This window comes from Novosphingobium mangrovisedimenti (genome assembly GCF_025153475.1).
GTDB lineage: Bacteria > Pseudomonadota > Alphaproteobacteria > Sphingomonadales > Sphingomonadaceae > Novosphingobium > Novosphingobium mangrovi_A.
In genome coordinates, this window is the sequence record NZ_JANZXA010000016.1 from 1 (window position 1) to 56,211 (window position 56,211).

Sequence of the window (56,211 nt, forward strand, 5' to 3'; positions counted from 1 at the left end):
GGACAAGCTGTCCGTCTATGTTGGCGACCGCCTCAGAACCGGTGAAAACCGGCGTGTTCCGCTGCGGTGAGAGGCCCTCTAAAACCCACCCCCGATTCGGTCAAACACTTTCTTCAAAAAAGTTTCATGAAGTTTGGTTTTTGGCAGTTTTCTGCGGCTTTTCGGGTATATCTTCATGAAATTGGAACGGCCGAGGCCGTCCCACGCCTCGGGACCGGACGGAAATCCAGCGATCTTCCCCCCGGACGGGTAAGGTCCCATGGCGAATCCCGCCGGTTCACCGAGTGCCGACCGGGCAGATTTGCAAACGGCGGCCCGATTCCGCACGCGGCCAACCCGAACGCCGGCATCGACCGCCGCCGACGGAACAGTTATGGATTCGGGCCTTGAGGCCATTTTTTTGGATTGGTTCTCCGGCTTGTCCCAGCTTCGGGCTTCAGGCGAGCCGCCGCCAGTCATCACCGTCGCGCTCCAGAACGGCGGCGCGCAGCCCCAAAGGTTCCGGCGCGATGCCTTTGGCGTAATTCCATAACTCGATCCGCTCCGGCTTGAGTTCGACGATGGCCGCGTTCTCGGATGATGCACCTTGCGGAAACCAGCGATCGAGATCGCCGGTCCAGTATTTTTGCTTGGTCTCCAGATCCGACGACACGGAAGCTGTGCCGATCAAGGCTGCGTAGGCACCCTCAGCATCGTCTTCGAACAAGAGCGTCAGTTTTCCGGTGCGTTCGATCTCAGCGGTCTTTCGAGATGTTCGGTCCGTAGCGAATGCAACACACCAAGTGTCGTCGAACGAAAGCTTTTGGACGACACGAACATTGGCGACGCCATGGTCTCCGGATGTTGCGGCGACGCAAAGCTCGACCTTGTCGATCGTCGCTCTCGCAGCGCTCAGGGCATCATTCACTGACGGCATGGCTTTTCCTCCTGAAATAGAGTCCAAAGGCCGATGGCATGGATCGCGCCGATCACAAATGCGCTGGCCGAGAAGACGATATCCCGCGGTTCGGCCTCAGCTATCCCATCGATGAGACCCGCCGCCTGAAGCAACTGAGGTATGACGAACAGGCCGCGCAGCAGGAAAATCGCCGCAATTACGCCGACGGCTGGCCGGGTCATGGGAAGGCGCCGTATCAAGCCGGCCGCCGATGCCGCATAGGCGCTCCAGGCAAGGAAGACACCCGCGATGGCCAACGTGATCAGTGCGGGTGCGGGATCGCCGGCCGCAGCCCTAATGGCGAACTCCTCCGGTGCCCGAAAATATCGATATCCGGGCGCGCCGACAAAAACGATCCCGATATGAAAAGCGGCAAGGAGCAGGTTCATGGCTGAGGCAAGGTGCAACATGGAATCACTCCTCGCCGGGCGTGATAAGGCGCGCCAGGCGTTCGTAGAGTGGCGTCAGGAATTCGGGATCAACTTCCGGATAAAGCTGATGAAGGCCGATCAGGGCAGCATATTCGATCCGTGCCAGATCCGTCGCCTCAGGCATTTCAAGCGCTGAGCTGGCGGCAAGGATTCGTGCCAGGTAGGCGATACGTCGCTCGTCGACCGCCTTGATGACCTTGCGCGCGCTGGCATCGGAACCGCCCCAGATGCGAATGGCACGCTCCACATCATGATCCAGCCCGGCGGCCTGTTGCATCAGCGCAGTCCGCTGGGTTCGCGGATCGGCTTCGTTATCGACGTGCCGAATGACATCTTCCGTCTGCGTTTTCCGCCAATATTCCAGGAGAGCGGTGACGAACCCATCGACCCCTTGGAAGTGATGATAAAACGACCCCTTGGATCGCCCGACTGTGGCGCTCAACCGGTCAACGGTGAGAGCCGAGACGCCTTCTTCAGCCAGGAGCTTCACGCCTGTTTGGAGCCAAACCTCGATACCAAGTCGATCACGCACCACGGTTCCCGCCATAACTTGCTCCACATCATCCCGCATCGTCTATACTATACCAAATAGTATAGACGATGCGGGATGATGGCAACCTCCTTTGGAGCCATTGCGGACTAGGACGGATCGCCATTCAGCCCTAACGCTTATGATTTCCAACCGAGTGGCACCGACCACGCCATTTGAACGGTGGCTTTGGCGTCCGAAGCGATGTTGTCGCCATGGGCTATGACGACCCGCTCGAAATCAGTCTGCGAGGCCGAGCAGGCCGTTGCTCTCGGATCAGAGGAGCCTGGCGGCATCCGGGTCGATGGCATGCGGCATCACGCCGACGCGCCGTACCGAGGCGTCCGAGGCAACAATCTTCTGGGGGCATGTCCCGCACTTCCTTTGCCCTCCACTTCAAGACTGCCGCGGGCGTGCAGCCGCTGACCTAATCTGTGGCGCGCTGGCGCATCCAACTCGCCATGGAGGCTCGCGGGATGACCAGGGAGACGCTGGCAATGCTCGCCCGGCGACTTGGATTTTCTTCCGAGAGCGTTCAGCAATTCCTTCAAACGCGAGGCGGGCATCGCACCCGCATATTATCGGCGGCAAGCAGGCGCCGCGACACGATGATGCGCCGGCTCACGGTTACAGCAAATGCGGGAGAAATGGCGCACCCGACAGGATTCGAACCTGTGGCCTCTGCCTTCGGAGGGCAGCGCTCTATCCAGCTGAGCTACGGGTGCAGTGGAGGGGCGGTTAGCAGAGGCCGTTCAGGGTTTCCAGCGACAAAATGCCTGCGGGGGCACGATGCCTTCACATTGTCCGATCACCGGGGCTCGGATCACCTCGGCAAGCGCGCACGGGGATTAGGGAAATGGCAAGGCCGGGCGCGTTATGCTTAACCGTTATGGAAGCAACCCCGACCAACGTGGGCACGGCCGGCGTGGGCACCGGCGGATCGCCGGGCAATGGCCTGCCTTTCGCCGACCAGCCGCAGCTCGCGCTGGATTCTATCGACACGCTCGGCGTGAAGTGGGCGACACTGCACGAAGCCGCCGGAGCCATTGCCGCGATGGCCGGGATCGCGACCGATACACTGCCGGTCGAGGTCCAGGCCTTTCCGGCAGCCCTGCGCGATGCGGGCGGCTGGCGGCTCAGGCTGGTCGAACAGGGCATCGAAGATCTCGCCGCGCTCATGCAAGCGGGGCTGTCCGCGCTGCTTTCGGCCCATGCGCACGGAACGAGGCCGCATGCGGCGGCACAGGCGCTTTGGGAGGAATTCATTCTCGCGCGCGATGTCATGCTCGGCCTTGCCGCCAAGGGCGAATCGCAGGACGACGGCTGAGGTATCGCCTGCCATAGCGGTCTTCCGGCTTGCCAGTTCATGATATGTTCCTATCATGGCACCATGGCCGAAACCGATTCTCTCCCGCCCGCATCCTCCCCGGCAACGGTAGCCGCGCCCGACGTCGCGCGCGGCATCGGGCGGCTGTTCGCCCGCAACGACATCTGGTGCCTGACCGAAATGCCGCTGCGTTGCGGACGGCGGGCCGATCTGATGGGGATCGACGCCAAGGGCCATGTCATCATCGTCGAGATCAAGGTCAGTCGCGCGGACCTTCTCGGCGACGGCAAGTGGACGGACTATCTCGACTACTGCGACCGCTTCTACTGGGGCCTTTCGCCCGCGCTCGACGTTTCGCCGCTGGAAACCGAGGCTTTTCTTCCGGACCGCTGCGGGCTGATCGTTGCCGACGGCTACGACGCGGAAATCCTGCGTCCCGCCCCCTTGCGCCAGCTTGCCGCCGCCCGGCGCAAGGTCGAGGTCGAGCGGCTGGCCCGCGCCTCGCTGCGGCGACTGGTGAACCTGGGCGACGAACACACGCTGCAATGGGGCGGCCAGGGCGGCGTTCAGGGCTGATGCCCTCGCGCCGCGACATGGTGCGCATGACGCCGGAGGAAACGCGCGCCTACCAGGGGGGTGAGCGCCGGATCATCCTCGTCACCAACGGGCCCGAGGGGCTGCCGCACCCGGTGCCGATGAACTACGGTCTCGACGACGAGGGGCGGGTGCTCATCACCAGCTTCGCGCGCAGCCAGAAGGTGTGCAACCTCGAACGCGATCCCCGCGCCGCGCTGCTGGTCGAAAGCGGCGAGACGTATGCCGAGCTGAAGGCCGTGATCCTTTACGCCGATGTCGAGATCGTGCGCGGGCCGGAACAGGTCGTCGCGCTGATGCGCCGGATCCGCGCGGCCGAACCGCTGGCCGGAAGCCTCGATGCCGCCATGTCCGAACAGGTTCGCGCCTCGATCGCCAAGCGCGTCGTCCTTCGTTTCACGCCCTTCCGGGCGGTGAGCTGGGACCACGGCAAGCTCGGCGGGAAGTACTGAACCGCGCTCAGTCGGACCCCTTGCGCGCGGCCAGCCAGTCCATGACGGTGCGACGATCCGCCTCGCTCATGGCGCGCCATGCGGCAATCTCGTCGAGCGTGCGGCGGCAGCCCTGACACCAGCCGGTTGCCGGATCGATGCGGCACACGCCGGTGCAGGGAGAGGAAGCCGCGCTCATCGCGCGCCTCTCAGCAGGACGGCGCGCGCCGGGCAAGCGCAATTTTCTTGCGTTATGGTGCAATGCACACTAGATAGCAGTCCAGCAACCGGCGCGTGGGGCCTTGTCCCGCCGCAATCCGTGAGCAGCGTGGGGTTCGGGCGAATACCGCCGGAACCGGCCCGGATGAGCGGTTGCCATTGAAACCAAGCTTCCTTCTTCACGCAGGGTCGCCCGAAACGAACCCTTGCTGTGTTCGCGGGCCATGTGCGCCCGTGCGCTCCGCACTTTTTGAAAGTGACGTATGTCCTATTTTTCCGAACTTGGCCTTGCCGAGCCCATTCTCCGCGCGCTCGAAGCCAAGGGCTACACCGATCCCTCTCCGATCCAGCGCAAGGCGATCCCCTCGCTGCTCGAAGGCCGCGACCTCCTGGGCATCGCGCAGACCGGCACCGGCAAGACCGCCGCGTTCTCGCTGCCCTCGCTGCACCGGCTGGCCGCCGATCCCAAGCCGCGCGCCAATGCCGGCTGCCGCATGCTGGTGCTCTCGCCCACGCGTGAACTGGCAGCGCAGATCGCCGAGAACATGCGCGGCTACGCGAAGTTCCTGAACCTTTCGATCCAGTGCATCTTCGGCGGCGTTCCGGTGGGCAAGCAGGCCCGCGCGCTGGAGCGCGGCTGCGACATCCTCGTCGCCACGCCCGGCCGCCTGCTCGACCTCATCGACCAGCGCGCGCTGACGCTGCGCCACGTCGAGATCTTCGTGCTCGACGAAGCCGACCAGATGATGGACCTCGGCTTCATCGTGCCGCTCAAGCGCGTGGCCGCCCTGCTGCCCAAGCAGCGCCAGAGCCTGTTCTTCTCGGCCACCATGCCCCAGGCGATCGCCGAGCTGGGCAAGCAGTTCATCAACAACCCGGTGAAGGTCGAGGTCGCGCCGCAGTCGACCACTGCCGAGCGCGTCGAGCAATACGCGACCTTTATCAACCAGGCCGAGAAGCAGGCGCTTCTCACCCTGCGCCTGCGCGAGGGCCTTGCGCCCGACGCCGCCGAACAGGCCGAGCATGGCGCGATCGACCGCGCGCTCGTCTTCACCCGCACCAAGCACGGTGCCGACCGCGTCGTGCGCCACCTGACCGCGGCGGGCATTCCGGCCGCCGCGATCCACGGCAACAAGAGCCAGGCCCAGCGCACCGCCGCGCTCGGCGGCTTCCGCCAGGGCACCGTGCGCATCCTCGTCGCCACCGACATCGCCGCGCGCGGCATCGACGTTACGGGCGTGAGCCACGTCTACAACTTCGAGATCCCGAACGTGCCCGAGCAGTACGTCCACCGTATCGGCCGCACGGCGCGCGCGGGCGCCGATGGCGTGGCCGTCAGCTTCGTGGCGCCGGACGAAAAGCCCTACATCCGCAGCATCGAGCGCCTGACCCGCGTCAAGCTCGAAGCGCTCGGCCTGCCCGAGGATTTCCAGAAGCAGGCCGCGCGCCTGCCCGCCCCTTCGCGCAAGGCCCCGGCCCAGCCGCAGGGTGAGCGCAAACAGGGTTCCGGCAAACCCCGCGGCCAGAACGGTCAGGGACAGGGTCGCGGCGGCAAGCGCAACGACGATCGCCGTCACGACCGGCCCCAGGGCGAGCGGACGCAGGGCGAACGCCCCCGTCACGAGGCGCCGCACAATGAACGCCGCAACAACGACCACGGCAGCGAGGATGGCGGCGAGCGCAAGCGCCGTTTCCGCCCGCGCGGCCCCAAGGGCATGGGCGCGCACAAGAACAAGGTGCGCCGCACGGGCTAGCATCGGCCGCAAGGCCCGGGCATAACCCCGCCATGCCAGCGAGCCTTGGTCCGGGTCCATGGGCGGTGATCGCCTCCGCCGCCGCGATGACGGCGATCGTGGGCGTTCGCTACCTCGTGACCTCCGGCCTCTTCGCATGGATCACCGGCAGGGTCCGGCCCGGCATCTACATGGGGCTGAACCGGCAGATCCGGCGCGAGATCGGCTGGTCGCTGCTGTCGGCGGCGATCTACGGCATTCCCGCCGGGCTGGCCGCGTGGGGCTGGCAGGAGCATGGCTGGACCCGCATCTACACCGATGCGCGGGAATATCCGCTGTGGTGGATGCCGGCATCGCTGCTGGCCTGCCTGTTCCTCCACGACACCTGGTTCTACTGGACCCACCGCTGGATGCACCTGCCCCGGCCATTCCGCATCGCCCATGCCGTGCACCATGCCAGCCGCCCGCCAACGGCCTGGGCGGCCATGAGCTTTCATCCCGTCGAAGCGATCACCGGCGCTGTGGTCATCCCCGCGCTGGTGTTCGTGGTGCCCGTCCACGTGGGCGTTCTGGGGCTCGTGCTCACGATCATGACGGTGATGGGCGTGACCAACCACATGGGCTGGGAAATCTTTCCCCGCCGGCTGGTGCACTCGCGCATCGGCCACTGGCTGATCACCGCCAGCCACCACCACCGGCACCACGAGAGCTACCGATGCAATTACGGGCTCTACTTCCGGTTCTGGGATCACCTGTGCGGCACCGACCGGGGGCTGTCCTCGCCCTGATCGCCGGCATCGCCCCGCCCTCGCGCGTGGACGACGGGACCTTCCGGCTGGCGCTCGGGACATGCCATCTTTTCCCGAGCGGGCTTGCCGCCGGTTCCCGCTCCGCTTAGGCGGGACGGGTGTCACGCGAAGAAGAGATCATAGAGGACATCGTCGAGACGACGACCGCGGGGCTTGTCCCGCCGCCGCCAAGCGGCACCTTCTCCCCCTTCCGCTATCCGATCTTCCGCGCGATCTGGATCGCCAACCTGTTCTCCAACCTCGGCTCGACGCTGCAGTCGGTCGGTGCGGCATGGCTGATGACCGAGCTGACGCCCTCGCACCAGCTCGTCGCGCTGGTGCAGGCCTCGGCGACGGTCCCGATCATGCTGCTGGGCATGTTCGCCGGCGCCATTGCCGACAACTTCGACCGCCGCCGCGTCATGCTTGCCGCGCAAGTGGGTATGCTGACCGTCTCCGCCGCGCTCGCGGCGCTGGCCTATGCCGGGCTCATCACGCCCTCCCTGCTGCTTGCCTTCACGCTCTCGGTGGGCGCGGGCACCGCGCTCAACTCGCCGGCCTGGCAGGCTTCGGTGCGCCAGCAGGTCGCCCCGGCGGAACTGCCGCAGGCGATCGCGCTCAATTCCATCTCGTTCAACATCGCCCGCTCCATCGGCCCGGCGCTGGGCGGCCTGCTGATCTCGATCTGGAACGTCTCGTTCGCCTTCGCGATCAACGCGGTCAGCTATATCGGCCTGATCCTCGTGCTTCTCTGGTGGCGCCCCGAACCGCGCAGGATCGAGCGCCGCCCGATCCTGCCCGCCGTGGCCGAGGGCATCCGCTATTGCGCCGGGAACGGCCCCTTGCGCCGTATCCTGATCCGCGGGCTGGCGCTCGGCTTCAGCCTTGCCGCCTACCAGTCGCTGCTCCCGGCGGTGGTGAGCGCGCAGATGCACGGGTCCGAGCTGGCGTTCGGCCTGATGCTGGGCCTGTTCGGCATCGGCTCGATCCTCGCCGCCCCCTTCATCGGTGCGATTCGCAGGAAACTCGGGCTGGAAGGCATTCTCGCGCTGGGCGCGGCGATGTTCGTCGGCTCGCTCTCGCTGGTGGCCGAGGTCAGCCAGGTCGTCTACGCGCTGCCCGCCGCCTTTGCCGCGGGCATGGGCTGGGTCTGGATCCTGACGACGATCAACACCGCCGTGCAGATGCGCTCGCCCGACGATATTCTCGGCCGCTGCCTGTCGATCTACCAGGCGGTGACCTTCGGCGGCATGGCGCTCGGATCGTGGGCCTGGGGCGCACTCGCCGACTGGAAGAGCCTGCCTTTCGCGCTCCACGCCGGATCGGTATTCCTGATCGTGTCGTTCACGATCCTGCGGCTGGTCGCCCCGCTGCCGCGCCCCGGCGAAGGCGTGCTCAGGCCGTCCTGACGCGCCGCGCCCTGCCGGGCGCAACTTAAGCAATATTTTACCATGTTGCGCGACAAGGGTCCGGATTAGGTTTTTGGGGAAACCAGATGGATACTCTACGCGGCCCGTTTTCCACTCAGGATGAGACCGACGAAGTCTCTCCGGTGATGGAAGACACCGGTGCGGCAACGCCGCCCGCGGGCATCAGCTCGGACGAACGGCGCATGCAGATGCGCGCCTACAACTTCTGGGCCAGCCTGCTTGGCAACCGCACCTTCCCCGACGTTTCTTTGCTCGATCCGGAATACTTCCTGGACTTCGGCCCCTTCAGCGTCCTGCTCGACTTCACCGACGGCGTCGACAACCCGGCGATCGGCTATCTCGGGGAGAAGCTGGCGGAGGAATGCGGAACGCAAGGCCCCATCGAACGGCTGAACGACGTTCCGCCGCGCTCGCTGCTTTCGCGCATTACCGACCACTACATGCAGATCCTCGCCAACCAGGCGCCGGTCGGCTTCGAGGCGGAGTTCGTCAACCAGCGCGGCGTGACGATCCTCTATCGCGGGATCCTGCTGCCGTTTTCGCGCGACGACGTGACCATCGACCACATCTACGGCGTCATCAACTGGAAGGAACTGGCCGACCAGTCGACCACCGACGAGCTGATGAAGCAGGTCGACGAAGCCATCGAGGCGCGCCCGTCGATCAAGCGCGAGGCCGAACCCATGAGCGAATGGGCCGACGGCCCGGTCGAGCTGGGTGTCGATCTGGGCGTCGAACTGGACGCGGACGACATCGACCCCGAGTCTCCTTCGATAGAGCTGCCGCTCGCCCAGTTCGGGATGCACGGTGACTACTTCAATTTCGACGACAACGCTCTCGGCGCCGCCGAACAGTCCGAAGACGGTGAAGGCGACAGCCCGGATCCGGCCGAGGATGACGCGGAGATCGTCATCGACAGCGCGGAAATGTCGCTGGCCGACTGGCTGAAGGCCGCGCGCACCGAAGCGCAGAACGCCATCACCAGCGAGGACCGCTCGCGCCGGGCGCTCTACGACGCCATCGGCCGCGCCTACGATTTCGCGCTCGCCGCGGCCGAGGCCCCCGAGGACTTTGCCACGCTGGTCCGCGAGGCGGGACTCAAGGTTCAGGAACGTGCGCCGCTGATCCCGCTGGTCAAGCTCGTGTTCGGGATCGAATACGACAAGACCCGCCTTACCGAATTCGCCACGGTCATCGCGCATGGCCAGCGTCTGGACATCGCGCCCGGCGGGCTTTCCGCGCTGCTTTCGGAAACCTCCGGAGGCCTCAAGGGACTGGTGCGCGAGGAACGCCGCCTGCGCCGCGAGGAAAGCGGCAAGGCGGAACGCCCGCGCAACACCCACGAGACCCTGGTCGAGGGATTGCGCCAGCTCCAGCCCCGTTCCTTCGAATCGGTCGGCCGGGACAGCGAATTCGCGGTGCTGGTGGCCCGCCGCCTGGACGACGGGCAACTGGTCCTGCTCGGCGAAGTGTCGGACGACGAGGCGCTGCTCGATCGCGCCGCGCGGCATCTGCTCGACTGATTTGCGGAGCCGCGCGTCGGGTTCAAAGGGGCGCCGGGACCGCGCCCCTTGAAACGGCGCGCGCCGCCATTACGCTGGGAACACGGCAAGGGCGCTTCAGCACCGGTTCAGGCCGTACAGTCCCAAGAGGCACGATGCACAAGCTGCGAACTTCCGCGTTCTTCCTGATGGTCCTGGCGGTGTTCGGGTGGGCGGCCACGCCCGCCGCAGCGCAATCGATCCTGCGCGACGCCGAGACCGAAGCGCTGCTGCACGACATGGCGACGCCGCTGATCAAGGCGGCCGGGCTCGATCCCGACAACGTGGACATCGTTCTGGTCGGCGACCGCTCGGTCAATGCCTTCGTCGCCGGCGGCCAGGCCGTCTACGTCAACAGCGGCCTCATCGAAGAGGCCGATACGGCCGCCGAGGTCCAGGGCGTGATCGCACACGAACTGGGCCACGTGACCGGTGGTCACGCCGTGCTCAACCAGGGCGCCAGGAGCGCGACCAGCATCTCGCTGCTGTCGTTGCTGCTCGGCGCGGCCGCGGCGGCGGCGGGCGGCGGCGAGGCGGCCATGGGCGTGATCATGGCCGGCCAGCAGGCGGCCATGGGCAAGTACCTCGCCTACAACCGCTCGCAGGAAGCTTCGGCCGACGCGGCGGGCGCCAAGTATCTCTCGGAAGCAGGGATCAGCGGACGCGGCTCGGTGGAATTCTTCAAGAAGCTGCAGAACCTGGAATATCGCTACGGCTATCGGCCCAAGGACGGCGACGAGTTCTATTCCACCCACCCGCTGACCGGCGACCGCATCGCCACGCTGCAGGACACCTACGAGAAGGACCCGGCCTGGAACAAGCCGGACGATCCGCAGCTGCAGAAGCGCTTCGTGCGGATGAAGGCCAAGCTCTTCGGCTACATGGCCGAACCGCGCGACGTGTTCCGCAAGTACCCGCTGACGGACAATTCGATCCCCGCGCACTATGCCCGCGCATATGCCTACAACCGCGAATCGAAGATCGACGAGGCCCGCGCCGAAACCGACGCGCTCGTGGCGAGCGATCCCGACGACCCCTATTTCCTCGAACTGCAGGGCCAGATCCTGCTCGAATCGGGACACCCGGCCGAAGCGGTCGAGCCGCTTCGGCGCGCCACCCGGATGACGGCCAACCAGCCGCTCATCGCCACGCTGTTCGGCCATGCGCTGATGGCGACCGAGGACCCCGCGAACTTCAAGGAAGCCGAAAGCGTGCTGCGCGCGGCGGTGGTGCGCGACCGCGAGAATCCCTTCGCCTGGTACCAGCTCGGCACGATCTACGCCGCCAACGGCGACATGCCCCGCGCGCGCCTCGCCAGCGCCGAGCAACAGTCGCTCTCGGGCAACATGGCGGCCGCGCTGATGAGCGCGCAGGCCGCCGAGGCGGGCCTGCCCACCGGATCGCCGGACTGGGTACGCGCGCAGGACATCGAAATGCAGGCGCGCGCGGAACTGGAGCGCCGGAAGAAGCAGCGCTAGAGAACGGTTCGGATCGCCGGCCCGGCGGCCGGACACTGGAAAGGTATCGGGAAATCACATGGCCAATGGCATGAAGTTCGCATTGATCGCCGGTTGTCTTGCCCTCGTGGGCGCGGGCGGCTGGTATGGCGGGCGCAAGGCCGTCGAGCAGGTCGTGCACGACTATATCCTCGAACATCCCGAGATCCTGCCCCAGGCCATGGACGTGCTGCAGCGCCGGCAGAGCGCGCAGCAGCTTGCCGGCGTGCGCTCTACGGTGGAGACGCCCTTTCCCGGCGCCGTGCTGGGCAATCCCAACGGCAAGGTCACGCTGGTCGAATTCACCGATTTCGCCTGCGGCTACTGCCGCCAGAGCCTGCCCGACGTGAAGGGCCTGATCGCCCACAACCCCGACCTGCGCATCGTCGTGCGCGAACTGCCGATCATCAGCCCGCGGAGCCCCGATGCGGCCAAGATGGCGCTCGCCGCGGCCGAACAGGGCAAGTACCCCGCCTTCCACGACGCGATGTTCGAGGCCGGCCAGCTCGACCAGCAGACGATCGAGGCCGTGGCGGAGAAAGTCGGCCTCGACATGGACCGCGCGCGCCGGGTCGCCGCGAGCCCGACCGTCGAGGCGGAAATCAACCGCAATCTCGAACTGGCGAGCCGCCTGGGCTTTTCCGGCACGCCCAGCTGGGTCGCAGGCGACCAGCTGATCACCGGCGCGGTGGGCCTCGAACAGCTGTCCCAGGCGGTCCGCGACGCGCGCGGAGGTTGACAACTCGGTGCGATGACCCCGCCGGCATTTCAGCTCTTGCGTAAATTGGGCTAGACACTCGGCCATGCGCGTCCTGCCCATCCAGCCGATCCCGTTCTTCGCCAACAAGGACAAGGCCTTCTGGCGCCTACAGACCGCCGGCTGGGCCGGCGCGATGATGCTGCGCACGATGTCGCTGATCGCCAACAACCAGCCGCCCACGCTGCTGGTGCTGGTGCTGATCGCGACGATCACCGGCTTTTCGATTTCGCTGGTCCTCTCGGTGATCTACCGCGCGCTGATCACCCGGCGCCCGATCGTGACCTGGGGCCTGACCGCGCTCGTCCTGCCTTTCGCGGTGGCGCTGCACGCCTTCATCGACGCATGGGTCTGGTCGCTGTGGCGGACCGACAGCGACGCCGGCTTCACCAACCTGTTCCTTGGCGTGTTCTACCTCGACGCAACGCTGCTCGGCGCCTGGACGGCGCTCTACTACATGGTCAACTTCTACCTGCAGGTGGAGGAACAGAACGACCAGCTCATCCAGCTGGAGAATCAGGCGGCCAGCGCGCAGCTCGCCATGCTGCGCTATCAGCTCAACCCGCACTTCCTGTTCAACACGCTGAATTCGATCTCGACTCTGGTGCTGCTCAAGCAGACCGAGCCGGCCAATGCCATGCTCTCGCGGCTGTCCTCGTTCCTGCGCTACACGCTGGTCAACAAGCCCTCGGCGCGGGTCACGGTCGCGCAGGAAGTGGAGACGCTCAAGCTCTACCTCGACATCGAACGCATGCGCTTCGAGGAGCGGCTGCGCACCACGTTCCAGATCGACCCGGCAACCGAAACCTGCCTGCTGCCCTCGCTGCTGCTGCAGCCACTGGTGGAAAACGCCATCAAGTATGCCGTAACCCCGCAGGAATCGGGCGCGGAGATCACGATAACCTCGCAACTCGTCGGTTCCATGCTTCGCATCACCGTCTCGGATACCGGGCCGGGCTTGCAAAGTCCGACCACCGACAACAGGTTATCTGGCATGACCTACGACGGAGGCGAGCCGGTATCCACCGGCGTCGGCCTTTCGAACATTCGGGACAGGCTCGTGCAGGCCTACGGCGAGAACCACCGCTTCGAGACGATCGAACCGATCGAAGGCGGCTTTGCCGTCGTGATCGAGCTCCCGGCAGAGCGCCGCGAATCCGTCGAGGACATGTTGGAAACACAACGGCAGCCGGCTCTGGCGGCGCAATGAAACCATTATGGACCGCACGCGTTGGACGGTCCGGAGATAACGACAAATGACCATCCGCACGATCCTTGTCGACGACGAGAAGCTGGCAATCCAGGGCCTGGAACTGCGGCTCCAGAAGTACCCCGACGTCGAGATCATCGACACCTGCTCGAACGGACGCGAGGCGATCCGCAAGATCAAGACCGAAAAGCCCGATCTGGTCTTCCTCGACATCCAGATGCCCGGCTTCGACGGCTTCTCCGTGGTCAAGGGCGTGATGGAGATCGAGCCGCCGCTGTTCGTCTTCGTCACCGCCTACCAAGAACACGCCGTCCGCGCCTTCGAGGCCAATGCCGTCAACTACCTGATGAAGCCGGTCGAGGAGACCAAGCTCGACGACACGCTCGCCCGCGTGCGCCAGCGCCTGGCCGAAAAGCGCTCTGCCGAAGAAGCGGAAAAGCTCAAGAACGTGCTCGCCGAAGTGGCGCCCGACGCGATCGAACAAATGCCCGAGGAGGCGGATGCGGGCGCCGACCGCTACGAAAAGCTCATCAACATCAAGGACCGCGGCCAGATCTTCCGCATCGACGTCGATTCGATCGAGCATATCGAGGCCGCCGGCGACTACATGTGCATCCGCACCGCCGACAATTCGCTGATCCTGCGCGAGACGATGAAGGACCTCGAACGCCGGCTCGACCCGCGCGTGTTCCAGCGCGTCCATCGCTCGACCATCGTCAACCTCAACCAGGTCCGGCAGGTCAAACCGCACACCAACGGCGAATGCTTCCTGGTGCTGGCGTCCGGCGCGCAAGTGAAGGTCTCGCGCTCGTACCGAGACGTGATCGCCCGCTTCGTCCACTGACAAACGCACCCCGGCATTGCCCGTCAGGCAGGCCGGGGTCCGCCACCGGCAAGCAACGGCGGCATAAGAAAAGGCGGCCGTTACCGGCCGCCTCTTCCCCCTCTCCAAACCCTTCTGGCGGGCCCCGTCTGAACGCGAGGTCCTTTCGCCGTGGCTTGAAACTCTTTGGTGTCAGCCGCCCTTGTTCTCAGCCTCTTCGGCTGCTGCCAGGCCCGCGGGCGACTGCATGTACGGCAGCGGATTGACCGCCTCGCCGTCGACACGGACTTCGTAGTGCAGGTGCGGCCCGGTCGAGCGGCCGGTGGTGCCGACGAAGCCGATCACGTCGCCCTTGTGGACGTGCTGGCCATCGGCGACATTGAGGCGCGACAAGTGCCCGTAACGGGTCTCCATTTCGGCGCCATGCTCGATCGAGATGTACAGGCCGTAGCTGCTGAACCAGGAAGCGCGGCTCACCACGCCATCGGCCGGGGCATAGACCGGCGTACCGATCGGCGCGGCCAGATCGACGCCCTTGTGCATGCGGCGACGGCCCAGAATGGGGTGCTCGCGCTCACCGAAGCTGCTGGTCATCACATCGCGGTTCAGCGGATTGCGCGACGGGATCGAAACCGAAGCGATGCCGCCAGCAACGGCCGGCTTGGCCTTCGAGACGGCCAGGCCGGTTTCCTCGAAGTTCTGCCAGGAGCTGAAAAGCTTGCGGAACTGCTCGTCCTCGCCACCGGAAACCGACTGGCTGGCCGACTGGGCGGTGCGCAGGGGAGCGGAAATGTCGGCAGCGGCAGCGCTGCTGTTGGCCATCGCGGGATGTGCGGCGATGGAAAGACCCGCAGCGGCGAAGACACCGGTCACTGCGCGGAACTTGGCGAAATACTTCGTTACGACCACTCGCAATACCTTGTTTTCCGCCGCAACCCACGAGGACACGACGTTTGTTTGATCCATGCAGCCGCTAAAAACGGCAGCAAGATTTCATTCTTGGAGATGGTCGGAACCCCCCGCCGTCTCGTTAGTTGTGACTTAAGCTGTCATGTTTCGATCACGCAACCCCGGCGTAGAGATCGCGCGATAAACCGGCTGCAAGACGCGCTGAGTCGTTGAACGGCGGCTTAACGGTGCCACGAAAGTGGCGGGAAACCAGTGATTTCCACAATTCGTCCACTGCTGCGCCAGACTGTTTGGCGAGGGCGACGAAATGATTTGCGCCGAACCGCACGTGCCGGATTTCGTCGTCAAGGATTCGTTCGAGGATTCGCGCCCCGCGTTCGTCGCCCGCCGCGAGCACGCGTTCGAGCGTTGAAGGCGTGACGTCAAGCGCCCGGGCCTCCAGCACCATGGGAACCACGGCCAGCCGCGCCGCGACGTCGTGGCGCGTGTCATGCGCCGCGCTCCACAAGCCCGCATGGGCCGGCAGCGCGCCGTAGTGGCTGCCCAGCGTCTTCAGATGCCGGTCGATCAGCGCGAAATGCATCGCCTCGTCCGCAGCGACCGACAGGAAGTCCCCCACGAATCGCTCGCCCATCTCCGCCCCGAAACGCCCGGCCATGTCGAGCGCGAGGTCTATGGCGACGAACTCGATATGCGCGAGCGCATGCCACAGCGCGATTCGGCCGCGCTCGGAGCCGGCCTTGCGCCGCCTGGGCATGCGCCCGGGCGGCAGCAATTCGGGCGCTTCGGGCCGTCCGGGCTGCTCGGGCATCATGACGTCAAAGGCGAAGTCCAGCCGCCCCAGCCGCCAGTCGCGCGCAACCTTGCGCGCGGCCATGACCTTCGCCTGCGGATCGCATTCGAGCATCGCCGCGCGAATCGCGGCGGAGACGGTCTGCTGCATTCAGAGCGCCTTGGCGGCCTCCAGCACGGCGGCGGCGTGACCCTTGACCTTCACCTTGTCCCAGACCTGCGCGATCTTGCCGTCGGGGCCGATCAGGTAGGTTGTGCGGACCATGCCCATGTAGGTGCGGCCGTAGTTCTTCTTCTCGGCCCAGATGCCGAGCGCATCGGACAAGCCATTCTCCTCGGCATCGCTGGCGAGCGGGGCCTTGAGGTCATGCTTGGCGATGAAGTTCTGGTGCTTCTTGGCCGAATCCTTGCTGACGCCGAGCAGTGCCACGCCAGCCGCGTCGAACTCGCCCTTGAGCGTCGAGAAATCGATGTTCTCGGTAGTGCAGCCGGGCGTGTTATCCTTGGGATAGAAGAACACGACGAGCTTCTTTCCGGCGAAATCCGATACCTTCACGCTGCCGCCCTCGGGGGTTTCCATGGCCATGTCGGGGAACGCGTCACCGACGCCGGGCTTGTCACTCATCGTTTGTCTCCAGTGTTTCGCCGAAAGCTGCGCGCCAGGCGGCGGCGACATGCGCGCGCGCACCGGCCAGCCCGGCTTCGAGGCCTTCCCAGGTCCCATAGCCGCATGCACGCACGAGCGCCATGCACGCCGCCGCGCAAGGGACCTTCGAATCGGGCGCGAGGAGGCGGGCCGCGACAAGGAAGCGGGTGAGCACGTCGTGCGCCTGCGCCAGTTCGGCAGGCAGCAAGCCGTCCTTCGCCAGCAGCCGGATCGCCTCGGCGAGGTCTGGGTCCAGCCCCTTGCCCTCGCGCAGCTGGACGAAGTGCACGATGAATTCGAGATCGACGAGCCCGCCGCGCGACAGCTTGACGTCAAGCGGGCCCTTGGGCGGTTTGTGGGCCGCCATAGTGCCGCGCATCTCCAGCACGTCCGCCTGCAGCTTGGCGAGATCGCGCGGCGCCGTCAGCACCTTGGCGATGGTCTCGCTCAGAACCCCGCGCGCTTCGGGCGAGCCGTAGAGCGGCCGCGCGCGGCACAGCGCCATGTGCTCCCAGGTCCAGGCCTGCTCGCGCTGGTACCTCTCGAAGCTGTCAAGGCTGGCCGCCGCCGGCCCCTGCGCACCGGAAGGCCGCAGGCGCGTATCGATCTCGTATAGCGCGCCTTCGGCGGTCGGCACCGAGAGCGCCGAGATCGTGCGCTGCGAGAGCCGGTTGTAGTAATGCGTCGCCCCCAGCGGCCGCCGCCCGTCGGACTCCGCATGGAAATCCCCGTCGAACAGGTAGACGAGGTCGAGGTCAGAGGCGTGAGTGAGCACTCCGCCGCCCATCCGGCCGAGCCCGAGCACAAGCATTTCGCTGTCGGGCACCCGGCCATGGGTGGCGCGGAATTCCTCCAGCGTCGCGTCGGTGAGCACCACCAGCGCGGCCTCGGCGACGCGGGCCAGCGCGCGGCCGATCGCGATCGGATCGTTGCTGCCCTCGATCAGCTGAACGCCGAGCATGAAGCGCAGCTCGCCCACCTTGCGGCGCACCGAATCGAGCTTGCGCTCGTAATCGTCGTCCGGCTCGAAGCGGGAGAACGCCGCGATCAGCTCGGGCACCTCCCCCGGCAGGTCGAACGCGCTCGAATCGATCAGCGGGTCGAGCAGGTCCGCGCGCCGCGCCAACGCATCGGCAAGCGGCGGGGCGAGGCTGAGAATGCGCGCCAGCAGCTCCAGCAGCCCGGGCCGCGCCTCGAGCAGGCGGAACAGGTTGATGGCGCTGGGGAGATTGTTGAGCAGCTGTTCCCAGCGCGAAAGCGCACGTTCGGGCTCGGGCGCGGCAGCCAGCGCGGCCAGCAGATCACGGCGAATCGCCTCGAAAGCCGTGCGCGCCGCATCCGAGCGCAGCGCCCGCACGCGGCCGGACTGCCAGCCCTCGATCCGCTCCGCCAGCGCGGCGGGATCGGCAAAGCCCAGCCCTTCGAGGTCCTCGAGCAGCGAGGCCTGATCGGGCATGGCAACGGGAACGCTGTCGCCGCTCGGCGTGTTCGCCATGATCAGCGCGTCATAGCGCGCGCCCACCGCCTCGGTGATCTCCGTCAGTTCGTCGAGCAGCGCCTGCCCGCCTGGCAATCCGTCGAGCCGGGCGACTTCGTCGAGCGCCTCGAACGTCTTGGGCAGGCTGTGGGTCTGCTGGTCCTGCATCATCTGCAGCCGGTGCTCGACCGTGCGCAGCCGGTCGTAGCTTTCGCCCAGCATCCGCGCTTCCTCGGCGGCGACCAGCCCGGCCTCGGCCAGCGCATCTAACGTGGCGCGGGTGCCGCGTAGGCGCAGCGCCGGGTTGCGGCCGCCGTGGATCAACTGGTGCGTCTGCGCGTAGAATTCGATCTCGCGAATGCCGCCGCGCCCCTTCTTGAGATCGAAGCCCAGCCCCACCGACGGCCCGCCGCGCGTATTGGCGCGAATCTGGGCGGTGAGCCGCCCGATCTCGGCAATCGCGCCGAAATCAAGGCTCTTGCGCCACACGAACGGCCGGATCGCCGCGAGGAACGCCTCGCCCGCCGCGATGTCTCCGGCGCAGGCGCGCGCACGGATGAAGGCCGCGCGTTCCCAGGCGAGCGCGGAGGATTCGTAGTGGGTCAGCGCGGCATCGATCGAGATCGCCAGCGGGCTCACTTCCGATGCGGGCCGCAGGCGCAGGTCAACGCGGAACACATAGCCCTCGTCGGTCACGCGCGAGAGCGTTTCGACCACCACGCGCGCAACGCGCTGCGCGGCCTCTCCCGGCTCGTCGCGCTCGCGCCGGGGCAGCAGCTCCGGGTCGAACAGCAGAATCGGGTCGATGTCCGAACTGTAGTTGAGCTCGCGCGCGCCGTGCTTGCCGAGCGCCAGCGCGAGGAAACCGGCCGGCTCGCTGTCGGGCGCGCGGCGGCGGATGCCCTCGGCAATCGCGGCATCGAGCGCGCGGTCGGCAAAGGCGGACAACTCGCCCGTCACCTTGAGCAGCGGAAAGGCCCCGGCAAGGTCCCCGACCGCCAGCGCAAGTGCCATCGCCTGCCGCTCGCGCCGCAGCGCCACGCCGACGTCGGTCGCGCCCTGCCCCGCCGCGCGGGCATGGGCGAGCGCACCCTCGCCATCGCCCGAAGCGAGGATTTCGGTGAGATCGGGCAGGCGGTCGAGCACCGTCGCGAGGAAGGGCGCATGCGCGCGGGCGCGGTCGATCGCTCCGGTCCAGTCGGCAGTCATGCCCCATCCCTGCCCGCTGTGCCGCGCAAGGGCAAGTGGCCCTGCTTGTGCATCGCGGCGCCGTCTGGCACCTCTCCGCCTCCCCCCAAGGCAATCAAGAGGTCGCAGCCTTGAAAAAGTCCACGTTGATCCTGTCCGCACTGGCGCTGAGCGCCTGTAGCGCCGCTTATGCCGGTCCCGAAATGCCCAAGGGCACCGCGCTGCCACCGCCGCAGGAAAGCCCGGCCGAAGCCAAGCCGGACATCTCGGTCGACCTCATGAAGCAGATGACCAAGCGCCTCTCCGCCGACGATTTCGAGGGCCGCGCGCCGAGCACCGCGGTGGAGCCCAAGGTGCTCGACTACATCGTCTCGCAGTTCAAGGCGGCCGGGCTCCAGCCGGGCAACAACGGCAAGTGGCTCCAGCCGGTGCCCACGGTGGAGATCATCGGCAGCAACTACACCCCGCTCACCGTATCGGGCCCCGCCGCGCAGATGTCCTTCGGCTTCGGCGACCAGTACGTCGCCGCCAGCTACCGCGTCGTACCGCACACGCAGGTCACGGACAGCGAGCTGGTCTTCGTCGGCTACGGCATCAACGCGCCCGAGCTGGGCTGGAACGACTATGCCGGCGTGGACATGAAGGGGAAGACCGCGGTCATCCTCGTCAACGACCCCGACTATGCGAACGAGACCGAGGACGGCCTCTTCAAGGGCCGCCGCATGACCTATTACGGCCGCTGGACCTACAAGTTCGAGGAAGCCGCAAGGCAGGGCGCCAGCGCCGCGCTCATCATCCACGACACTTTCCCCGCCGCCTATGGCTGGAACGTCGTCAATTCGAGCTGGACCGGCGCGCAGTACTATGTGCAGACCCCCGATGACGGCGCCGACCAGACCGCCGCGAACGGCTGGGTGCAGAAGCCCGTCGCCGAAGCGATCCTGAAAGCGGCCGGCAAGGACCTCGCCACGCTGACCGAAGCGGCCAGGCACAAGGGCTTCAAGCCGGTGCCGCTGGGCCTCAAGGCCAGCTTCGGCTTCGACAACGCCATCCGCAAGTCGACCTCGAACAACGTCGTCGGCGTGTTGCCCGGCAAGACCCGCCCGGACGAATACGTGCTCTATTCGGGCCACTGGGATCACCTCGGCCACTGCACGCCCGACGATACCGGCGATGACATCTGCAACGGCGCGGTCGACAACGCCACCGGCGTCGCCGCGCTGGCGGCCATCGCCAAGGCCAATGTCGAGGCCGGCGCGACGGACCGCAGCCAGGTGTTCCTTGCCGTGACGCTGGAGGAATCGGGCCTGCTCGGCTCCGAATACTACGCCGCCAACCCGATCTATCCGCTCGACCACACGGTGGGCGGGGTGAACATGGACGCGCTGATGCCCGCGCCGCGTTCGCGTTCCTACGCGATGACCGGCGGCGACAAGTCCGACCTCACCTCGATCTTCCGCGACGCGCTGGCCGACCAGGGCCTGACCGAAGTGCCCGAGGACCACAGCGAGCGCGGCTACTACTACCGCTCGGACCACTTCTCGATGGCCAAGCGCGGCGTGCCGATGTTCGACGTTGGCCGCAGCACCGACCTGTTCGAGGGCGGCAAGGAAGCCGGCGACAAGATCGGCGAGGACTACACCGCCCACCACTACCACGCCCCCAGCGACGAATATTCGGACGACTGGAACTGGGACGGGATTGTCGAGGACGCGGGCCTCTACTACGCGCTCGGCCGCGCGCTCGCCGATTCGGACTTCTGGCCGAACTGGCACGAGGGCGACGAATTCCGCGCGATCCGCGACAAGGCCTGCGCCGCGGCAACAGGAGGCTGCCACAAGTGACCTATACCCTGCCGCCCGAATGGCACGCGCAGGACTGGATCTGGATCGGCTTCCCGCATGACCCGGTCGAATGGCCGGGCTTCCTGGAAGCCGCCCAGGTGCAGATGGCGCAATTTGCCAGCGCGGTTGCCGAGACCGGCCAGGACGTGCGCCTGATCGTGCGCGACGAGGCGAACCGGGCGCGGGCGGCATCGCTTGTCTCGGAAAAGGTCACGCTGGAAGTGCGCCGCTACGGCGACGTCTGGCTGCGCGACACCGGCCCGCTCGTCGTCATGGACGAGGCGGGCCGGCGCAAGGCCATGCGCTTCGGCTTCAACGGCTGGGGCGGCAAGTACCTGATGGACGGCGATCAGGAGATCGGCGCGAAACTGGCCGAAAGCGCCGACCTCGCGGTGGAAACGGCGGACTGGATTCTCGAAGGCGGCGCGCTCGACGGCGACGGCACCGGCCTCGTCGTCACCACCGAGCAGTGCCTGCTCAACCCCAACCGCAACCCGCACCTCACCCGCGCCGACCTCGAAATGCGCCTCCAGCGCGATCTCGGCTACACCCGCGTGCTGTGGCTGGGCGAGGGCCTCATCAACGACCACACCGACGGCCACGTCGACAACCTCGCCCGCTTCGTCGCCCCCAATGTGCTCGCCCTGCCCACCGCCACCGGCGCGGACGATCCCAACGCCGCGATCTACGCCGACGCGAAAGCGCGCGCCGAGGCCATGGGCGTAACCGTACGCGAAGTCCCCTCCCCCGGCCGGGTGGAGACCGATGGTCGGATCGAACCGGCGAGCTACATGAACTTCGCGATCACCTCGAAACTGGTGGTGGTCCCCATCTACGGCACCCGCCACGACCAGGACGGCGTCGCCGCCATCGCCGAGCTGTTCCCGGACCGCAAGACGGTGGGCGTGATGGCCGATGCCGTGCTGGCCGGCGGCGGCTCGTTCCATTGTTCGAGCCAGCAGATGCCCTCGCGAGGGTGAGGGAGAGCGCATAGCGTCGTTCCCCAAATCACAACGAATTTTCTACAAAAAGATCTTTTCAAAGATCTTTTTTAGCTCTAGCGTGATCACCATGAACGTCCAGCAGATCGAACCGCTCCGCCCTGAATTGGAACCCGCACCTCTACCTCAAGTGGTTGGTGGCTTCTCTACTGTACTAGCTGATCCGCCTTGGCGATTTTCAAACCGTACGGGAAAGGTCGCCCCAGAGCATCGACGGCTTGACCGTTATTCAACCATGTCGCTCGAAGCGATCAAGGAACTCCCTCTCAAGGACGTGACAGCCAAGAATGCGCACCTCTACCTGTGGGTACCCAACGCCCTCTTGCCCGATGGGCTCGACGTCATGTCTGCTTGGGGCTTCCGTTACGTCTCGAACATCATCTGGGCCAAGCGCCGCAAGGATGGCGGACCGGACGGCCGGGGCGTGGGCTTCTACTTTCGGAACGTGACCGAAATCCTCCTCTTTGGCGTCAAAGGATCGATGCGGACGCTCTCGCCTGGACGCTCACAGGTTAACATGATTGAGACGAGGAAGCGGGAGCATTCACGAAAGCCAGATGAGCAGTATGGCCTGATCGAGAGCTGCTCTCCCGGGCCGTACCTCGAACTGTTCGCGCGTCATCCCCGGTCGAAGTGGACGCTATGGGGTGATGAATCTGCGGACGATCACGAACCGCGCGGGAAGGCCCATAAAGGTTACTCGGGCGGTGAAATCCTGCCACCGCTGCGCGCGAATGAACATCTCCAACCCGACGTGGCCGTGGCTCTCGGTGCTGAATTGAAAAGCCGGTATGAGGCCGGAAGCAGTGTGCGCGAAATCTCAGACGAAACTGGGTACTCGATTCAGCGCGTGCGTTCATTGCTAGCCGGGGCCGACACCTCGATGCGCCCGAGGGGGCGGAGAGGAAGTTGATCTAGCTGTACAACTCGCCATTCCAGGTGCTCTCGTTGGCCGCCACAATCAGGACCGGACAAGACCCCATCACGCCCCGGCGCATACGCATTTGGGCTTTGTCGAAGGCAGTCACTGTCGAGGTCGTCAGGTCAATCGGCAATTTTGCGACGCGCTCCTCTTCCGGAAGCGTCTCCTGATAGTCGCCCCATATCCGCCTGGCCAAGGCGAGCAACGCCAGCCGGTCCTTTGTGATGATAACGCCAGCTGAGATGATGCCAGCATCGAACCAAGAGCGGTAGGACGCCAGATCGCGGTCGAGATTGCCGTCCTTCGCATTCCACTCCACGTCCAGCACGATGCGGTTCTTGAAGTTGTCAACGAGGTAGCCCTCCTGCCTGATTACAGGCAGCTCGCCCACTTGATTGCCGTCCTTGTCAAGGAGAAGGCCGCGCGTCTCAAGGTCAAGTCGAGTCTCCCGCCAACCGCGTTTCCCAAACTCATCGTCGATCTGTTCCGCAATGTCGCCCCGGTTCCCTCCAGCCTTCAACCAGTACTTCGGATCAAGCCGGTAGGTCTCGAGCACCTCGACAATGTCTGTCCATTCGTTCGGGCAGACAGCCTTCATCACCGCTGCGGCCGAATTGCTTTCCATGTAGGCCCAGTGGTCCCGAGCAAGTGCGGGAAGAATGGTTGGGTCATCGTAGCTGAATGTCTCGTACATTATTCAACCATGATGACATTTCCACCAACTATCAATGCTTCGGCTACTTTGTGCTGCACTCAGGCATACACAACGTAGGGACTCACCAGCCGACTGAATGCCCTATATGGAGTGCGAAGCCGACATTCGGACTTCATTCGGCTTCCTCCGCCTTAACCCTTTCGCAACCCCCTCGGACGCATCCTTACGGCCATGGCCAAAGTCATCGCCCTTGCCAGTCACAGCACAGCGCGCTTGCAGCACCTTGACCTGCTGCGCTCGCTCGTCGTTGCCGGTTGCGCCATGGCGCTGATCCTCGCGAAGGCGCCGCTGCCGTTCTGAGCGGCCGGGCAAAGCCCCGCCATTTTCCTACATAGGCCGAACCTGTCACACTGCGTGCGGCATCCGATTGCCTGCGCTCCTTGAACAGTCCGGTTTCCCCTTTCTGGCGGCATGAAGTTCTTCACGCTTCAAGCCGCTGTAAAACCGCAGTTTCCCTGAAACTTGCACAGCGCCGATGCGGACGAACTTCGTGAAGTTCCCGTGCTGGCGCGATGCAAAGGAAAACGCCGCGCGAAGGTTTCCCCCGCGCGGCGCTCCCTGAACCCGGCAAAAGCCGTGTCGTGCCCTATCAGGCCATTTCGCGTTCCTTGGCCCGCTTTTCGGCGTGGGCCTTGAACATCTCCATGACGTCGCCCGAGGTGACCGGGCGCGTCTCGTTGGTCGGGACCGCGCCGCCCGAGGACTTGGGCGCGGTGTCGACGCCCTTGGCCGCGGCCTTGGCGTGGAGCGCGCCGACGTTGATGTCCTCGCGCTTGTAGTTCTCGAACAGCGCGTCATGCTTGAGCCACTTGATCGCGTTCTTGTGGGTGATCATGTCGATGTACTCGTCCGACAGATCCTTCACCTGCTCCCACAGCAGTTCCGCGGCATCGGGCCACAGCGCGTCGGAGTGCGGGTAGTCGACTTCGTAGGTGACGTTTTCGACGCCCACTTCGTCGAGGTTCTTCAGGCCATAGGGATCCCACAGGAAGCAGTGGCAGAAATGGCGCTTCATCAGTTCGCTGGGCTTGATGTCCTGGAAGCGCGAGCGGGTCCAGGCCTTGTGGCGCCAGTTCGAGAAGTCCGCGCGTTCCATCAGGTAGGGCACCCAGCCGATCGAGCCTTCGGAGACGATAATGCGCATGTTCGGGTACTGGTGGAGTTCTTCGAGCTGCAGCCAGTCGGCCACGCCCTGCGCCACCGACATCGGCATCGTCGAGATCCACGCCTCGATCGGCGTTTCCATCGAGGCATGCGGCGCCGGGTTGCCCGAACCGATGTGGCAGGCGATCGTCATGTCGTTGTCGGTGATCGCCTTGAATACCGGGTCCCAGTAGTCGTTGTGGATCGACGGCAGGCCCTGAACGGTCGGGTTCTCGTTCATCGAGACGACGTTGAAGCCCTTCCTGGCGAGACGGTTCACCTCGTCCACGGTGGCCTGCTGGTCCCATGTCGGCAGGATGCCGATCGGGATGAAGCGGCCCGGATAGGCCATGCACCATTCGTCGTAGTGCCAGTCGTTGTAGGCCTGCATGTGGCGCAGCGCGAGCTTCTTGTCGGGCGCCTTGTGGAAGGTCTGGCCGTCGAAGCCGATCGAGTTGCCGAAGCACATCGAGGCGGCAACGCCGTTCACGTCCATGTCGTCGATGCGGGCATGGACGTCGTAGCAGCCGTCGCGAAGCTGATCGAGCGAGGTCGGCTCCATGCCGTATTCCTCGAATGGGCGGCCAACGACGGCGTTCAGGCCGACCGACGGGCGGATATACCCCTGGTATTCCCAGTAGTTCTTGCCATCGCCATCGACCTTGAGCTTGGGCGCGGACGCGAGAAGGTCTCCCGAAAGCTGGTTGTCGAACAGCGTGGGGGGCTCGCAGATGTGATCGTCGGTGCTGATCACCACCATGTCGTCTTTTTGCATTTCCAACTCCCTCGTATCCAGATGAGCGCGGGTGATTCCCGCCATCGTGTGGCTCCATCTTCGCCGAGAGCGGTCTGCTGCCATTGACTCGCATCAATCGTTTCAAGTGATCGTATACGACCGCCACGGCGAAGGCCGTGCGAGAGGGAGATTCAGGATGTTTGGACGTGAGGCAGGCGGCCGCCCGCGGCGCTACTTGCGGCGGTAGCGGAAGTACCAGACTTCGTGGCCGTATACCGTGCGCGCCTTGGTCTCGTAGCGGGTTTCGGGCCAGCCACCGGGGCGGTTCTGGAAGTCGGCGGGCTTTTCGCATAGCCACTCGAACTGGTGGGTATGGCGCTGCATCACCATCAGCGCGTGACGCACGTAGACCGGGTGGTCGGTGCCGAACCGGAATTCACCGCCGGGCTTGAGCTTGGCTGCGAACATGTCGACCGGGCCGTCGTTCATCATCCGCCGCTTGGCGTGACGGGCCTTGGGCCAGGGATCGGGATGGAGGAGGTAGAGGAACGAAAGCGCGCCGTCGGGAATCCGCGCCAGCACTTCCAGCGCATCGCCGTGGTGGATGCGCACATTGCCGATCGGCGGGTGCTGGCCGTTGTCGCCGCTGACATGGACCAGCGCCTGGGCGACACCGTTGATGAAGGGTTCGGCGCCGATGAAGCCGTGGTCGGGCAGCATGTCGGCGCGCTGCGCCATGTGCTCGCCGCCGCCGAAGCCGATCTCGAAATGTAGCGCACAGGGCCGGCCGAACAGGCGCTCGGCGGTAACCGCGCCTTCCTCGGGGACGGCGATCCTGGGCAACAGGTTGTCGACCAGCGCCTGCTGCCCCGCACGCAGGGGCTTGCCCTTGGCGCGGCCATAGAGGCGGTTGAGAGTCGTCGGATCGCCGGATTTGTGTGCCGTCATGGCGCGGCGCACTGACAGGCAAGCGCGTTCGGGTCAATGGAGAGCCATATTTCGCTCCGAGACGCGAAAGACATCCCGGCTTGCAAAAAGGACCATTGCCAGATCGCCGCAAGATGCGTTGTAGGCTGCACGAACCCTTCGCGGACCAAGGCCACACCGAATATGCTGCGCGCCATTTTCCTGCTGCTCGCCTGCCAGCTTGCGGGCGAAACGATCCACCGGCTGGCCGGGCTGGCCCTCCCGGGCGCCGTCATCGGCATGGTCTTCCTTGTCGGCTGGCTGGCGCTCGTTCCTCGTGAGCGGCCGACGCTGACGGCCGTTACCGGGTGGCTGACGGCCCATCTCGCGGTGATGTTCGTGCCTGCCGCCGTAGGCCTGGTCGACGAAGGCAAGGCGCTTTCCGGCGATGGCGTGGGGCTGGTCGTCGCGACGATCTGCTCGACCCTGCTGACGATGGTCGTCACCGCGCTGGTCTTCCGTTGGGCCCTGCACCGCTTCGCCCCGCCCGCGCAGCCGGCGGAAGCCGGGGAGCCTGCCGCATGACCGGACTGCTGGCGACCTCTCTGTTCTGGCTGGCCGTGACGCTCGGCGTATTCGAAGCTGCCGACACGGTCTCGAAACGCTCCGGTCGGCACCCGCTGTGTCATCCGGTCCTGTGGTCGACGCCGGTCCTGATCGGGCTGCTGCTATGGACCGGCACGCCCTATGCGACATATCGCGATGCCACTTTTCCGCTGAGTTTCCTGCTCGGTCCGGCTGTTGTCGGCCTTGCCGTGCCGATCTGGGCGGAGCGCGCGCGCATCCGACGCCTTGCGATCCCGATCGCGCTGGCCCTGACCGCGGGAGCCGTCACCTCGATCGTCAGTGCCGTGGGTATTCTCTCCCTGTTCGGGGCTCCGCGCGAGGTTCTGGCGTCGATCGCGCCGCGCGCCGCGACCACGCCGGTGGCCATGGCGGTGGCCAGCCAGCTCGGCGGCATACCGGCCCTTGCCGCGGTCATCGTACTGTTTGCCGGCGTGTTCGGCGCAATGTGCGCGACACCGCTGCTCAACCTGCTCAAGGTCCGCGACTATCGCGCACGAGGATTCGCCGTCGGCGTGGCCGCTCACGGCATCGGTTCGGCCCGCGCCTTCCAAGTCGATCCGACGGCCGGTGCGCTGGCGAGCCTGGGCATGGCACTCAACGCGGTCATGACCGCAGCGCTGCTTTCACTGCTGGCGATTTTCCTCTGAGCGGCACCCCGAAACGACAACGGCCTACCCTCCCGGGCAGGCCATCTCGTTCCCCAGCGAGGGAATGAACGGAAATCAGGCCGCTTCGGCAGCCTCGTCCGGATCGCGCAGCACGTAACCGCGACCCCAGACGGTCTCGATGTAGTTCGCACCGCCGCAGGCATGCGCGAGCTTCTTGCGCAGCTTGCAGATGAACACGTCGATGATCTTCAGTTCCGGCTCGTCCATCCCGCCATAGAGGTGGTTGAGGAACATTTCCTTGGTCAGCGTGGTGCCCTTGCGCAGCGAAAGCAGCTCGAGCATCGCATACTCCTTGCCGGTCAGGTGCACGCGGGCACCATCGACCTCGACCGTCTTGGCGTCGAGGTTGACGATCAGCTTGCCGGTGCGGATGACCGACTGCGAATGGCCCTTCGAACGGCGCACGACCGCATGGATACGGGCGATCAGCTCTTCGCGGTGGAACGGCTTGGTCACGTAGTCGTCGGCGCCGAAACCGAACGAGCGGACCTTGCTGTCCATTTCCGAAATGCCCGAGAGGATCAGGACCGGCGTCTGTACCTTGGCGACGCGCAGTTTCTTGAGGACGTCGTAGCCGTGCATGTCCGGCAGATTAAGGTCCAGGAGAATGATGTCGTAGTCGTACAGCTTCCCGAGATCGAGGCCTTCTTCGCCAAGATCCGTCGAATAGACATTAAAGCCTTCGCCCGTCAGCATGAGCTCGATAGCCCGGGCCGTGGTCGGTTCGTCTTCGATCAGCAGCACTCGCATGGGTGTCCCCCTTTGCCCCGTTTTGTCCGCGGACGCTAACTTCGTCTAAACGGACATTGCCGTGAATTAACCATATGACCAATGAAGGTTAAAGGTTAATTTGCCGTAAACGCAGAAACATGTCCGCGCTTTTTCGAAATACCCGGACGACGCCGGATTTTTGTGCCGCACCGTGGACCGGCGCCATTTCCTGAAACGGCCGCAAACGAGAAAGGTTAAGGAACCGCAACGAATAATAACGGATGATAATGCCGATCCCGCCCGGTCAAGCGGTGGGCACGGCATTGGCAACCGGCTGCACCCGCATCTGGCGCGGCACCTTGCGACCTGTCTTCCGGCGTGGCAGGTCGATCCGCTTGAGATAGCTCCACAACCCGCACTGCAGGCCGTTGAGCATCAGGATGAACGGCTGGAACGCGATGCCGACGAACAGCGAGCCGACCAGATACACGACCTGCGCGAGCTGCAGCGCATTGGCCATCGGTGCCGCCCAAGCCTCGTCCGGGCCCTTGCGGTCCTTCCAGCGGCGGCGGATGGCTTCCATCTGCAGCAGGCCCGACATCTGCAATGCCAGCCAGAGCGCGAGGCCGGGATAGCCCTGCTCGCCCAGCATCTCGAAATAGCTCGAATGGTAGGCGCGCCCCTTTTCGACTACGGGCGTCGCCTCGACGACGGTGCTGCCGCCGGTCGTCTTGGCGACATAGGTGTCGTATCGCACCACGGCGCTCTGGTAAGCATAGAAGCCGCCGCCGAAGGGGTGCTGCTTGGCGTATTCCCAGGTCCACTTCCACATCGCGAGACGCGTGCTGGCCGACTGGTCCGCACGGTGATCCTCGATCGTGTCCATCCGCTTCATGAAGGACTGTGGCAGGAAGGGAACCGCAATGACAGCGACCAGCGCCATGGCGCCGGCGATCAGGAACCGGTGCTTCGCCGTCCTGAGATAGAGCACGCAGAGAATCACCAGACAGACAAGACCCGTGCGCGCCTGCGTGCCGACAGGGATCAACGCGCACGCGAAGACAAGCGCCGCCGTGAACGTCCAGACCCGCCAGTCACTAGGGAATATCGTTCCATACTTCGCCAGCCAGATAGCGACCGGAATGATGGAAATGGCGACGGCCGATATGATCGACCCTTCGAAGAGACCGCTGTTGCTGTCGACGAAGATCCGCAGCGTGCCATAACCGCTGCCGCCAGCCACGGTCTTGATGCCGCCGTCGATGATCAGCGCGCTCGCTGCCAGCACCATGACGAGCGCCACCGCCTCGATCCTGAGTCGCGTGCGCAAGGTCAGCGGCATGAAGATCGCAAAGAGCAGCGCCTTCCACACCCAGCCCCATTTTTCGGGCGCATCCGCGGGATAGACAGCGGTTATCGTGGTGAAGCCGCAATAAAGCAGCAGCAGCACCATGATTCCCTGCCGCAAGGTAAAGCGCGAATCCTCTTTGGGGTCGAACATCAGCCAGCCACAGAAGGCCGCCACGAACGCGATCAGCGAAACCGGCACCTGCGACAGAAATCCCCAGGTGATGACCTGCGGCTGGACGATGTCGATGTAAAGGTAGCACAGCAGCCACACGAACGGTCGCTTGAGCCCGGCCGCCAGCATGAAGAGAAAGAAGCCGGTGAAAGCCAGATTAAGCATCGGGCCCGGTCTCCGGACGTGTCTCGTCGGACAGATCGTCGCGCGCCATCAGCCGCCACACGGCAAGCGCGAGCAGCCCGTGGCTGATGGCAAGGGCGAGGATATCTACCATTGCGGCGGCGATAGCAGGGCCGGGTTGACGCGGCGTTAAGCCTTGCAGGCTACGTCTTGGCAATCATGACGCGCGTCCTCCACGTTCTCGACCATTCGCTGCCGATGCACAGCGGCTATACCTTCCGCACCCGTGCCATCCTGAAGGCGCAGCAGGCGCTGGGATACGACGTGCGCGGGATCACCGGCCTCCGGCATACTGCCGAAGGCCCGGCGGCCGAGGAGGCCGACGGCCTGCTGTTCCACCGCACCGCGGGAACTGCCGGCGGTCCGGTCGGCTATCGCGAATGGCGCGAGATAGGCCTGTTCACGCAAGGGATCGACCGCGTCGTCCGGGATTGGCGGCCCGATATCCTCCACGCCCACTCCCCGGCCCTGTGTGGGCAGGCGGCCCTGCGCGTGGCGCGCCGCCATGGCATTCCGCTGGTCTATGAAATCCGCGCTTTCTGGGAAGATGCCGCCGTCGGCAACGGCACCGGCAGCGAAGGCTCGCTCAAGTACCGGCTGACGCGCAAGCTGGAGAGCCATGTCGTGCGCGAAGCCGATGCGATGGTGACGATCTGCGAGGGCCTGCGGCGGGATCTGATCGCGCGCGGCACGCCGGAAGACAAGATCACGGTCATGCCCAACGGCGTCGACCTGGCATTGTTCGGCCAGCCGCCCGAACGCGATGCCGCGCTCGGACGCGAACTGGGTTTCGAAATCGATGGCCGAGCCTGCCCGGTAATCGGCTTCATCGGCAGCTTCTACGACTATGAAGGCCTCGACATCCTGGTCGAAGCCATGCCCGGACTGGTCGCCAGCCAGCCCGACGCCCGGCTGCTGCTGGTCGGGGGCGGTCCCATGGAAGCCGCACTGCGGGCCCAGGCCGAGGCCTCGCCGGCGGCCGACGCGATCCGCTTCATCGGCCGCGTGCCGCATCACCAGGTCGATCGCTACTACGCGCTGTGCGACGTGATGGCCTATCCCCGCAAGCGCAGCCGGCTGACCGACCTCGTCACGCCGCTGAAGCCGCTGGAGGCCATGGCCCAGGGCAAGCTCGTTGCCGCCAGCGACGTGGGCGGACACCGCGAACTGATCGACGACGGCGTGACCGGAACCCTGTTCGCACCCGACGATGCCGCCGCCTGCGCCGCCGCGCTCGCCGGCCTGCTGGAGCGGCGCGACCTGTGGGATGGTTACCGCCGCGCTGGACGGGAACACGTAGAAAAACGCCACGACTGGGCTGTGAACGCCCGCCGTTATCAGGACGTTTACCAAATGCTGTCACGAATCGCGGCTCGAAGGGGACTTGGCGCCGCGGCATGATCGTGCGGCAGGCACCGTCCCCATGACAGAATGGGGTAAGTTAGAGTGTCCGAGCAAAAGCGCAGCACATCGGGCGGAAACCAGCCGATCACCCGTCACCCCCTGTTTCCCGCCATTGTCGCACTGTGGGCCGGGGCTCTTTTCGGTCTGGCAAGCATCGCGCTTCCGCCCGCGTTGATCGAGCGCGCCGTAACGGCGCTCGGCGTGGATCGTGTGATCCCGATGGCGGCACCTCCGCTCGGTGCGACGACACGAATCCTGATTGCCCTTGCCATGACGGTGCTCGGCGGCGTCTGCGGCACCCTGGTGGCGCGCCGTCTCGCGCGCCCGGCGCCCGGCAAGCACGAACGTCGCCGCGATGTCATGCCGGGTTCCGGCAAGCTGCGCGCGGCGGGAGAGATTGCAGGCCCGATCGTCGGAGCAGCCGCAGTTGCCGAAGACAGCGCCGATCATGCGCCCTCACCCGGGCACAGCACCCCGATCCTGAACGTCGGCACCTTCGAAGTGCGCAGCTTTGACGAAGCCTTCGAGGACGAAGACGACATCGCCAGCCGGGCCGTAAACGCGCAGGATACCGCTTCGGAAACCATCGAAGTCGAAAAGGCACCCGCCTCGTTCGCGTCCATGCCGTCCGGCGGACCGTTCGCGACGCCGACGCCGCCCGCCGGAGCGCAGGTCTTCCGGTCTGCCAACGCATCCGAGGAGGCTGCAGAGGTCGCCGAAGACATCGCATGCGATGCGGAGGAGGAGGCGGAGGCGGTCGACGCGGCCGGGTCGGAAAGACCCGCCGGCGGCCTGTTCGAAGCCTACTCGCGTGAAATCGCGCCCGGTGAAGCCCCCCAGGCGTCCGTTCTCGATGACGAATGCGCCGACCTTGTCGACACCGATTTCCAGGACGACGAGGACGATACAACGCCCATCGCCGCAGCGGAACCGCCGGCGGATATCGCCGCGCCTTCGGAAGCCGGGGCATCGCACGAAGAGGACATCGCAAGCGAGGCGCCGAACGATGGCTCCCCCACGGCGGCCGAGCGCATCGTTTCCGCGGAACTCGACGCGCTTTCGCCCGTGGAACTGCTTGAGCGCCTGGCTCTCGCCATGGCCCAGCGCCGTGCACGCGAAGAACGAACCGCCACGGCCCCCGTGCTGGTGGAAGTGGACGCACCCGAAGCCGAACCGGAGCCGGAAATGGCCGGCCCGGCACCGGTCGACGCGGAACCGCTCCCGGTCGAGGCCCCGTACTTCGAGGCCGAAGCCGTGGAACCCCAGGCACAAGCCGAGACGGCTTCCGTGCAGGAGGCCCGGGACGATGCCCCCGCATCCACGTCCATCCCGGCCGCGATGCGCCCTGTAGCCTTCGACGATTTTTCGGACGAAGACGATGACGACGCCCTGCCCGGCTACATCCCGCCCCGGCACATCGGACTGTCGCCGTCGTCGTTCACGCCATCGGCCGAGGCGTCGTTTGCCGGCGAGGACGAAGAGGACGAAGAGGACGAGGAAGAAAGCGACGAGCAGGAAGGTCACGGTCGCCACTCGGGCTATTCGTCGCTGCTCGATCTCTCGGGCCCCTTTGCGAACCGCGAAAGGCAGAAACAGCAGTTCGTGCAGTTCGATGCCTCCGAAGGCGAAGAGACCGGCGACATCCAGCCGGAAGCGGCCTTCGACGACGAGTATGACGACGACGTGCCTGATGCCGGCCCCTTTGCCGTCCCGGCTCCCGAGCCGGCACCTGAAGCGCCCGCTCCGTCTTCCCTGACGTTCCATCAGCACGCACTGCATGATCCGGCATCACAGGTTGCCAGCGAACGCCTGTTCGACGGGCCCGGCAACGCGGATCCCGAAGAAACCGAAAAGGCGCTGCGGGCGGCACTGGCCACGCTCCAGCGGATGAGCGGCGCCGCCTAGTTTCGCCAAGCCGCCCCAATCACGAATCGAACAAGACCCCGCCCGGATCACCCGGGCGGGGTTTTCGATAATAAAATGCCCGAATTTCCGATGATCGCGCGCGCAATCCTGCGCCGAACTGGCCTTCGCGGTTGCAAAACGCCGCATCAATCGTCATGGGGACGTTGGGGTCACTATGCCGCATGTGGGGGCGTTGCACGATTCGTGCTCGTCGATACGCACGCCCGGCGTAACCCCGGCAAATGACAGGATGGATTATTATCGATGGGATTTCCTAAGCCCCAAGGCCTTTACGATGCGCGTAACGAACATGACTCCTGCGGTGTGGGCTTTGTTGCTCACATTAAAGGGCAAAAAAGCCATGCAATCATTACCCAGGCCCTGGAAATCCTGAAAAACATCGACCACCGCGGTGCGGTGGGCGCCGACCCGCTGCTGGGTGACGGCGCGGGCATCCTGACGCAGATCCCCGACCAGCTTTTCCGTGGCTGGGCGAAGGACGCGGGCGTCGAACTGCCGCAGCCGGGCGATTATGCCGTGGCCATGTGCTTCCTCCCGCAGGACGAGGCGGCGCGCGACTTCGTGGTTGCCAAGTTCGAGAAGTTCATCGCCAAGGAAGGGCAGGTCCTGCTCGGCTGGCGCGATGTGCCCGTCACGCTCGACGGCCTCGGCAAGACCGTCATCGAATCGATGCCGGTGGTGCGCCAATGCTTCGTCGGCCGCGGTGAGAACTGCGCCGATCAGGATGCCTTCGAGCGCAAGCTGATGGCGATCCGCAAGCAGACCCAGAACCCGCTGGCGGCCATGGCCGAAAAGCACAACCTGCCCGGCCTCACCGAGCTCTACATGCCGAGCTTCTCCAGCCGCACGATCGTCTACAAGGGCCTGCTGCTGGCAACCCAGGTCGGCTCGTTCTACGACGACCTGCGCGATCCGGACTTCGTCTCGGCGCTTGGCCTCGTGCACCAGCGCTTCTCGACCAACACCTTCCCGAGCTGGAAGCTGGCACACCCCTATCGCTTCATGGCGCACAACGGCGAGATCAACACGGTTCGCGGCAACGTGAACTGGATGAACGCCCGCCGCCGCACCATGGAAAGCGAACTGCTCGGCTCCGACCTCGACAAGATGTGGCCGCTGATCCCGCACGGCCAGTCGGATACCGCGTGCCTCGACAACGCGCTCGAACTGCTGCTCGCTGGCGGCTACAGCCTCGTCCACGCGATGATGATGCTCATCCCGGAAGCCTGGGCCGGCAATCCGCTGATGGATGCCAGGCGCCGCGCTTTCTATGAGTACCACGCCGCGCTGATGGAGCCGTGGGACGGCCCCGCCGCCGTCGCCTTCACCGATGGCCGCCAGATCGGCGCCACGCTCGACCGCAATGGCCTGCGCCCCGCACGCTTCCTCGTCACCGACGATGACCTTTGCGTCATGGCTTCCGAGAGCGGCGTTCTGCCGATCAAGGAAGACAACATCGTGCGCAAGTGGCGCCTCCAGCCCGGCAAGATGCTGCTGATCGACTTCGAGGAAGGTCGCATCATCGAGGACGAGGAAATCAAGGCCAAGCTCGCCGAGGAAGAGCCCTACGAAAAGTGGCTCGAAAAGGCCCAGTACAAGCTGGCCGATCTCGACGTGATCGAGCCCGAGCTGGCCGAGCTGCCCGAACCCACCGGCACGCTGCTCGATCGCCAGCAGGCCTTCGGCTACACGCAGGAAGACACGCTGCGCTTCCTCGAGCCGATGGCGATGAATGCCGACGATCCGATCGGATCGATGGGCACCGACACGCCGATCCCGGTGCTGTCGAGCAAGTCGCGCCTGCTCTACGACTACTTCAAGCAGAACTTCGCGCAGGTCACCAACCCGCCGATCGACCCGATCCGCGAGGAACTGGTGATGAGCCTGGTCACGATGGTCGGCCCGCGCCCGAACCTGCTTGGCCATGATGCCGGCACGCACAAGCGTCTCGAAGTCAGCCAGCCGATCCTGACCGATCTTGGCCTCGCCAAGATCCGCTCGGTCGAGGCCGCGCTCGACGGCGCTTTCCGCACTGAGACGATCGACATGACCTGGGATGCCGAAACCGGCGCCGAAGGTCTGGAAATGGCGATCAAGGAAATGTGCTGGGCCGCCACCGAGGCGGTGCTGGCGGACAAGAACATCCTGATCCTGTCCGACCGCGCGCAGGGCCCTGACCGCATCCCGATGCCCGCATTGCTGGCGACGGCTGCGGTGCACCACCACCTCGTCCGTCAAGGTCTGCGCATGCAGACCGGCCTTGTCGTCGAAACCGGCGAGGCGCGCGAAGTGCAGCACTTCTGCGCGCTGGCGGGCTATGGCGCCGAAGCCATCAACCCCTACCTCGCCTTCGAGACGATCGAAGAAATCCGCACCCGCAAGAACCTGCCGGTCTCGGCCGAGGATGCGGCGAAGAACTATGTCTATGCCATCGGCAAGGGCATCCGGAAGGTCATGTCCAAGATGGGCATCTCGACCTACCAGTCCTACTGCGGCGCGCAGATCTTCGACGCGGTCGGCCTGTCGAGCGCTTTCATCGAGAAGTACTTCACCGGCACTGCCACCACCATCGAGGGCGCGGGCCTGCTGGAAATCGCGGAAGAAACCGTGCGTCGCCATGCAGCGGCCTATGGCGACAACCCGATCTACGCGAAGATGCTCGACGTGGGCGGCATCTACGGCTCGCGCGTGCGCGGCGAAGAGCACGCCTGGACCAGCACCAACATCGGTCTGCTCCAGCATGCCGTGCGCGGCAACGTGCCGGCCAAGTACAAGGAATTCGCCCAGACCATCAACGACCAGTCGACCCGGATGCTCACCATCCGCGGCTTGATGGACTTCGTGCCTGCCGAAGAGCCTATCGATATCAGCGAAGTCGAACCGGCCAGCGAGATCGTCAAGCGCTTCGCCACCGGCGCGATGAGCTACGGCTCGATCAGTTGGGAAGCGCACACCACGCTGGCGGCCGCGATGAACACCATCGGCGGCAAGTCGAACACCGGCGAAGGCGGCGAGGACCCGAGCCGCTTCACGCCGATGCCCGACGGGCGCAACCTACGCTCGGCGATCAAACAGGTCGCCTCGGGCCGCTTCGGCGTGACCACCGAGTACCTTGTCAATGCCGACGACATCCAGATCAAGATGGCACAGGGCGCCAAGCCCGGCGAGGGCGGCCAGCTGCCCGGCCACAAGGTCGACAAGATCATCGGCAAGACCCGTCACTCGACCCCGGGCGTCGGCCTGATCTCGCCGCCGCCGCACCACGACATCTACTCGATCGAGGACCTCGCGCAGCTCATTCACGATCTCAAGAACGTGAACCCGGGCAGCCGCGTCTCGGTCAAGCTGGTGTCCGAAGTGGGCGTCGGCACGGTTGCTGCGGGCGTTTCCAAGGCGCGCGCGGACCACGTGACGATCTCCGGCTACGAAGGCGGCACCGGCGCTTCGCCGCTGACCTCGCTCACCCACGCCGGCTCGCCCTGGGAAATCGGCCTGGCCGAGACCCAGCAGACGCTGCTGCTCAACAACCTGCGCAGCCGCATCTGCGTGCAGGCCGACGGCGGTCTGCGCACCGGGCGTGACGTCGCCATCGCCGCGCTGCTCGGCGCCGACGAGTTCGGCTTCGCCACCGCGCCGCTGATCGCGGCCGGCTGCATCATGATGCGCAAGTGCCACCTCAACACCTGCCCGGTCGGCGTCGCCACCCAGGATCCTGTGCTGCGCGCGCGCTTCACCGGCCAGCCCGAGCATGTGATCAACTACTTCTTCTTCGTCGCCGAGGAACTGCGCGCGATCATGGCCGAGCTGGGCTTCCGCACCATCGCCGAGATGGTCGGCCGCGTCGACAAGCTCAACATGAAGAAGGCGGTCAGCCACTGGAAAGCCAAGGGCGTCGATCTTTCGAAGATCCTCTACCAGGCCCCGCTGGGCGACAGCCCGTCGCTCAACTGGAGCAGCACGCAGGACCACGGCCTCGAGAACGCGCTCGACAACGCGCTGATCGAAGGCGCGGCCGATGCGCTCGAAAAGGGCGACGCAGTGCGCATCGAAAAGCCGATCATCAACGTCAACCGCACGGTTGGCGCGATGCTCTCGGGCGAAGTCGCCAAGCGCTACGGCCATGAGGGGCTGCCCGACAACACGATCTACGTCACGCTGAGCGGCGTGGCCGGCCAGAGCTTCGGCGCCTGGCTTGCCCACGGCGTCACGCTCGACCTGACCGGCGATGCCAACGACTATGTCGGCAAGGGCCTGTCAGGCGGCCGCGTGATCGTGCGCCAGCCCGGCCATGTCGATCGCGATCCGCTGGCCAACATCATCGTCGGCAACACCGTGCTCTACGGCGCGATTTCCGGCGAGGCGTTCTTCAACGGCGTGGGCGGCGAGCGTTTCGCGGTCCGCAACTCGGGCGCGATAGCGGTTGTCGAAGGCTGCGGCGACCACGGCTGCGAATACATGACCGGCGGCGTCGTGATGGTTCTCGGCAAGACCGGCCGCAACTTCGCGGCGGGCATGTCGGGCGGTATCGCCTACGTCTATGACGAGGACGGCGAATTCGACAAGCTGTGCAACCATTCGATGGTCGACCTGCTCAAGATCTCGCCCGAAGCGGACGAGGACGAAGGTACGGGCCGCCCGCAGCAGCGGACGGCCAGCGTCAACGACCTGGGCATGGGCGACATGCTGCGTCACGATGCGGAGCGCATCCGCGTGCTGCTTGAACGTCACCACCTGCACACCGGCTCCAAGCGGGCCCGTGCGCTTCTCGACGACTGGGACGAGACCCTGACCAAGTTCGTCAAGGTCATGCCGCGCGACTATGCGAAGGCGCTCAAGCAGATGGAAGCCGAGCGGCTCGAAGCCGCTTCCGTGGCAGCAGAATAAGATCGGGAATCAGTACAAGATGGGCAAGGAAACCGGCTTTCTCGAACTGGACCGCCAGGACCGCGTTTACGGTCCGGTCGATGATCGACTGAAGAACTACAAGGAGTTCGTCATTCCGCTTTCGGCGGAGACGCTCAAGGACCAGGCATCGCGCTGCATGAACTGCGGCGTGCCGCACTGTCACACCGGCTGTCCGGTGAACAACATCATCCCGGACTGGAACCACCTGGTCTACGAGGATGACTTCCGCAACGCGCTGGAAGTCCTCCACTCGACCAACAACTTCCCCGAGTTCACCGGCCGCATCTGCCCCGCCCCGTGCGAGGCGGCCTGCACCCTGAACATCATCGACCAGCCGGTCACCATCAAGTCGATCGAATGCGCGATCGTCGACAAGGGCTGGGCCGAAGGCTGGATCACGCCGAAGGTTCCGGCGCAGAAGACCGGCAAGTCGGTTGCCGTCGTGGGTTCGGGGCCCTCGGGCCTCGCCTGCGCGCAGCAGCTTGCGCGTGCCGGCCATTCGGTGACGGTGTTCGAGAAGAACGACCGCGTCGGCGGGCTGATGCGTTACGGCATTCCCGACTTCAAGATGGAGAAGCACCTCATCAACCGCCGCGCGGCGCAGATGGAAGCCGAAGGCGTGGTGTTCAAGACCTCGGTCGAGGTCGGCGTCTCCGTTTCGGTGAACTCGCTGAAGGAAAACTTCGACGCGGTGGTCTTCGCCGGCGGTGCCGAGGACGCCCGCCGCATGGACATCCCCGGCGCCGAACTGCCGAGCGTGCGCCTGGCGATGGAATTCCTGATGCAGCAGAACAAGCGCAACGCGGGCGACGACGAAATGCGCGCCGCCCCGCGCGGCTCGCTGACGGCCACCGGCAAGCACGTCATCGTCATCGGCGGTGGCGACACCGGATCTGACTGCGTGGGCACCTCGAACCGCCAGGGCGCGGCATCGGTGACCCAGCTCGAGATCATGCCCAAGCCGCCCGAGCATGAGGACAAGGCGCTCAGCTGGCCGTTCTGGCCGCTCAAGCTGCGCACCTCCTCAAGCCACGAGGAAGGCTGCGAGCGCGACTGGGCCGTGCTGACCAAGCGCGTGATCGGCGACAACGACGTCAAGGCGCTCGAGTGCGTGCGCGTCGAGTGGAAGGACGGCAAGATGCACGAGGTGCCGGGCAGCGAGTTCACGCTCCAGGCCGATCTCATCCTGCTCGCCATGGGCTTCGTCGGCCCGCGCAAGGCCGGCATGCTCGACCAGTCGGGCGTCGATCTCGACCCGCGCGGCAACGTCAAGGCCGATACCGAGAAATACCAGACCAGCGATCCCGCGATCTACGCCTGCGGCGACATGCGGCGCGGCCAGTCGCTGGTCGTCTGGGCGATCCGCGAAGGCCGCCAGTGCGCCCGCGCGGTAGACGAAGCGCTGATGGGAGCCAGCCAGCTTCCGCGCTGAGGCGGCACCATCCCCAAGTCATGAAAGGGCGCTCCCGTGCGGGGCGCCCTTTTTGCATCGGCTATCCGCCGCGACGATCATTGACCCGACAGGCTTCAGGCCGAACACAACCGAGCTTGACCGGCCTGCACCACCCGGCAAGACTTTCGTCTAAACTTGGGAGAACCACTGCATGCTGCTCGAAATCGCCGAAATCGAAGTGCGTCCCGGCGCCGAGGACCAGTTCGCAACCGCGATGCACGAGAATGGCCTGCCCAATCTGGCGGCATGCGAAGGCGTCGTTTCGATCCGCTTCGGCCGTGGGGTGGAGAACCCGTCCAGGTTCACGTTCAACGTCGTGTGGACCTCGATGGAAGCACACGAGGCGGCGCGCAATCTGGAGGCCTTCGGCAAATTCCGCATGGCCTTCGGCGATCTCACGACCGGCGGTGCGATGAGCCACTACACGATGGGCGATTCCATCCCCGGCGCCTCGGCCTGAAGCACCTGCCTACCAGTCGATCGTCCCGCGCCCGTGGGCTTTCAGGAATTCATTGGCGCGGCTGAAATGACGGCAGCCGAAGAAGCCCGAATGCGCCGAAAGCGGACTCGGGTGCGGCGCCGTCAGTACCAGATGATGACTGTTCGCAAGACCGGGCACGCGCTCGGCCTTCTTGCGCGCGTGGCTGCCCCATAGCAGGAAGACGCAAGGCTCGGGCTTGGCGGCTACGGCTGCTGCGGCGGCATCGGTGATCGCCTCCCAGCCCTTGTTCTGGTGCGAACCGGCCTGCCCTTCCTGCACGGTGAGCGAATTGTTGAGCAGGAGCACGCCCTGACGCGCCCAGTGCTCCAGATTGCCGTGCCCCGGTGCCGAGACCCCGCAATCGCTTGCCAGTTCCTTGTAGATATTGACCAGCGAGGGCGGGACTTTCACGCCCTCGGGCACTGAAAAGGCCAGACCGTGCGCCTGCCCCGCGCCGTGATAGGGATCTTGCCCCAGAATCACGACCCGGACTTTGTCGAGCGGCGTCAGTTCCAGCGCGCGCAGCCGGTTGCCGCGCGGGGGAAAGATGCGCTTGCCCGCCGCTTCCTCGGCCTTGAGCCAGCCCCCCAGCCTGCGCGCCTCCGGCGCCGACAGCACGGGTGCGAGCGCCGTCTGCCAGCTGGGTGGAACGGCCTGTGCGCTTGCGGATGCAGTCATGCCTCGAAAATCCTGGTGCCCATTGCGAAACACTGGCCCAGTCCCTAAGCATTTTCGCACCATGGCTGTCTATCTCCACGAAGAAGATCTCCCCGAAGGCGTCCTCGCGCCGGGGCCCGTTGCCGTCGATACCGAGACGATGGGGCTGATCACCCCGCGTGATCGTCTCTGTCTGGTCCAGATCTCCGACGGACAGGGCGACGAGCACCTCGTGCGCTTCGCGCCGGGCAGTGCCTACGACGCGCCCAACCTGAAGGCGGTGCTGGCCGATCCGGCGCGACTGAAGCTCTACCACTTCGCGCGCTTCGACCTTGCCGCGATCGAACATTACATGGGCGTGATGGCCGAACCGGTGTTCTGCACCAAGATCGCCAGCAAGCTGGTGCGGACCTATACCGACCGCCACGGGCTCAAGGACCTTGTCCGCGAACTGCTGGGCAAGGACGTCTCCAAGCAGCAACAGTCGAGCGACTGGGGCGCCCCCGAGCTGACCGAACCGCAGAAGGATTACGCGGCGTCCGACGTGCGCTATCTTCATGCGATGCACACGATCCTGATCGAACGGCTGGCGCGCGAGAAGCGCACGGAAATCGCGCAGGCCTGCTTCGATTTCCTGCCCACGCGCGCGCGGCTTGACCTTGCTGGCTGGCCCGACCACGACATCTTCAGTCACCAGTCCGCCTGACGCGCGGGCGGTCCAACCGGAGCCTGATCGACCATGTCGGTGGAAGCCATCCAGATCCGCAACCGCCGCCGGCACTTTGCCGCGCCGGGCGGTTCGCACGACCGTCTGGTCGCGTTCCTGGCCAAGGCCCTGCCCGCAGCGATCGGGGTAGTGGCCGCAGTCATGATCCTGGTGCCGCTGTCCCCGCGCGGCGAGATCAGCTTCCTGCTGGACCGCAACAAGGTGGCGGTCACGAACGAACGCCTGAAACTGGAAGACGCCTCCTACATCGGCCAGGACGACCACGGCCGCGACTTCGTGGTGACGGCGGGCACGGCCGTGCAGAAATCGGCAGCCACGCCGATCGTCGAGATGCTCGATCTTTCCGCGCGAATGGACCTCAACGACGGCCCTGCCCGCATCGCTGCGCCGCGCGGCGCCTACAACTACGATACCGAGAAGATCGACATTTCCGGCCCCGTGCAGTTCGACGCGCCGGATGGCTACCGCATGTCGACCAGCAACGTCGCGATCGACGTCAAGAAACAGGTTGCCGTCGGCTCGGGCGGCGTGGAAGGCTCGGTGCCGACCGGTACCTTTCGCGCGGAATCGATGAAGGCGGACCTCGAAAACCGTACCGTTACCCTGGAAGGCAATGCCCGGCTGCACATGACGCCCGGGAAATTGAGGATACCCAAATGACGCTTCGTCGCCTGCGCCCTCTGCCCGTCGACGGGTTTCCCTTCCGCCTGACCATTGCCGGCACCCTGCTTGCCGCGACGGCTTTCGCCGCCGCGCCGCAACTGGGCGCGCAGGTCTTCCCCGGCCATGACACCAATGCCCCGGTGGACTATGCCGCCGACCGTATCGAACTGCAGGACAAGCAGGACCGCGTCGTGCTCTCGGGCAACGTGGACGTACGTCAGGGCGAGCTACGGCTGCGCGCCGCCCGCACGGTCGTCAACTTCACCAACGTCGGCTCGCTGGAGATCCAGCGCATCACCGCGAGCGGCGGCGTCACCGTGACCCGGGGAGACGAAAGGGCGACCGGTGACGTCGGCGTCTACGACTTCAACCGGAAGGTCATCACCATGTCGGGCAATGCGACGTTGAAGCGCGGCAACGGCGACACGCTGCGTGGCGGACGCTTCGTGATCGATCTCAGGAGCGGTGTGTCCTCGGCCTCGGGCGGGCGCGTATCGGGCACCTTCAGCGTGCCGAAGAACGACTCCAAGAAGGACTGATCACCGGCGCTGTTGCCGACGGCCCGACAACAGCGCTTCCTGCGGATCTGCGAACATTTCGGACAGCCGGAACAGGCCCGGGCGGGTTAGAACGCGCGATCGTGAACGAGAACGCGCAGGGTCAGCACGATGATCTGGATGTCGCGCATGATCGTCCAGCCCTCGAGGTATTCGAGGTCGGACTGCAAGCGGTTGATCAGATCGGATTCGTGATCGGTCGCCCCGCGATAGCCGCGCACCTGCGCCAGCCCGCTGAGGCCCGGCTTGAGGCAGTGACGCTGCCAGTAACGCAGGTCCACTTCCCAGAACAGCTTGTCGCCGGCCAGCGAGCCGGTGGCATGCGGACGGGGACCGACGATGCTCATGTCGCCAAGCAGGACGTTGAAGAGCTGCGGCAGCTCGTCGATGCTGGTGCGGCGGATGAACTTGCCCACCTTGGTGATGCGCTGATCGTCCTTCGAGGCCGATGTATTGCCGTCCTTGTCGCACAGGGCCTGCGTCATCGAACGGAACTTGTACATGTTGAAGAAGCGGTTGCCGCGCCCCATGCGGCGCTGCATGAAGAACACGGGCCCGCCGTCCTGCAGCTTCACCGCCAGCGCCACCAGGATCAGCAGGGGCGAAAGCGCAAGGATAGCCGATCCGGCGAACGTGATGTCGAACAGCCGCTTAACCGCCCGGTCGCGCAGGCCCAGCGGACCGGCCGAGACCAGCAGCAGCCCGTGCTTGCCGACCACGCGCGCGCCCTGGGCACCGAGCCGGGCGACTTCATCGTCGAGCACCTCGCCATCGACGTTCGCGCCCTTCAGCATCATCGCCCAGTTCGCACGGCGCCCCGCCGGACAGCTGACGATGACACGGTCGATGTTACGCAGCACGAGGCCGAGGCGGTCGAGCGAATGCGGATCGTTGAGATCGGGACGCAGCCCCATCGCAGCAGCCGAAATGCGGATGGCGCCGCGCAGGTTCACCTGCGGCCCGCCATCGTCGATGATCAGCTCGTTGATGACACTTGGGCCGCAGCGCCAGGTCACGAAACTGCGCAGCTGCAGACGGCTCCAGGCGATGATCCCCATCGCGACCAGACCACCGCCATTGAAAGCGGCGCGCGAAACGCCGGCGCCCGGCTGGATCAGGAACTGCACGAAGATGACGACAACCATGGCAATGACCATGGCCACGGTGGCCCGGAAAATGCCCTTCCAGCTCGCGAGCAGCGCAACGATCGAATAGGAACCGTTGTAGAACGCGACGGTCAGGAAGATCGGCAGGATCAGCTGGGCGTGCACGAGCGATTCGGCCAGCCCCCCCTTTCCGGCAAACAGGTAGCCGACCACCCCGCAACCCAGAATGATGGAAAGGATATCGCCGATCAGCAGCGCCACGTAACATTGTAGCCGTCGCCGCTCTCGCGAGGGGGCAACGAGAAGTTCATCGACTTCAGTGCCCTCTTTGAGCGGACGCACGACAAATGGTGCGTTCATCGGTTCTGCACTCCCTGCCACCATTACTCCGCCACAAGCCCCCCTCATCAGGACTGCTGTAGCTATCGCAACGCCAATTCATGTTGCAGTGCAATAGCTATACATCTCTAAACCAGAAACAGGTACCTTAAAGTGGCGTTTGTCACACAGCCCTGTTTGCCGGTTGTGTCACCTTGGAACAGGCAATCCGTGCAATCGTCAACAGTCCTTCGGCCAGAAGTAATTCAGAATCCTGACTATTGGCCATGAGAGACTGGTGTAGCGCAACAAGCCTTGCGACGAGACGTTCCAATCGCGGGCCGCGCCAAATCTTGAGCTGGACCGCCAGTGCCGGCTGATCCTTCCAGAAAACGCGGCGCGCACCGGCTTCTGCCTTGAGAAAGCCGGCCACGTCCGGACTGCGCCCGAGACGCGCATTGAGCGCGGCCAGCTGCGCAACACGACGTTCGAACGCCAGCAGCAGGCCGACAGGGTTGAGCCCCAGTTCGTGCATGCGCCGCAGCTCGGGCGCAATGGCCTCGCGTCGGCCGCCGAGAACGGCATCAACCAGCGGCGCGAACCCGTCATCCTCGGTCTGCGCCCCGACGGCATCGAGGTCCGCCACCGAGACCGGGCGCGGGGTTTCCGGCATGGCATCGAGATAGAGCGCCAGCTTGGCCACTTCCGAACGGGCGATCCGGGTATCGAGCCCCGAGCCCCGCGCGATGCGCTCGGCGATGTCGCTGCCCAGCTTAAGCCCGGCGCTGTTGGCCATGGTGCGGACCGAGGCGGTAACCGAGCCAAGATCGGGCGGGTAGAACATGGCGACGAGCCCGTCGTCACGATTCGCCAGCAGCTTGGCGGTGCGTGACTTGTCGGTCGCGCCGGTGGCCAGGATCAGGACCGGGCAGGCCTCGACGGCATTGTCGAGCAAAGTCTTGACCGCGTCGTGTGCCTCGTCACCCTGGGCGCGCACCCAGATATGGCGTGAACCGCCGAACAGCGATGTCGAGCGCGCCTCGTCGCCCAGTCGCACGGGGTCCTTGCGCACGTCGGACCCGCCGATCTCCACGCGTTCGCCGGGATCGGGAAGGAGTGAAACGATTCGCGCCGCGGCATCGGCAGCGCCCGATTCGTCTGGCCCGCAGAAAAAGAACACGCGCGCCTGCTGGGCGGCACGGGCGGCAAGGCCGGCAAAATCCTTCTGCGTTGCCTTCACGGGCCCTTACTGGGCCGTATTGCCGCGCAGGCGCAGCGCGACACTGGTGACGATGCGGCTGGCGACGTCCTTGGACAGGTTCTCCAGCGCGGTCTGCTCTGCGGCAATCGTCGCATAGTCGGAGGAAACGACGTCGATACCTGCATCCGAGCCAGCGGTGGCGTCGAGCACGACGTCCCCGCTGGACAGGTCCACCAGCTGGTAACGCGCACGCAGAGTGCGCCGCTCTCGGCCGATGGTATCGTCGGAGAGCAGGGCAAAGCCCTCCAGCTTGTCGTCGAGACGCACATCGAGGCGATAGCGGGGGGTTACCCCGGCCTGCCCCGACCCGAGCTGATCGACCAGAGCATTACGCACCAGCCAGCCGGCACGTCCCTCGATCGCGGAAACCTGCACGTCGGACAATCCACGCGCCACCGCACCCTTGCCGCCGCCGGCATACATCGGCTTGAGCCCGCAGCCGGACAGCATCGCGACAGAGAGCATCAGCGCTCCGGCAAGGGCAGCCGATCGCTTCACGCGACGAGATTCACCAGACGGTCGGGCACGACGATCACCTTGCGGACTTGAGCACCATCGAGGGCACGCTGCACCTTCTCGCTGGCGAGGGCAAGCGCCTCCAGTTCTTCCTTCGCGGTGCCCTTGGCGACCGTCAGCGTGTCGCGCAGCTTGCCCTTCACCTGCACGGCGATGGTCACTTCATCCTCGACCAACAGCGCCGGATCGACTTGCGGCCACGCCGCATTGGCGATGAGGCCCTCGCCGAACTCGGCATAGGCTTCTTCGGCAAGGTGCGGCATCATCGGCGAAACCAGCAGCAGCAGCTTGCGGATGGCAGCCGAACGGCTTGCCGAAGGCTGCGCCTTTTCGATTACGCCCGTCAGTTCGTAGATGCGTGCGACGGCCTTGTTGAAGCCGAGCGATTCGATGTCTTCAGCGACGGCGGCGACGGTCTGGTGGACCTTGCGGTCGACCGCCTTGTCCTCGCCCTCGACCGCCACGTCATGCTGGGCGAAGAGGCGCCACAGGCGCTGCACGAAGCGCGCGCAGCCCTCGATGCCGGCCTCGGACCATGGCAGGTCGCGTTCGGGCGGGCTGTCGGACAGCATGAACCAGCGGATCGCGTCGGCGCCGTAGGTCGCGACGATCTCGTCCGGATCGACCACGTTCTTCTTCGACTTCGACATCTTGATGACCTTGCCGACCGTGACCGGCTGGCCATCTTCCTTCAGCGTCGCGCCATCGGCGGTGCGCTCGATCTCGGAAGGACCGAAGTAGATCTCGCGCCCGTCTTCCTTGCGCGAATAGACCTCGTGCGTGACCATGCCCTGCGTGAACAGGCTGCCGAACGGCTCCTTCACCTCGATCTTGCCGATACGGGCCAGCGCGCGAGTCCAGAACCGGGCGTAGAGCAAGTGCAGGATCGCATGCTCGATGCCGCCGATATACTGCTCGACCGGCAGCCACTGCGCGATCTGGGCGGGATCGAAGGGCCTGTCATCCGGCTGGCTGGCAAAACGCAGGAAATACCATGAGGAATCGACGAAAGTATCGAGCGTGTCGGTCTCGCGCCGCGCGGGCTTGCCGCACTGCGGGCAATCGACGTGCTTCCAGGTGGCATGGCGCGCCAGCGGGTTGCCCGGAGTCGAGAAATCGACGTCCTCGGGCAGCGTGACCGGCAGCTGCTTCTTGGGCACCGGCACGACGCCGCAGACTTCGCAGTGGATGAACGGGATCGGCGTACCCCAGTAGCGCTGGCGCGAAACACCCCAGTCACGCAGACGCCAGACCGTCTTGCCCTCGCCCCAGCCTTCGTTTTCGGCACGGGCGATGACGGTGGCCTTGGCCTCCGCCACGCTCATGCCATTCAGGAAATCCGAGTGGACGCAGATGCCGTCGCCGGCTTCCGCCTCGCCTTCGAAGGGTTTGTCCGCATCGTCGGCGCTCGCGGCGACCACACGCAGGATCGGCAAGTCGTACTTGGTGGCGAACTCGAAGTCGCGCTGGTCGTGTCCGGGAACCGCCATGACCGCGCCGGTGCCATATTCCATCAGCACGAAGTTGGCGATGTAGACCGGCAGTTCAGCGCCGGTGAAAGGATGCACAACGCGGAAGCCGGTATCGAAGCCCAGCTTTTCCGCCGTTTCCAGCTCGGCCGCCGTGGTGCCGCCGCGCTTGCACTCCTCGATGAAGGCCTGCGCTTCGGCGGACGTGGCTGCGACCTGCTGCGCCACCGGGTGTTCGGCGGCAACGGCAACGAAGCTGGCGCCGAAGATCGTGTCGGGACGGGTCGAATAGACCTCGATTTGCGAATCGAAATTGGCCGGCTTGAAATGGAACTGGAGCCCGGTGCTCTTGCCGATCCAGTTTTCCTGCATGGTCCGGACCTTCTCCGGCCACTTGTCGAGCGTGGAGAGCCCTTCGAGCAGTTCGTCGGCGAAGTCGGTGATCTTGAGGAACCACTGCGAGAGCTTGCGCTTTTCCACCAGTGCGCCCGAGCGCCAGCCGCGCCCATCGATCACCTGCTCGTTGGCGAGCACGGTCTGGTCGACCGGGTCCCAGTTCACCGCCGATTCCTTGCGGTAGACAAGGCCGTGTTCGTAGAGGTCGAGGAACAGCGACTGTTCCTGGCCGTAGTACTCCGGCTCGCAGGTCGCCAGCTCGCGGCTCCAGTCGAGCGCGAAACCCAGGCGCTTTAGCTGCGCCTTCATGTTGGCGATGTTGTCGCGCGTCCAGCCACCGGGATGCACGCCCTTTTCCATGGCGGCATTCTCGGCCGGCATGCCGAAGGCGTCCCAGCCCATCGGATGCAGGACCTCGAAGCCCTTCATCCGCTTGTAGCGCGCCAGCACGTCACCCATCGTGTAGTTGCGCACGTGGCCGATGTGGATGCGCCCCGAGGGATAGGGGAACATCTCAAGGACGTAGCTGCGCGGCTTCGCGCTGCCGTCGTCCGCCTTGAAGCACTGCGCCTCGTCCCACGCGGCCTGCCAGCGGGTATCCGCCTGAGCCGGATCGAACCGCTCATTCATGTCAGTCTAGTCTCCTGCGGGCCTGAACACCCGCGAACCGAATTAGGTCAGCCGCCTATCGAATTGCGACGCAGATCGCGCGCGCGGGTCAGGATGATGTCTTCGAGCTTCTGCACGGTTGCGGCCTGAACCGGTGCCGGAACCCAGCCGCCGCCCTGCGCCACTTCGCGCACCGCCGTCACCTTCAGCGCGTCGGCGCGCAGATCCCGATCGAGGATGATGACCGAAACCTTGACCCGCTCACCGGGGTTCCTGGGGTTGGTGTACCAGTCGGTGACGATGACGCCGCCGGCGCTGTCCGACTGGAGCAGCGGCATGAAGGAAAGCGAATCGAGGCTGGCGCGCCACAGATAGCTGTTCACGCCGATCGTGGTCACCTGCGAAGGCGCCATGACCGCGCCGACCTGCTTCTTGCCGCCGCCGCAACCGGCCAGCGCAAGCGCCGCCCCGGTGCACAAGGCCGCGGTGACCAGCGAGCGCGCGGTGAAAAAGCCGGTATCGGTGCTGCCTGTCATTGTCGTTCCCAATTCCTGATCTTTGCTGGCAAGCGCCGGGATGCCGGAACCTGTCGTCAAACGCCTCTATAACCGCCGCTGCCCGGGCGGCAAGTGCGCGTTCCTCGGCGTTCTCCCCTAAACCGTCGCTGAACGCCGCGCCCGCCCCCCGTCGCCGGGATTGCCATATGCCCGAACCGTTCCCATCTCCCCTGAACGATCAGGCTGTGTTAATTTGCCAAGGACACAATGCGGATTCGGCAGGCTCTCCCCGCAACGGGGATCACCGGCCGGGCGGATACGGGAAGCAACGGGCTGTACCATGGTTTCGGAACGCAAGGTTGCGTCGAAAGGCGGCACGACGGCTGGAGTGATGCTCGCGGCCTGCGTGGGCGTGCTTGCGCTGCCCAGCGCCGTGATGGCCTTTTCCACCAGTTTCTCTGTCCTGACCGCCTCGCCGGCACCGATCGATTCGTTCGATCCGGACGCCTCGCCCGAAAATCTCTCCCACGTCATCGCCATGCGGTCGCTGGCCAAGGGACAGCCTTTCCCGTTCACGCCCGCCGGCACGCCCAACCGTCCGGACCGTTCGGTCACGGTCGCCGTGCGCGTCGATCCCGAAGCGGCGAAGGCGATCATCGTCCATGGTCCCCCGGCAGCGGCTCAGGGCACTGCCGATTCGGGCCCGGCCCGCATGCGCATGCCCCCCACCGCCTTCAACCTGGGCATATCGCGCGGCTACCAGAACTTCGCGCAGGATCTCGTCCCGCAAACAGCCAACAAGCCATTGACGGACATGCCGGACCTCAGGAAGTTCAGCCTGCAGCCCGGCCCTTCCGATGACACCAACTCCCGCTTCAGCACGCGGCTCTCGATCGACGAGAAGCGCGCGCCTGGCCGCGCGCCGCGCACTTTTGCCGGGGAAGCCGGTGAAGTGGACCTCAGCGGCGCCTACCGGGTAACCAATAATCTCGATGTCACCGCAGGTGTGCGCTATTCACAGGAACGCGAACGCCTGCGCCCGCTGACCGACGGCAAGCAGGACAGCCAGTCCGTCTACGTAGGAACCCAGTTCCACTTCTGATTTCAGCAAGCGACATTGCGCAATATGCAATGCCATTCATGCCGAACAACCCCCGAACAGTCTCGCAGTGGCTTGCCCTGTTACTTGGCATTTCCTAGCACTGTGCACGGTGGATGCACACTAATGCGAAAGGCTTGATATGGCGCGCGTTGCAATTGTTACTGGCGGGACAAGAGGTATCGGAGAAGCCATCTCGCTGGCTCTGAAAGACAGGGGTCATGCCGTCGTCGCAAACTATGGCGGCAACGACGAGAGGGCCAAGGCCTTCACCGAGGCAACCGGCATCCCGGCCTACAAGTGGGACGTCGGCGATCACGAGGCGACAATCGAAGGCTGCGCCCGCGTGGCCGAGGAAGTCGGCCCGGTCGACATCGTCGTCAACAACGCGGGCATCACCCGCGACGGCGTGCTGCACAAGATGAGCTTCGATGACTGGAACGAGGTGATGCGCATCAACCTCGGCGGCTGCTTCAACATGGCCAAGGCGACCTTCCCCGGCATGCGCGAACGTGGCTGGGGCCGCATCGTCAACATCGGATCGATCAACGGCCAGGCCGGCCAGTACGGCCAGGTCAACTATGCCGCGGCCAAGTCCGGCATTCACGGCTTCACCAAGGCGCTGGCGCAGGAAGGCGCCAAGTACGGGGTGACGGTGAACGCGATCGCGCCGGGCTACATCGATACCGACATGGTCGCCGCCGTGCCGGCCCCGGTGCTCGAGAAGATCGTCGCCAAGATCCCGGTGGGCCGCCTCGGCCATGCCTACGAGATCGCGCGCGGCGTCGCCTTCCTGTGCTCGGAAAATGCCGCCTTCGTGACCGGCTCGACCATGAGCATCAACGGCGGCCAGCACATGTACTGAGAATGGTTGCCGCTTCCGGCGGCACCCACCGCACACGGGCGGCGGCCTGACGGCCGCCAGCCCACACCCCTGAACCAGGCGCCTCTTGCCGAATGCGATTGGCGCCGGGGATCAAGAACGGCTATTGCATCCCGCATGGCAGACTGCGGATGCAAGCCCACCCCGGCCACGACGCGCGAACAGCGAAGCACGCTGTGGATCGCGCTATGGCTCAATGCCGCGATGTTTCTGGTCGAAACGGCCACGGGCTGGTTCGGCAACTCCACCAGCCTGCTCGCCGACGGGCTCGACATGCTGTCCGACGCCTGCGTCTATGCCATCGCGCTCGCCGCCATCGGCCGCGGCGACCGCTTCCAGGCGCTGGCCGCGACGACCAGCGCCTGGGCGCTTTCGTTCCTAGGCCTCGGCGTGCTCTTCGACGTGATTCGCCGGCTGTTCACCGGCGGGGAGCCGCAGGGCGCGTGGATGATCGCGGTCTCGTGCCTCGCGCTGGCGGTCAACGTCACCGTCATGCGCCTGCTCGCCCGCCATCGCGATGGCGGCGTGCACATGCGCGCGGCATGGATCTTCACCCGCGCCGACGTGATCGCCAATGCCGCCGTCATCGTGTCTGGCGGCGCCGTCATGCTGACCGGGATGCGCTATTTCGACCTCGTGGTCGGCGCGGCCATCGGCCTCTACGTGCTGCGCGAAGCGGCCGAAATCCTGAAGGAGGCCAGGGCGGCCCGCCTCGGCGCCGGCACCTGTTCGGCGCAGCGCCCGGTATCGTGAAGCCTGGCGCATGTCCTCGCCCTACCATCCCCCGGTCAAGCGCTCGGTCGAAATCGCCGGACACAAGACCTCGATCAGCCTCGAACCGGTGTTCTGGGACATGCTGCGGGCCGCGGCAGGCACCAGGGGCGTGCCGCTAAACGCCCTCGTGGCGCGGATCGACGCCGAGCGGCTGGAAGCCGAAACGCCGCCGGGCCTTGCCGGCGCGATCCGCGTGTGGCTTGTCACCAATCCTGACGCAGGCGCCTGAAAAGCCCCTTCAGTAAGTGCCCGGCGGATCGCTGGCCGGAAAGCTTTCGTCGCTCGCCTCGTCGGTCTTGGACCAGCTTGCGGGCGCGCTTGCCATGTTTTCAGGCCCGGCGTCGCGCACCTTGGTAAAGTGTCCCGCACCGCCACCATAGGCGAGCCGGTCTTCACCGCTGCGGGTGATGTACTTGTAAAGCGCGAAGCCTGCCGCGCCGACAGCCGCCAACCTGATCAGACCCATGTCGAAACTCCTTCAAACTCGGGACGGGTTTCGAAAGGGAAACGCGCGACGGAACGCAGAGTTGCCTCAGTCCCCGCCGACACGTTCGATCTGCGCGCCGACCAGCGCCAGCTTTTCCTCCAGCCGCTCGTACCCGCGATCGAGGTGGTAGAGACGGTGAACCTGGGTCTGCCCTTCGGCGGCAAGACCCGCGATGACAAGGCTCATCGACGCGCGCAAGTCGGTCGCCATGACTTCCGCGCCGGTCAGTTTCTCGACTCCGTGGACGATCGCGGTGCGGCCCTTGGTCTCGATACTGGCGCCCATGCGGTTGAGTTCGGGAACGTGCATATAGCGGTTCTCGAAGATCGTCTCGGTCAGGACGCTGGACCCTTCGGCCCGGCACAGCAGCGCCATGAGCTGCGCCTGCATGTCGGTGGCAAAACCGGGATAGGGCGCCGTCGAGAGCGTGACCGGGCGCAGCTTGCCCTCGCTGGCCACCCGCAGGCCGCCGGCAACGGGCTCGACGAGCACGCCGGCATCGCGCAGCGCCTGCACGGTTGCTTCCATGTCCTGGATCTTCGCGCCCTTCAGCATGACCTCACCCCCGGTGATCGCCGCCGCGCAGGCATAGGAGCCCGCCTCGATGCGGTCGGGCATGACCATGTAGGTGGCCCCGTAGAGGCGTGGCACGCCGTGGATGGTGAGGTCGGAGGTGCCGATACCTTCGATCTCGGCGCCCATGGCGACCAGCAGGTTGCACAAGTCGACGATCTCGGGCTCGCGCGCGGCATTGTGCAGCGTCGACTTGCCGCGCGCGGTCACTGCGGCCATCAGCGCGTTCTCGGTCGCGCCGACGGAGACCACCGGGAAGGAATAGCGTCCACCGGGCAGGCCGCCGTCGGGCGCCACGGCCTTCACATAGCCCGCCGCCAGCTCGATCTGCGCGCCCAGCGCCTCGAGCGCCTTCAGGTGCAGGTCGATCGGGCGGTTGCCGATGGCGCAGCCGCCGGGCAACGAGACGGTCGCCTCACCCATGCGCGCCAGCATCGGCCCCAGCACCAGGATCGAGGCGCGCATCTTGCGGACCAGATCGTAGGGGGCGACCGAACTGGTGATCCGCGTCGCCTGCAGGGTCATGACCCTGCCGAAATCCTCCGGCCGCGATCCCGCGATCATGGTCGAAACACCGAACTGGTTCATCAGGTGCTGGAACCCGTCGATATCGGCCAGACGCGGCAGATTGCGCAGGGTCAGCGGCTCATCGGTAAGCAATGCACAGGGCAGCAGGGTGAGTGCTGCATTTTTTGCGCCGGAAACGGGTATAGTGCCTGACAGGCGTTTTCCGCCTTCGATAATGATCTTGTCCATGTTCGCCATTTAGCGGGAAACGCGGACACGGCAACGGTTGGACGACACGTCCCGAATAGTGACAGCTGCGGTTAGTGAGCCGCCGCCCGGTTGAATAGTCCCGGCTATGCGGCTTTAATTGCACTGCAACACAGGAAGGCAATGACACTCGGCATGAGCGACTCGAATTTCCGCAAACCCGTCCGCAAGGCAGTCTTTCCCGTGGCAGGACTGGGGACGCGCTTCCTCCCGGCCACCAAGGCGATTCCCAAGGAGCTGTTGCCGGTCGTCGACCGTCCGCTGATCCAGTACGCTGTGGACGAGGCCCGCGAAGCGGGAATCGAGGAATTCGTGTTCGTCACCGGGCGCGGCAAGACCGCGATCGTCGAGCATTTCGATACGGCCTACGAACTCGAAGCGACGATGAACGGCCGCGGCAAGTCGCTCGACCCGCTGGAGCCGACCCGCATCGAGCCGGGCAATCTCGTCACCGTGCGCCAGCAGGTGCCGATGGGCCTCGGCCACGCCGTGTGGTGCGCGCGCGCCGTCGTCGGCAACGAGCCTTTCGCGATCTTCCTGCCCGACGAACTGATGTACGGCTCTCCCGGCTGCATGGCCCAGATGATGGAGGCCTACAACGAAGTGGGCGGCAATCTCGTCTCGGTGCTGGAAGTGCCGAAGGAGGAAGTCTCGAGCTACGGCGTGATCGCGCCGGGCGAAAGCAAGGGAGCGCTCACCGAGGTCAAGGGCCTGGTCGAAAAGCCGAAGGTGGAAGAAGCCCCTTCGAACAAGATCGTATCCGGCCGCTACATCCTCCAGCCCGAGATCATGGGCCTGCTGGCCAGCCAGGGCAAAGGCGCCGGCGGCGAGATCCAGCTTACCGACTCGATGGCCAAGCTGATCGGCGAGCAGCCGTTCCACGCAGTCACCTTCAACGGCCGCCGCTTCGACTGCGGCTCGAAGGTCGGCTTCGTCGAAGCGACGCTGGCGATCGCGCTCGACCGCGAGGACATGGGCGCGGAAGTGCGCGAGATGGCGAAGAAGATGCTCGGCTGAGCCGGACGGGTCCGCTTGCGGACAGGCCCTACTGCCGCACCGAATCGGTCAGCCGCGCCATGATCGCGGCGACGTATTCCTTCGTTTCGCGGATATTCGGAATGCCCCCAGCCTTCTCGACCCGGGCCGGGCCGGCGTTGTAGGCGGCAAGCGCCTTCTCGACATCGCCACCGAAGGCATCGAGCTGCATGCGCAAGTACCGCGCGCCGCCTTCGAGATTGGCCATCGGATCGCGGGAATCGACTCCCATCTCGGCAGCGGTGCCGGGCATGAGCTGCGCCAGACCGCGCGCACCCACCGGAGAAATGGCCCTCTCGTTCCAGCGGCTCTCCTGCCAGACGACGGCCTCGAGCAGGGCCGGGCTGATGTCGTACTTCGCCGCGAGCTGTGCAACGCGGGCACGCCAGCGGGTGGGCCCTGCGGCATCGAGTGCCTGCGTGACCGATCTCGGGTGCAAGTCCGCCTCGACCGCGAGCGGCGTATCCTGAACGCTTGCCGGGGCCTCTTCACCGATGAAGAGGATGCCGGAATCCCGGTCATTCCCGGCAGGGACGAACTGGCCCGCAGCGGAAGGACCGCCAGCGACCCACTCCGCGCCCGAATTGCCGACCTGAAGCACGTCGGCCGAAGCCGTCGCGGGCACGCCAAACAGCGCCGCGGCCAAGGCCGCGCCGATCACGCCGCGCGTCTTCAACGATGCGAATCCCGTGTCATCGCCCTCGCCCATACAGCAAGTGCGCCCTGCCGCTCAAGCAAGGCGCACCGATCCTGCTCATTCGAGGCCGAGCGCCTCGCGGATCGCCTGCCACGACAACAGCTTGAAGTTCTGCGCTTCCGGCGCGTTGTCACCATCCTGCGCGATGAACAGCCCTTCGGGATAGCGCAGGCCGAAATCGCCCAGCGCGACCTCGATGCCGTCGGTGTCGCTGGTGCCGTCGATCGCGCCGCCAGCGATGCGGAAACGGCCGGCAAGCTTGCCACTCGCCAGATCGAACAGGGCATAGGCATTGTCCCCCTGGCTCGATGCCACCAGCCAGGCGCGACCGTCTGCCATTCGGGCCAGTGCCAAGCCTTCGACGTCGTCGACCAGACCATCGGCGGCGCCCACGCGCGCAAAGGCGTGCGCCTTCATCTCGGCCTGCAGCGGCACCTTCCAGATGCCGACGTCTTCCTCGGCCACGTAGAGCGTCTGCGTGGCATCGTCGACGACGCAGCCCTCGGACTGGGTCGCCAGCTTCACGTCGCGGAAGTACTCGGGAACGATCCGTCTCTCCACCTCGTAAAGCCCGCTCTCCGCGACGGTACCGTCCTTGAGCACGACATAGGCGCGCGCAAGCTCGCCATTGCCGAGCGAGCCGCCCATGCAGAAGCCATAGGCCTCGGCGGGCGCGTGCCCCTCGAACAGGAAGGATTCCGAGCTGAT

General features: G+C 65.5%; 53 protein-coding genes and 1 tRNA gene (1 of these 54 only partly in view). 30 read left to right on the top strand and 24 right to left on the bottom strand.

Annotated elements, in window-relative coordinates; translation table 11 throughout:
• Positions 1–436: 436 nt before the first annotated feature.
• The 4 genes from NZK81_RS18580 to NZK81_RS18595 form a co-directional block, all read right to left on the bottom strand.
• The gene (locus tag NZK81_RS18580) at positions 437–916 is read right to left on the bottom strand and encodes a pyridoxamine 5'-phosphate oxidase family protein (protein WP_260047590.1); all 480 of its coding nucleotides are present in this window, start codon (positions 914–916) and stop codon (positions 437–439) included.
• Complete coding sequence (locus NZK81_RS18585) at positions 904–1,347, bottom strand: hypothetical protein (RefSeq protein ID WP_260047591.1); 444 nt, start codon at positions 1,345–1,347, stop codon at positions 904–906. The genes NZK81_RS18580 and NZK81_RS18585 overlap by 13 nt, the downstream gene beginning before the upstream one ends.
• Before the next feature lie 4 nt (positions 1,348–1,351).
• The gene (locus NZK81_RS18590; protein WP_260047592.1) at positions 1,352–1,915 is read right to left on the bottom strand and encodes a TetR/AcrR family transcriptional regulator; all 564 of its coding nucleotides are present in this window, start codon (positions 1,913–1,915) and stop codon (positions 1,352–1,354) included.
• A 630-nt stretch (positions 1,916–2,545) separates the two neighbouring features.
• Positions 2,546–2,622: transfer RNA gene (locus tag NZK81_RS18595), tRNA-Arg, on the bottom strand.
• 164 nt (positions 2,623–2,786) lie between these two features.
• Between NZK81_RS18595 and NZK81_RS18600 the strand changes: the two genes are divergently transcribed.
• The 3 genes from NZK81_RS18600 (at position 2,787) to NZK81_RS18610 (ending at position 4,270) form a co-directional block, all read left to right on the top strand.
• Positions 2,787–3,224, top strand: a complete 438-nt coding sequence (locus NZK81_RS18600; protein WP_260047593.1) for a hypothetical protein — start codon at positions 2,787–2,789, stop codon at positions 3,222–3,224.
• Between the two features lie 63 nt (positions 3,225–3,287).
• The gene (locus tag NZK81_RS18605) at positions 3,288–3,800 is read left to right on the top strand and encodes an MmcB family DNA repair protein (RefSeq protein ID WP_260047594.1); all 513 of its coding nucleotides are present in this window, start codon (positions 3,288–3,290) and stop codon (positions 3,798–3,800) included.
• Complete coding sequence (locus NZK81_RS18610) at positions 3,800–4,270, top strand: pyridoxamine 5'-phosphate oxidase family protein (RefSeq protein WP_260047595.1); 471 nt, start codon at positions 3,800–3,802, stop codon at positions 4,268–4,270. Before NZK81_RS18605 ends, NZK81_RS18610 begins: the two co-directional genes overlap by 1 nt.
• Before the next feature lie 7 nt (positions 4,271–4,277).
• Here the strand turns inward: NZK81_RS18610 and NZK81_RS18615 are convergent, their stop codons facing one another.
• Positions 4,278–4,448, bottom strand: a complete 171-nt coding sequence (locus NZK81_RS18615) for a DUF1289 domain-containing protein (RefSeq protein ID WP_260047596.1) — start codon at positions 4,446–4,448, stop codon at positions 4,278–4,280.
• Between the two features lie 283 nt (positions 4,449–4,731).
• Here NZK81_RS18615 and NZK81_RS18620 point away from each other — a divergent pair, with 283 nt between their 5' ends.
• The 8 genes from NZK81_RS18620 (at position 4,732) to NZK81_RS18655 (ending at position 14,267) form a co-directional block, all read left to right on the top strand.
• Positions 4,732–6,222 carry a DEAD/DEAH box helicase gene (locus tag NZK81_RS18620; RefSeq protein WP_260047597.1) on the top strand — a complete coding sequence of 497 codons (1,491 nt, stop codon included), beginning with the start codon at positions 4,732–4,734 and terminating at the stop codon, positions 6,220–6,222.
• A gap of 32 nt (positions 6,223–6,254) precedes the next feature.
• Positions 6,255–6,989: a sterol desaturase family protein gene (locus NZK81_RS18625; protein ID WP_260047598.1), complete on the top strand. Its 735-nt coding sequence runs from the start codon at positions 6,255–6,257 to the stop codon at positions 6,987–6,989.
• A gap of 119 nt (positions 6,990–7,108) precedes the next feature.
• On the top strand, positions 7,109–8,398 hold the full coding sequence (locus NZK81_RS18630) for an MFS transporter (protein ID WP_260047599.1): 1,290 nt from the start codon (positions 7,109–7,111) through the stop codon (positions 8,396–8,398).
• An 86-nt stretch (positions 8,399–8,484) separates the two neighbouring features.
• On the top strand, positions 8,485–9,942 hold the full coding sequence (locus tag NZK81_RS18635) for a PAS domain-containing protein (RefSeq protein WP_260047600.1): 1,458 nt from the start codon (positions 8,485–8,487) through the stop codon (positions 9,940–9,942).
• Between the two features lie 134 nt (positions 9,943–10,076).
• Positions 10,077–11,438, top strand: coding sequence for a M48 family metalloprotease (locus NZK81_RS18640; RefSeq protein WP_260047601.1), 1,362 nt, complete (start codon positions 10,077–10,079; stop codon positions 11,436–11,438).
• A gap of 58 nt (positions 11,439–11,496) precedes the next feature.
• Positions 11,497–12,195: a DsbA family protein gene (locus tag NZK81_RS18645; RefSeq protein WP_260047602.1), complete on the top strand. Its 699-nt coding sequence runs from the start codon at positions 11,497–11,499 to the stop codon at positions 12,193–12,195.
• A gap of 64 nt (positions 12,196–12,259) precedes the next feature.
• A complete protein-coding gene (locus NZK81_RS18650) occupies positions 12,260–13,423 on the top strand; it encodes a sensor histidine kinase (protein ID WP_260047603.1) in 1,164 nt (387 codons plus the stop codon).
• A 46-nt stretch (positions 13,424–13,469) separates the two neighbouring features.
• On the top strand, positions 13,470–14,267 hold the full coding sequence (locus NZK81_RS18655; RefSeq protein ID WP_260047604.1) for a LytR/AlgR family response regulator transcription factor: 798 nt from the start codon (positions 13,470–13,472) through the stop codon (positions 14,265–14,267).
• A gap of 171 nt (positions 14,268–14,438) precedes the next feature.
• On the opposite strand, the gene NZK81_RS18660 is transcribed toward NZK81_RS18655, so the two are convergent.
• The 4 genes from NZK81_RS18660 to NZK81_RS18675 all read right to left on the bottom strand — a co-directional run bounded on the left by NZK81_RS18660 (position 14,439) and on the right by NZK81_RS18675 (position 19,279).
• Entirely contained in the window at positions 14,439–15,155 is a 717-nt protein-coding gene (locus NZK81_RS18660; protein WP_260047605.1) for a M23 family metallopeptidase, read from the bottom strand.
• Positions 15,156–15,306: 151 nt separating this feature from the next.
• Entirely contained in the window at positions 15,307–16,098 is a 792-nt protein-coding gene (locus NZK81_RS18665) for a ferritin-like domain-containing protein (RefSeq protein WP_260047606.1), read from the bottom strand.
• Complete coding sequence (locus NZK81_RS18670; RefSeq protein ID WP_260047607.1) at positions 16,099–16,572, bottom strand: peroxiredoxin; 474 nt, start codon at positions 16,570–16,572, stop codon at positions 16,099–16,101.
• Complete coding sequence (locus NZK81_RS18675; RefSeq protein ID WP_260047608.1) at positions 16,565–19,279, bottom strand: bifunctional [glutamine synthetase] adenylyltransferase/[glutamine synthetase]-adenylyl-L-tyrosine phosphorylase; 2,715 nt, start codon at positions 19,277–19,279, stop codon at positions 16,565–16,567. Before NZK81_RS18675 ends, NZK81_RS18670 begins: the two co-directional genes overlap by 8 nt.
• Before the next feature lie 182 nt (positions 19,280–19,461).
• On the opposite strand from NZK81_RS18675, the gene NZK81_RS18680 reads away from it, so the two are divergent.
• The 3 genes from NZK81_RS18680 (at position 19,462) to NZK81_RS18690 (ending at position 23,016) form a co-directional block, all read left to right on the top strand.
• Positions 19,462–21,102 carry a M28 family metallopeptidase gene (locus tag NZK81_RS18680; protein WP_260047660.1) on the top strand — a complete coding sequence of 547 codons (1,641 nt, stop codon included), beginning with the start codon at positions 19,462–19,464 and terminating at the stop codon, positions 21,100–21,102.
• On the top strand, positions 21,099–22,082 hold the full coding sequence (locus tag NZK81_RS18685; protein ID WP_260047609.1) for an agmatine deiminase family protein: 984 nt from the start codon (positions 21,099–21,101) through the stop codon (positions 22,080–22,082). Before NZK81_RS18680 ends, NZK81_RS18685 begins: the two co-directional genes overlap by 4 nt.
• 91 nt (positions 22,083–22,173) lie before the next feature.
• Positions 22,174–23,016, top strand: coding sequence for an MT-A70 family methyltransferase (locus NZK81_RS18690; protein WP_260047610.1), 843 nt, complete (start codon positions 22,174–22,176; stop codon positions 23,014–23,016).
• Between the two features lies 1 nt (position 23,017).
• Here the strand turns inward: NZK81_RS18690 and NZK81_RS18695 are convergent, their stop codons facing one another.
• Positions 23,018–23,719, bottom strand: a complete 702-nt coding sequence (locus tag NZK81_RS18695) for a BglII/BstYI family type II restriction endonuclease (protein ID WP_260047611.1) — start codon at positions 23,717–23,719, stop codon at positions 23,018–23,020.
• Between the two features lie 192 nt (positions 23,720–23,911).
• Here NZK81_RS18695 and NZK81_RS18700 point away from each other — a divergent pair, with 192 nt between their 5' ends.
• The gene (locus NZK81_RS18700) at positions 23,912–24,040 is read left to right on the top strand and encodes a hypothetical protein (protein WP_260047612.1); all 129 of its coding nucleotides are present in this window, start codon (positions 23,912–23,914) and stop codon (positions 24,038–24,040) included.
• A gap of 289 nt (positions 24,041–24,329) precedes the next feature.
• Here the strand turns inward: NZK81_RS18700 and NZK81_RS18705 are convergent, their stop codons facing one another.
• Entirely contained in the window at positions 24,330–25,658 is a 1,329-nt protein-coding gene (locus NZK81_RS18705; protein WP_260047613.1) for an amidohydrolase family protein, read from the bottom strand.
• 192 nt (positions 25,659–25,850) lie between these two features.
• Entirely contained in the window at positions 25,851–26,567 is a 717-nt protein-coding gene (gene trmB / locus NZK81_RS18710) for a tRNA (guanine(46)-N(7))-methyltransferase TrmB (RefSeq protein WP_260047614.1), read from the bottom strand.
• Positions 26,568–26,729: 162 nt separating this feature from the next.
• On the opposite strand from trmB, the gene NZK81_RS18715 reads away from it, so the two are divergent.
• Positions 26,730–27,110, top strand: coding sequence for a CidA/LrgA family protein (locus NZK81_RS18715; RefSeq protein ID WP_260047615.1), 381 nt, complete (start codon positions 26,730–26,732; stop codon positions 27,108–27,110).
• Positions 27,107–27,799, top strand: coding sequence for an LrgB family protein (locus NZK81_RS18720; protein ID WP_260047616.1), 693 nt, complete (start codon positions 27,107–27,109; stop codon positions 27,797–27,799). Before NZK81_RS18715 ends, NZK81_RS18720 begins: the two co-directional genes overlap by 4 nt.
• 75 nt (positions 27,800–27,874) lie before the next feature.
• Here NZK81_RS18720 and ctrA read toward each other — a convergent pair whose 3' ends face one another.
• Both ctrA and NZK81_RS18730 read right to left on the bottom strand, forming a co-directional pair.
• A complete protein-coding gene (gene ctrA / locus NZK81_RS18725) occupies positions 27,875–28,570 on the bottom strand; it encodes a response regulator transcription factor CtrA (protein ID WP_260047617.1) in 696 nt (231 codons plus the stop codon).
• 265 nt (positions 28,571–28,835) lie between these two features.
• Positions 28,836–30,218: a putative O-glycosylation ligase, exosortase A system-associated gene (locus NZK81_RS18730; protein WP_260047618.1), complete on the bottom strand. Its 1,383-nt coding sequence runs from the start codon at positions 30,216–30,218 to the stop codon at positions 28,836–28,838.
• Positions 30,219–30,395: 177 nt separating this feature from the next.
• On the opposite strand from NZK81_RS18730, the gene NZK81_RS18735 reads away from it, so the two are divergent.
• The 5 genes from NZK81_RS18735 (at position 30,396) to NZK81_RS18755 (ending at position 40,384) form a co-directional block, all read left to right on the top strand.
• On the top strand, positions 30,396–31,637 hold the full coding sequence (locus NZK81_RS18735; RefSeq protein ID WP_260047619.1) for a TIGR04063 family PEP-CTERM/XrtA system glycosyltransferase: 1,242 nt from the start codon (positions 30,396–30,398) through the stop codon (positions 31,635–31,637).
• 45 nt (positions 31,638–31,682) lie between these two features.
• A complete protein-coding gene (locus NZK81_RS18740; protein WP_260047620.1) occupies positions 31,683–33,545 on the top strand; it encodes a hypothetical protein in 1,863 nt (620 codons plus the stop codon).
• A gap of 264 nt (positions 33,546–33,809) precedes the next feature.
• Complete coding sequence (gene gltB, locus NZK81_RS18745) at positions 33,810–38,450, top strand: glutamate synthase large subunit (protein WP_260047621.1); 4,641 nt, start codon at positions 33,810–33,812, stop codon at positions 38,448–38,450.
• 19 nt (positions 38,451–38,469) lie between these two features.
• Positions 38,470–39,903 carry a glutamate synthase subunit beta gene (locus NZK81_RS18750; RefSeq protein WP_260047622.1) on the top strand — a complete coding sequence of 478 codons (1,434 nt, stop codon included), beginning with the start codon at positions 38,470–38,472 and terminating at the stop codon, positions 39,901–39,903.
• A 172-nt stretch (positions 39,904–40,075) separates the two neighbouring features.
• Entirely contained in the window at positions 40,076–40,384 is a 309-nt protein-coding gene (locus NZK81_RS18755; RefSeq protein ID WP_260047623.1) for a putative quinol monooxygenase, read from the top strand.
• A gap of 9 nt (positions 40,385–40,393) precedes the next feature.
• Here NZK81_RS18755 and ung read toward each other — a convergent pair whose 3' ends face one another.
• On the bottom strand, positions 40,394–41,083 hold the full coding sequence (ung, locus tag NZK81_RS18760) for a uracil-DNA glycosylase (RefSeq protein WP_260047624.1): 690 nt from the start codon (positions 41,081–41,083) through the stop codon (positions 40,394–40,396).
• Between the two features lie 61 nt (positions 41,084–41,144).
• On the opposite strand from ung, the gene NZK81_RS18765 reads away from it, so the two are divergent.
• From NZK81_RS18765 to NZK81_RS18775, 3 genes are read left to right on the top strand one after another with little or no spacing between them, the layout of a single operon-like run.
• Positions 41,145–41,768, top strand: coding sequence for a ribonuclease D (locus NZK81_RS18765; protein ID WP_260047625.1), 624 nt, complete (start codon positions 41,145–41,147; stop codon positions 41,766–41,768).
• Positions 41,769–41,801: 33 nt separating this feature from the next.
• Positions 41,802–42,449: an LPS export ABC transporter periplasmic protein LptC gene (gene lptC, locus NZK81_RS18770; protein ID WP_260047626.1), complete on the top strand. Its 648-nt coding sequence runs from the start codon at positions 41,802–41,804 to the stop codon at positions 42,447–42,449.
• Complete coding sequence (locus NZK81_RS18775) at positions 42,446–42,991, top strand: LptA/OstA family protein (RefSeq protein ID WP_260047627.1); 546 nt, start codon at positions 42,446–42,448, stop codon at positions 42,989–42,991. Before lptC ends, NZK81_RS18775 begins: the two co-directional genes overlap by 4 nt.
• 86 nt (positions 42,992–43,077) lie before the next feature.
• Here NZK81_RS18775 and NZK81_RS18780 read toward each other — a convergent pair whose 3' ends face one another.
• The 5 genes from NZK81_RS18780 to NZK81_RS18800 form a co-directional block, all read right to left on the bottom strand.
• Positions 43,078–44,475: a sugar transferase gene (locus NZK81_RS18780; RefSeq protein ID WP_260047628.1), complete on the bottom strand. Its 1,398-nt coding sequence runs from the start codon at positions 44,473–44,475 to the stop codon at positions 43,078–43,080.
• A 142-nt stretch (positions 44,476–44,617) separates the two neighbouring features.
• Complete coding sequence (gene holA, locus NZK81_RS18785) at positions 44,618–45,673, bottom strand: DNA polymerase III subunit delta (protein WP_260047629.1); 1,056 nt, start codon at positions 45,671–45,673, stop codon at positions 44,618–44,620.
• 6 nt (positions 45,674–45,679) lie between these two features.
• The gene (gene lptE / locus NZK81_RS18790) at positions 45,680–46,192 is read right to left on the bottom strand and encodes an LPS assembly lipoprotein LptE (protein ID WP_260047630.1); all 513 of its coding nucleotides are present in this window, start codon (positions 46,190–46,192) and stop codon (positions 45,680–45,682) included.
• Positions 46,189–48,705: a leucine--tRNA ligase gene (gene leuS / locus NZK81_RS18795; protein WP_260047631.1), complete on the bottom strand. Its 2,517-nt coding sequence runs from the start codon at positions 48,703–48,705 to the stop codon at positions 46,189–46,191. The genes lptE and leuS overlap by 4 nt, the downstream gene beginning before the upstream one ends.
• A gap of 47 nt (positions 48,706–48,752) precedes the next feature.
• Complete coding sequence (locus NZK81_RS18800) at positions 48,753–49,220, bottom strand: DUF3576 domain-containing protein (RefSeq protein WP_260047632.1); 468 nt, start codon at positions 49,218–49,220, stop codon at positions 48,753–48,755.
• 301 nt (positions 49,221–49,521) lie between these two features.
• Between NZK81_RS18800 and NZK81_RS18805 the strand changes: the two genes are divergently transcribed.
• From NZK81_RS18805 to NZK81_RS18820, 4 genes are all read left to right on the top strand, one after another.
• Complete coding sequence (locus tag NZK81_RS18805) at positions 49,522–50,283, top strand: hypothetical protein (protein ID WP_260047633.1); 762 nt, start codon at positions 49,522–49,524, stop codon at positions 50,281–50,283.
• Positions 50,284–50,422: 139 nt separating this feature from the next.
• Positions 50,423–51,145 (top strand): acetoacetyl-CoA reductase, encoded by a 723-nt coding sequence (gene phbB / locus NZK81_RS18810; RefSeq protein ID WP_260047634.1) that lies wholly within the window; start codon positions 50,423–50,425, stop codon positions 51,143–51,145.
• Positions 51,146–51,280: 135 nt separating this feature from the next.
• Positions 51,281–51,916: a cation diffusion facilitator family transporter gene (locus NZK81_RS18815; protein ID WP_260047635.1), complete on the top strand. Its 636-nt coding sequence runs from the start codon at positions 51,281–51,283 to the stop codon at positions 51,914–51,916.
• A gap of 10 nt (positions 51,917–51,926) precedes the next feature.
• Positions 51,927–52,166: a ribbon-helix-helix domain-containing protein gene (locus tag NZK81_RS18820; protein ID WP_260047636.1), complete on the top strand. Its 240-nt coding sequence runs from the start codon at positions 51,927–51,929 to the stop codon at positions 52,164–52,166.
• A gap of 9 nt (positions 52,167–52,175) precedes the next feature.
• Here NZK81_RS18820 and NZK81_RS18825 read toward each other — a convergent pair whose 3' ends face one another.
• Both NZK81_RS18825 and murA read right to left on the bottom strand, forming a co-directional pair.
• Entirely contained in the window at positions 52,176–52,403 is a 228-nt protein-coding gene (locus NZK81_RS18825; RefSeq protein WP_260047637.1) for a hypothetical protein, read from the bottom strand.
• A 66-nt stretch (positions 52,404–52,469) separates the two neighbouring features.
• Positions 52,470–53,753 (bottom strand): UDP-N-acetylglucosamine 1-carboxyvinyltransferase, encoded by a 1,284-nt coding sequence (gene murA, locus NZK81_RS18830; protein ID WP_260047638.1) that lies wholly within the window; start codon positions 53,751–53,753, stop codon positions 52,470–52,472.
• Positions 53,754–53,906: 153 nt separating this feature from the next.
• Between murA and galU the strand changes: the two genes are divergently transcribed.
• The gene (gene galU / locus NZK81_RS18835) at positions 53,907–54,788 is read left to right on the top strand and encodes a UTP--glucose-1-phosphate uridylyltransferase GalU (protein ID WP_260047639.1); all 882 of its coding nucleotides are present in this window, start codon (positions 53,907–53,909) and stop codon (positions 54,786–54,788) included.
• Positions 54,789–54,816: 28 nt separating this feature from the next.
• On the opposite strand, the gene NZK81_RS18840 is transcribed toward galU, so the two are convergent.
• Entirely contained in the window at positions 54,817–55,482 is a 666-nt protein-coding gene (locus NZK81_RS18840; RefSeq protein WP_260047640.1) for a lytic transglycosylase domain-containing protein, read from the bottom strand.
• A 78-nt stretch (positions 55,483–55,560) separates the two neighbouring features.
• Positions 55,561–56,211, bottom strand: partial view of a phytase gene (locus tag NZK81_RS18845; RefSeq protein WP_260047641.1) — the 3' portion only. It continues 441 nt past the right edge of the window; the window shows 651 of its 1,092 coding nt (coding positions 442–1,092); the start codon falls outside the window, past its right edge — the gene reads right to left on this strand; the stop codon is at positions 55,561–55,563.

Coding starts and splice junctions, on each gene's coding strand:
- NZK81_RS18815 (WP_260047635.1), top strand. CDS start 51,281: ATGGCAGACTGCGGATGCAAGCCCACCCCGGCCACGACGCGCGAACAG.
- NZK81_RS18825 (WP_260047637.1), bottom strand. CDS start 52,403: ATGGGTCTGATCAGGTTGGCGGCTGTCGGCGCGGCAGGCTTCGCGCTT.
- NZK81_RS18645 (WP_260047602.1), top strand. CDS start 11,497: ATGGCCAATGGCATGAAGTTCGCATTGATCGCCGGTTGTCTTGCCCTC.
- NZK81_RS18620 (WP_260047597.1), top strand. CDS start 4,732: ATGTCCTATTTTTCCGAACTTGGCCTTGCCGAGCCCATTCTCCGCGCG.
- NZK81_RS18590 (WP_260047592.1), bottom strand. CDS start 1,915: ATGGCGGGAACCGTGGTGCGTGATCGACTTGGTATCGAGGTTTGGCTC.
- NZK81_RS18805 (WP_260047633.1), top strand. CDS start 49,522: ATGGTTTCGGAACGCAAGGTTGCGTCGAAAGGCGGCACGACGGCTGGA.
- NZK81_RS18625 (WP_260047598.1), top strand. CDS start 6,255: ATGCCAGCGAGCCTTGGTCCGGGTCCATGGGCGGTGATCGCCTCCGCC.
- trmB (WP_260047614.1), bottom strand. CDS start 26,567: ATGACGGCACACAAATCCGGCGATCCGACGACTCTCAACCGCCTCTAT.
- NZK81_RS18820 (WP_260047636.1), top strand. CDS start 51,927: ATGTCCTCGCCCTACCATCCCCCGGTCAAGCGCTCGGTCGAAATCGCC.
- NZK81_RS18670 (WP_260047607.1), bottom strand. CDS start 16,572: ATGAGTGACAAGCCCGGCGTCGGTGACGCGTTCCCCGACATGGCCATG.
- gltB (WP_260047621.1), top strand. CDS start 33,810: ATGGGATTTCCTAAGCCCCAAGGCCTTTACGATGCGCGTAACGAACAT.
- NZK81_RS18775 (WP_260047627.1), top strand. CDS start 42,446: ATGACGCTTCGTCGCCTGCGCCCTCTGCCCGTCGACGGGTTTCCCTTC.
- NZK81_RS18800 (WP_260047632.1), bottom strand. CDS start 49,220: ATGACAGGCAGCACCGATACCGGCTTTTTCACCGCGCGCTCGCTGGTC.
- lptC (WP_260047626.1), top strand. CDS start 41,802: ATGTCGGTGGAAGCCATCCAGATCCGCAACCGCCGCCGGCACTTTGCC.
- NZK81_RS18640 (WP_260047601.1), top strand. CDS start 10,077: ATGCACAAGCTGCGAACTTCCGCGTTCTTCCTGATGGTCCTGGCGGTG.
- NZK81_RS18715 (WP_260047615.1), top strand. CDS start 26,730: ATGCTGCGCGCCATTTTCCTGCTGCTCGCCTGCCAGCTTGCGGGCGAA.
- NZK81_RS18735 (WP_260047619.1), top strand. CDS start 30,396: ATGACGCGCGTCCTCCACGTTCTCGACCATTCGCTGCCGATGCACAGC.
- ctrA (WP_260047617.1), bottom strand. CDS start 28,570: ATGCGAGTGCTGCTGATCGAAGACGAACCGACCACGGCCCGGGCTATC.
- NZK81_RS18765 (WP_260047625.1), top strand. CDS start 41,145: ATGGCTGTCTATCTCCACGAAGAAGATCTCCCCGAAGGCGTCCTCGCG.
- leuS (WP_260047631.1), bottom strand. CDS start 48,705: ATGAATGAGCGGTTCGATCCGGCTCAGGCGGATACCCGCTGGCAGGCC.
- NZK81_RS18675 (WP_260047608.1), bottom strand. CDS start 19,279: ATGACTGCCGACTGGACCGGAGCGATCGACCGCGCCCGCGCGCATGCG.
- NZK81_RS18605 (WP_260047594.1), top strand. CDS start 3,288: ATGGCCGAAACCGATTCTCTCCCGCCCGCATCCTCCCCGGCAACGGTA.
- NZK81_RS18680 (WP_260047660.1), top strand. CDS start 19,462: ATGCCCAAGGGCACCGCGCTGCCACCGCCGCAGGAAAGCCCGGCCGAA.
- NZK81_RS18705 (WP_260047613.1), bottom strand. CDS start 25,658: ATGCAAAAAGACGACATGGTGGTGATCAGCACCGACGATCACATCTGC.
- ung (WP_260047624.1), bottom strand. CDS start 41,083: ATGACTGCATCCGCAAGCGCACAGGCCGTTCCACCCAGCTGGCAGACG.
- NZK81_RS18580 (WP_260047590.1), bottom strand. CDS start 916: ATGCCGTCAGTGAATGATGCCCTGAGCGCTGCGAGAGCGACGATCGAC.
- NZK81_RS18755 (WP_260047623.1), top strand. CDS start 40,076: ATGCTGCTCGAAATCGCCGAAATCGAAGTGCGTCCCGGCGCCGAGGAC.
- NZK81_RS18600 (WP_260047593.1), top strand. CDS start 2,787: ATGGAAGCAACCCCGACCAACGTGGGCACGGCCGGCGTGGGCACCGGC.
- NZK81_RS18615 (WP_260047596.1), bottom strand. CDS start 4,448: ATGAGCGCGGCTTCCTCTCCCTGCACCGGCGTGTGCCGCATCGATCCG.
- NZK81_RS18700 (WP_260047612.1), top strand. CDS start 23,912: ATGGCCAAAGTCATCGCCCTTGCCAGTCACAGCACAGCGCGCTTGCAG.
- NZK81_RS18650 (WP_260047603.1), top strand. CDS start 12,260: ATGCGCGTCCTGCCCATCCAGCCGATCCCGTTCTTCGCCAACAAGGAC.
- NZK81_RS18730 (WP_260047618.1), bottom strand. CDS start 30,218: ATGCTTAATCTGGCTTTCACCGGCTTCTTTCTCTTCATGCTGGCGGCC.
- NZK81_RS18780 (WP_260047628.1), bottom strand. CDS start 44,475: ATGAACGCACCATTTGTCGTGCGTCCGCTCAAAGAGGGCACTGAAGTC.
- murA (WP_260047638.1), bottom strand. CDS start 53,753: ATGGACAAGATCATTATCGAAGGCGGAAAACGCCTGTCAGGCACTATA.
- NZK81_RS18635 (WP_260047600.1), top strand. CDS start 8,485: ATGGATACTCTACGCGGCCCGTTTTCCACTCAGGATGAGACCGACGAA.
- NZK81_RS18655 (WP_260047604.1), top strand. CDS start 13,470: ATGACCATCCGCACGATCCTTGTCGACGACGAGAAGCTGGCAATCCAG.
- NZK81_RS18610 (WP_260047595.1), top strand. CDS start 3,800: ATGCCCTCGCGCCGCGACATGGTGCGCATGACGCCGGAGGAAACGCGC.
- NZK81_RS18665 (WP_260047606.1), bottom strand. CDS start 16,098: ATGCAGCAGACCGTCTCCGCCGCGATTCGCGCGGCGATGCTCGAATGC.
- NZK81_RS18720 (WP_260047616.1), top strand. CDS start 27,107: ATGACCGGACTGCTGGCGACCTCTCTGTTCTGGCTGGCCGTGACGCTC.
- galU (WP_260047639.1), top strand. CDS start 53,907: ATGAGCGACTCGAATTTCCGCAAACCCGTCCGCAAGGCAGTCTTTCCC.
- NZK81_RS18750 (WP_260047622.1), top strand. CDS start 38,470: ATGGGCAAGGAAACCGGCTTTCTCGAACTGGACCGCCAGGACCGCGTT.
- NZK81_RS18585 (WP_260047591.1), bottom strand. CDS start 1,347: ATGTTGCACCTTGCCTCAGCCATGAACCTGCTCCTTGCCGCTTTTCAT.
- NZK81_RS18695 (WP_260047611.1), bottom strand. CDS start 23,719: ATGTACGAGACATTCAGCTACGATGACCCAACCATTCTTCCCGCACTT.
- NZK81_RS18690 (WP_260047610.1), top strand. CDS start 22,174: ATGAACGTCCAGCAGATCGAACCGCTCCGCCCTGAATTGGAACCCGCA.
- phbB (WP_260047634.1), top strand. CDS start 50,423: ATGGCGCGCGTTGCAATTGTTACTGGCGGGACAAGAGGTATCGGAGAA.